Raw genomic sequence first — 57,671 nt, forward strand, 5'->3', positions numbered from 1 at the left:
AAATTCTTAAATCTGGTGACTCAATATTTGTGATATCAAATTGCTTACCCTCAACTTCAAATGCGATGTACTTCTCTAGCCTTTCAGAGTAGGCAAGATTTAAGGCATCATCGATTTTATATGTTGATAAATTCGATCTTAGAGTCGAGAAGAACTCTTTTAGTTCACTTGGAAGTGAAAAGAGTTCACCAGTATCCCAATTAAAAAGATATAAACTTTCAAAGATACTGATATCACGATGAGTTTTACCTTCCTCATCTAGTAGGGCAAAGCGAATACTAGATTTCAAGTCATCTTGAAAATCAACTCTTTGTTCTTTATTTGGAGCGATATTAAAGACTAACTTTCCTGAGAGATTTTCAGGAATTGGAAACTCAATCGTTTTCTTATTCGTTAATGAGTAATTTAGTGTTGAGTAAGTCGGCCCATGTGGCGCATTTTCTAACTCGTGCGGGCCACTGATAATTGTCCCGTACTCAAGTGGGTAAACACCGTATCCACCAATAGGAGGGAGGTGAGTGCTTGTATCAGATTGGTCGTTATTTGTTGCAATATAGTACATAAAGAGAGCAGCTGTATGGTGGCAGTGCTTTTCTTTTGTCCATTCTAGACAATCACATGATGTTGACAGTGGTGATTCATCTGTTCCTTCAAGCCTTTTCTTATAGACGACCTTAGACTCATAAGGGCGATCTTCTTTAATGATTCCTGTTGTGATGAGGTAACCATCAAGACTTCCTTTCTTAAATGAAAGTGAGACCTTCCCAAGGCTGAGAACTTTTCTGGCCTTAGAAATTGCCAGAGTTGAAAAATATTTTTTTGCTAGATCGAGTCCAGGTTCTTGTGTCATATATTACTTTTATGTCTAAAAGCCTTATTATAACGCAAAAATAAAGAATGTAATAGTCTTAGTTCTGTTAAGAGAAAGGCCCCTGAATAGGGGCCTAATTTACTTAGTTATTTTCGATATACGATTTAAGAAGTTTCGCACGTGAAGGATGTCTTAGCTTACGAAGCGCTTTGGCTTCAATCTGTCTAATACGTTCACGAGTTACGAAGAAGTCCTGTCCAACCTCTTCTAGAGTGTGGTCAGATTTTTCACCGATACCAAATCTCATTCTTAGAACCTTTTCTTCTCTTGGTGTAAGAGTTGAAAGTACTGAACGAGTTTGCTCAGATAATGTAATACTCATTACTGCATCTGCTGGTGAAATAATTTTCTTATCTTCAATGAAGTCTCCAAGAGATGAATCTTCTTCTTCACCAATTGGTGTTTCAAGAGAGATTGGCTCTTTAGAGATCTTTTGAACTTTCTTAACTTTATCTACTGGCATTTCCATTTTCTCAGCAATTTCTTCTGGAGTAGGTTCACGCCCAAGTTCTTGGATAAGTTGTCTTTGAGTTCTTACCATTTTGTTGATTGTCTCAATCATGTGAACTGGGATACGGATTGTTCTTGCTTGGTCAGCAATGGCACGAGTAATGGCCTGACGAATCCACCAAGTTGCATAAGTTGAGAATTTGTAACCACGACGGTACTCAAACTTATCAACTGCTTTCATAAGACCGATGTTACCTTCCTGAATAAGATCTAGGAATTGTAGACCACGGTTTGTGTATTTCTTAGCAATTGAAACAACAAGTCTTAAGTTAGCTTCAACTAGTTGGGCCTTCGCACGGTCAGCTCTTTCTTCACCATTCGTGATAATCTTGTAAACTGTTTCGATATCATCAAAGCTCATTCCAGCTTCTTGAGATAGTCTTCTTAGTTTTCTAAGAATATCTTCTTGGTTACGAACTAGTTGCTCTACCTTTGCATCAGTTGTGTAAAGCTCTTTTGCGAATGCACGCTTAAATGCATCATCTTCCATGATCTTCTCATGTAGGTCACGGTAAGCTTCAATTGTTTCAACTTCTAGGAACTTAAAGATACGATCTTGTTGTTCGTAAAGGTCTTTAAACTGAAGGTAGTATTTCTTAACTGGCTCAACGAAGCTATTAATGATCTTTCTATTGAAAGTAAGGTCTGCAAGTTCAGTTGCAATAGCATCCATTTTTGTTTTTTCAGTTTTAGAAAACTTATCAAGAGTTCCATCATCTTCGTTAAGTGCAGAGTCATAAATTTCTTTAAGCTCGTCACAAACCTTAATGATTGTCTTCTTAACTTTATCAACGTCTTTTTGAGTCGATTCATCATCTAAACCACGGACAAGCTCTCTTACGAACTCTGTTGGGTTTTCTAGTTCATTGATTCTATCTTTTAGCGTGATAATTTCTGCAATCGCGTGAGAAGACTTTAGTGATGAAAGAATAATTTCTCTTTCACCTTCTTCAATTTCTTTTGCGATAACAACTTCGCCTTCTCTTGTAAGAAGGGCAACAGATCCCATTCTCTTTAGATATAATTTTACAGGATCAGTTGAGGCACTTCTAAGTTCAGCTCTCTCTTCTTTCGAAAGCGTTTCTTCAATAATTTCAGTACCGTCAAGTTTGATTCCTTCATCTTCCTCTTCAACTTCGGCTTCAGTAACTTCAATTTCTGATTCACTGATAGCTAGCATAATGAGGTCAAGTTCTTCAGGAGCAATTAAGCTTGCTGGGATAGCATCGTTAATTTCTTCTGGAGTCAGGGAGTCTTGATCCTTACCGCGTGCGATAAGTTTTTCGAAACCCTTCGATTTTAAAAATTGTGCAGCACTTGACATGTTTGGTTTCTCCAGTCTTTTACTTTTTTAAAGCATGAAGCTTTTTACGGATTTCAATAATCTTTGTATTCAACTCAGTAAGCTCAGTTTGAGTGGTAACATTTCCTTTCTCTATAACTAAGCGATCACTTTCTTCTTCTAGACTAACTCTTTCAAGTTTTGCTTTGAGGTCCTTAATAATTTTAACCGCTCTCTCTTTTTCTAGTTTGATTCCTTTGTATTTATTTCTTATGCCATCATCTATAATTTCATGTAGGCCGTACTTGGAAGAACTCGAAAGCGCAAAATTTTTAAATTCCCTCTCATCTATTTCAAAGATTAAATTTTTCAGATTTAAAACATACTCTTTTACCCTATCTGAGTGCATAAAATCAAGCAGATCGGTCATTTCATCATACTCAAGACAATCCGGATGTTCAACGATAGCAAGCAGTAAAGTCTTCTCTGTACGTGAGATTGGAGCCTCTACTTCATCCATTATTGGCATCTCGTTTGCATCACTTTCAACAAAGCTTGCCATGTAATCTTCGTCATACTCTGGAGCATGCATTTCCATCGGAGGTGTCTCTTCGACAACGGCCGGCTTAAAGGTCTGAGATTTCTCGTCTTTTAAGAAATTTTCATAATTCTCAATGATGCTTTCTTTACTCGATTCGAGGTTTAGCTGCTTTGCCCACCCAACGAGTCTTTCAATGGCATTAAGATCTTTTCCAAGAGGAGAAACAAGATCAAAGGCCTGCCTTAGCAGTGCCAATTTCTCATCGAGTATCTCAATCTTGCGATCCGGTAGTATTTTTGAAAATTCATAATCAATGAACGGAACCGCATTATCGATTCTATCTTGATAAGCTATGATGCCTTCCTTTTCCAGGAAGTCGTCTGGATCTTTATGGGGATTTAGATCGACAAACTTAGGTATGATGCCAGATTCTAGAAATTGGCGATTTGCCCTCTGAGAAGCCTTAAAGCCAGCTTCATCATTATCGAGGGAAAGATAAATATTCTTTGTCATGGACTTAAGCGTACGAAGAGAGTTGTCGCCAAGGGCCGTCCCCATGATTGCGACACTATTTTCAAAACCCTTCTTGTAGTTTGCAATTTGGTCCATATTTCCTTCAACTATAATCACGCTATCGCGCTTTCTAATGAATGATTTTGCAAGATGGAGGCCATAGAGTAGGTTTCTCTTATTAAAGATGAACGACTCTATAGAATTCATGTACTTAGCGTGTTGATATTCATGAATTCGTCGGCTAGTGAAGCCAATAACTTTACCGTAGTGGTCCCAAATCGGAAACATTATGCGCTCACGGAAAGTATCATAATGGGACTTATTATCAGCGTTATACTTAACGATTCCAATTTTCAGGGCCGCTTGAAGAATCTCCCCGCGATCCTTGGCCGGAAGTGAACAGATATAGTCATAGATACTATTTTTCTTTGGCGCAAAACCGAGCTGATAGAGGTCGGCGATCTCATTGCTCAAATTACGATTCTTTAAAAAGTCTAAGTATTGCTCTGGCTTTAGGTTACGTCCCGATTGGAAGTAAATAGTTGTAGCGACCTTCAGAATTTTTTCAGCATAAATGAACTCTTTCGACTTTTCTTTTGTATTTGTGTAGGAGTCGAAATCGATGCCAAATTTATCACAGATATCCTTCATGGCCTCGATGAACTCCATACTTTGGAGATTCATAACGAAGTCAAAATGACTGTGGCCAGCACCACAAGAAAAGCATTTATAGATTTTCTTGTCGTTAACAACAGACATGGAAGGGTTTGTGTCATCGTGGAAAGGGCAAACTCCGTAAAGGTTATTACCCTTGCGAACTAAGTGCACACCATAGCGCTCGATTAAATCAGAAATCGGGATCTCATTGACGATCTTTTCGCGCAGTCTTTGTAATGACATGTGTGTGACTAACCTAGCTTTTTATTTTGCTTTCTTGGATTTTAGAACAAAAGCTTTAATATTTACACCTTGCTCGATAAATATTTTCTCAAACTTTGTTTTAAATTGGCAAAGTAGGTGATCCGGAGCATCGTTCCATAGATCTTTCGTCTCAAGCTCAAGCTCAAAGAGATCTTGTTTCTCGATAACTTCTTTCATCCACTCTGCATAACCATCATGATCCGTCTTAACAAAGAAGTATCCACCTGGCTTGATTACTTTATATGCCCTTTCTAGGAAAGGAAGTTGAAAAAGTCTCTTCTTGTGATGACGTGCCTTTGGCCATGGATCAGGGAAGAAATAGAAAACTTTATCTAACTCATTTTCAGCAAATAGGTGCTCAATTCTTTCACCCTTAGCTCTTAAGTATTTAAAATTGCGGTAAGGAAGTGACTTTAGCTTCTTTGCTAATGCGTAACTTCTCTTAAAGCGATAGTCCAGACCAACAAAATTCTGGTCTCTATAAGCGTCACAATATTGTAGCATAAAGTGGCCATAACCAGTTCCGATCTCAAGGCACAGTTCACCATCTTGCGAGAACACCTCTTTATTCCACTTACCAGAGTGAACTTCAGCTTCTTCGTCTCTTAGAACAAATTCATTAAATTCTTCTAACTTATCGTGGTAAGGGTTGCGGTGCTTGTACTGGAAGTCCTTAGCAAATGACTTGTCTTGGTCTTGGTCGTACGCAAATGGATCGTTTGTCGCTTCTTGAGCGTCTGATTTTACTGGCAACTTATACTCCTAAATGATTATTGCACCTAGTTATCAAATTGAAGGCGCTCAGGCAAGGCTTTAAAACCTTTATACAGGCTTTTGTAAGGAGTTTCATAAATAAATATTAGGGATATTTAAGTATTAATTTACTCAAAAGCTTTAGAAACTGTAGTATGAAGTTTATTTTGCACCTATTTCTTATATTTCTCTTCTCACAAGCGGCTCATGCTTTCGATGCAATGAGAAGAGGGCCAGCTTCAGTTGCCCCAGCTCCCATCTATAAAGAGCACGAAGTTAAGATTCTCCAAGGCCATTATCGCCATCAATACTTTCGCTATTTCTTAGAAGAGATACTAACTCTTTCACGTAATGATTTTGGTGACTTTAAAGTGACGGCACTTGATTGCGGTAACGAAGAGGAATGTGTGAACTCAGGTGCCTATAAGAATGGAGATATCATCTATTCTCCATCTGAGAATTGGGACCTCTCAGGTTTCAAAAAAATTGAAGCACCTATTTTGTCAGGCCTTATGGGGCTTCGCTTACCTGTTTACGAGTATAAGGATCGTTTAAAATTTGAAGCAATTAAGTCTCCTGAAGAGTATAAGAAAAAACGAGTTTCATTTAATAAGAATTGGCGTGATTATAAAATTCTAGAAAAGTATAAATTCAAATTGATTGCAGTTGATACCTTTGATGATATCTATGGGGCCTTATCTGACAGTCGCGCTGATTATACGCTTAGGGGAGTGTCAGAAGCCTTCATTGAAATTATTAATCAAAAAGAAAACCTCTTAATCGATACGAAGAACTTTATCTATTATCGCTATCCAGTTTATCTCTATGTACGAAAAACAAATAAACGACTTTATCGCGCTCTCATATCGGGAATGAAGAAGATGGAGAGTCAGTCATATAATAATTTTACTAAGAGTTTTGTAGGCCAGAATCTTGTTTTGGATGAAGCTGAGAGTTGTAAGATCTACAATGTGAATACAGAAGTCGTCCAGGTGTTAAAGCAGTGTGAGCTTAAGGGGCTTATTGAAGCTGTTGCCAACTTTAATCGCAATTAGCCCTTTAGCATTTGCTCGATAATTCGTGCTGCTTTTTTAGCTTCTTGAGGGTTCTCAAGGCGCTTTTGAATGAGCTTTTGAAGTTGTTCGACCTCTTGTTTTTGCTGTGTTTTAGCTTGAGAGGTAGTAGGTGCTGCGTTTTCACGTGAGTCAGCACCTTTATATAAGTGTGTATATTTTTTTACACCCATGAGATTTCCTAAGCAGCCGCTTCAGCTACACCTTTTTTCATTGTAGAAACTCTTTTCATATGTTCTTCAATGACTTCATATAATTCTAATTTTGTTGAATATGGATCCATGCCTTCTGGCATTGTTGAATAAATTACTTCGTTGTTGATTTCTGCAAAGATAAACCAGTTGTTACCTAGTTTTTGAAAAAGAACTTCTGTACCTTTGTGTTGAATTGTCATAAACCTTCCTCCTGAAATAGTTTTGCAGTCCTTGCTAAAACAATGACACTAACTTTATCGTCCCTTTAATTTTTTCTTTTAAAAAATTATGAGCATTATTTATGAACGGAAATCTTTGCCGATAGGCCCAAGATACTAGTAACGATAGGTAAATCCAACGTTGTAACCAAACGTTCCTTCAAGATTTGTTGAAATTTGATTGTCTGGCCATAATTGAGAATTTACAAATTGACCATCTGACTCAAGTGTTGATGGAAGACGGATGTCGATAACTGGCCCGTGATAGAGGTAGAAAGAAGGGGAGTCAAAAATCTTCTTATGGGATAGGTTGACTGAAAGTCTTATATTAAAGAAGAGGCCACTAAAAAGTTTTTCCTCTGCTAAGCTATTGGTTTGATCGTCTTGGTTCACAAAACGTCTTTGGTAATTAAGTCCAACTTGTAGCATTGATTCAATTTCAAAATATTGTCTTTTGTGAAATGTGTAAGAAACGACAGGCCCAAAAGTATAGTGAATATTACTTTCTGTTGTAAAAATATCTCCACTTAATCGGTACTCCGCTTGTCCCGTTGTGATACCGCCAAAGAAGCCGTAGTAGAGACGGTTTCCATCATCAAAAGTAGCTGGACTTAAGTACTTAACGTTAAGGCTTCCTTCAAACCCAGTACTTTCTTGTTGAATTTCTGAGTTATAAGCGTAGCGAGAAGAAACTCCCTTTTTGAAGATAAGATCAAATTGAGCACGATTAAGTGGGCGTCCTTTTAGGGGATATTCATCTGGGAGCGGCTCTGCGATAACATAATCAGTCGGATCATTTTTTACATAGATCGTATGACCTAAATCTTCTGACTCATTATTTAAAATAAGCTTAATGAAATCTTTTCGAATATAGGCCTTACGCCCATCTCTTGTCAGTGTGACGTAGTAGGCTTCTTCATTTAAATAATTTGGATGTAAATAGAGCTTTGTCCCTTTTCTTAGCTTCATAAGTATGATGCCATCTTCATTTGGCTTACTTATGACTGGGGCCTCATGAACACGAATAATTCCATCGGTGGCAAAAACCGATGTTGCTAAAAGCATTATAAATAATAGCCTTCTGATCATATTGAAACCTCAAATTCTTTCCCAATATTGATACTAATGGCAGTTGCTGAATTGTCATTGGTAAGATTTGCTGCTGGGAAATTTACATTTGAATCAAATGCATAATTTTGCTTTTTAAGATCTAGGCCAATGAAGTACTTGGCGTAGTTGTAATTAACATTGAGGCCAAAGGAATCAATTGTATAGCCAACTTTTAAATCATTTATCGTAGCTGATGTATAAAGTGATCTTTGCGCACTTAGGCCGGCCGCAAGAAATGATTTTTCATTAATGTAATAGCGATACTCTGTTCTTAGGCCAACAGAAAAAGATGTGAATTGAACTTCTTGGCCACTATTTTGAGCAAGGTATTCAGCGCTAAGAAATACTGGAATATTTTCGAAAGTCTCGACTCCTGCTTCTGCAGCAATAGTTGTACTTGATAAAGATATATTATCTAAAAAGAAGTTTGGAGTAGAGCTGCCTAGCCCTGCTCTAAGCTGTGTGTAAGTATGGATTTGTTTTTTATCGTATTCGATGGCCTTAAACTTTGTTTGGTCAAAAGGTGTGAACTTCTCATTATTAAAAGTTAAAATCGTTTCAAGGTGATCAAGGTTTGTACTTAATGTAACGTACTTCACATCATCTTCACTACCGTCACTAGGTAGGATGAAGAAGTAGCGTGAGCCAGGAGAGACTTCTTTTGTACGAATAATAGTATTCTTCTGAATACGGTAATAGCTCTTTCCATCAAGTGATTCGATTAAAGAGTTTGCTAGAATTACACTTCGAAAAGTCTTGGCCCTGAGGTTATTTTTTATATACTTAAAACGTGGCTTTGCCTTTGTTTTAACTTTTTCTTCTTTCTTGCTGATTCTTCTAAGATCCTCAAATAGCTTATCTGAAGAGGCTTGAGCAAAACAAAGCTTCTGAGATAAAAGGCCAATGATAGTAAGAGTAATTAGTCTAGACATTCAAGTGCCTTTTGAAATGCGATGAAATTACTTTCGTATTTAAAGTCTTTCTTTGTTACTTGATCAAGTGGCACCCACTTAAATCCTTGGTGCTCTTGAGGGGAGATCGTGATCTCTTTTTGATTTGTTCTTGCAAGAAAACAATACTCAGTCACATCCTTATTCCAACGGTCATGAAACTCAAATTTTTGATCAATTTCGACAATCTGAGCTTCATTAATTGAAGTTTCTTCAAGTAGTTCTCGCTTGGCCGCATCAAAAATATCTTCTCCAGGGTCAACAGATCCTGTTACATTCTGCCAGCCAAAGCCACGATCCTCCTTCATTTCTAATAGAAGGATTGCTCTTAAATCGTTGTGCACGGTGACAACTTGAACCTTTTTATGACGCGTATTCATAGGTTTATTATAGCAAAAAAATTTAATTTCAATGCCTTGGGCAAATTTGGAGGTTAATTTCTTTAATTTGTCTTACATTCCGTTCATTTTGCATCGCAAATTTTTGTCGATTCCCGTGGTTTTTGGTAGATTATTGCGATGGATTTAATGCGAATTATCAATACATTAACTTTGGCCCTACCGGGCTTTCTTTTAGCTATCTCATTTCACGAGTTTGGTCACGCTTGGATGGCCAGAAGATATGGTGATGATACGGCCGAGAGAATTGGTCGACTAACCCTTAACCCAATTCCACACGTTGATCTTGTGGGAACAGTTATCTTTCCTATGGTTGGTATCATGCTTGGTGGTGTTCCTTTTGGTTGGGCCAAGCCTGTCCCTGTTGATGTTCGTCGCTTTAAGAATATGAAGTCAGGTATCTTTTGGGTAAGCTTTGCAGGCCCAGGTGCAAACCTGATTCTTATGGTTTTATCAGCGCTATTCTTTGGAATGGTCTATGCCTATGTTCCATCGACGTTCTCATTAAAGACGCAATTTATGGATATGCTTCAGTACTCGGTATTTATTAATATCCTACTGGCGGTCTTTAACTTAATTCCATTTCCTCCACTTGATGGATCGAAGATGGTTGCAGCTTATTTAGATTACAACTCAGCACGAAAATATGAAGAGCTTCAAAGATTTAGTTTTATTTTTATTCTAATTCTTTGGTTTACACCAATCTTCGGTTACATGATCAGACCGGTTATGAGCTTAGGAATGGTATTAATGAATACTTTTGCAGGTATTCTCTCTTAATTTGTTAATTGAGGGATTTGAGGGAATTAACACATGTTAGACACAACGATTAAGGTTAAAACGGATACATTTGATGGTCCACTTTCACTGCTTTTGCTTCTTATTCAAAAAGAGCAAATGTCGATTAAGGAATTAGACCTTACGAAAATTACTAAGCAGTACTTAGACTATCTTGCGAATATGAAAGAGCTTAACTTTGATATTGCAGGTGACTATCTATTCCTTGCAGCTACATTAGTTCTTCTAAAGTCAAAAAATGCTGTTACAGAAGAAGAGCAGGCAAAGCTACAAAATCAACTTGGTGCTGAAGGCTCTTTAAATATCACTTCTCATGCAGAGCTGGTTCGCCGTCTTGAAGAGTTAGCTCTCTACCAGAAGATGGGACAAAAGCTTTTAGAACTTCCTCAAACGGGCAAAGATATCTTTGTTAAACCAAAGGTAAATCGTAAGGAAATTGTTAACTCGATTCTTACACCGATGCAGTTAGAGAAGTTAACGGATACGATGATTGACTTCATATTCCGTCAAAATCGTAAGTACACGGTTATTAAGCGTGACCGTTTATCGATTAAAGAGAAGTTAGAGTTCTTAAAGACATATCTACAAGTAGGACAGAAAACGAATTTGGAAGAACTACTTGAAAACGATAGTAATAGCCGTATGGCAACGACAACGGGTGAAGATACTGCAAAGATGTCTGCAGATGGTAAGAATACAATTGATAACGTTGTAATTACTTTTATCTCACTTCTTGAGCTAGCAAGGCTTAAGCGTGTTCAGGTTTTCCAAAATGAGAGCTTTGGGCAAGTTTATGTTGATGTCGTTAAAACACTTGATGACTTCGACGTAACTCAGGCCGATGGTTTTGAAGACGAGAATGAATCAAAAGATAAGATCGATACACAAGAATTAGAAAATATGGAACAAGTAGCGCACTAATCGCTACTTAGAGAGAGCACACAAATGGAAGAGAACACAACAGTTACTGAAGCAAATCTAGAGTTTCTATCAACAGATGAAGAGATGGTGGAAGAGTTAGAAATGGCCCTTATGCCAACTGATGAAGACCTAGAGTTTCCAGAGGAGTACTTAAAGCTCGAGTCTGACTTTGCTGATGAGAAGATGCAAGAAGATAAGCTTTGGAAAGCTAGAACTGGACTTAATGAAGAAACAATCTGTGGAGCAATTGAAACGATTGTATTCATGAGTGATAAGCCTGTACCATTAATGAAGATTAAGTCATTAATTGATGAAGATATCCCTCTACGTGTTGTTCACGAGGCAATTACTCGTCTTCAAGATGAGTACGAATTAAAGCACCACGGAATTCGTCTACAAGAAGTTGCAAATGGTTACCAGTTTAGAACAAAGGCAACATTCTCTAAATATGTTCAAGACCTATTTAAGATTAATGAATTAGTACTTTCTCCAACAGCTCTTGAAGTACTCGCAATCATTGCTTATAAGCAGCCGGTTTCAAAAATTGATGTTGAAAAAATTCGTGGGGTTGATAGTTCTCACATTGTTCGTGGTCTAATGGATAAGAGACTTGTTAAAGTTATTGGACGTTCTGAAGAAGTTGGACGCCCGGTTCTTTATGGGACAACTCCTGAGTTCTTAGAAGTATTTAATCTTGCAAATATTGACCAATTACCACCAGAGCATGAGCTAGCTGAAATTGCTACTCAAGGTGTAGGGAAGATTGAAGATATTAAGACTCTTGTAAACGCTGATCTAGCATCACGTTTTGATCAAGATGAAATTGAAGAACTTGATAATATCGCAATGTCGATTAAATCAATTGATTCAGAGACAGCATTTACTAAATCTCTTAAGGTTCAAGAAAGAAGACGTAAGTCTGCTAAAACAGCTGAAGGCGAAGAAGCAGCACCTGTTTTAACTGCTTTTGATCTCCTTGAACAACACCTAGATAACTCTCTTGTTACTGGTGCAAATAAAGAGTCTGCAGAATCGGAAGTCTTTACTGCGATCACTTGCCCTGAGGTTATTGCTGATCTAACAAAAGGTCCATTTAATATCCCTGAAGAAGAGGAAGATGATTTTGAAATGATCGATCTTGATTCAGGTGAAGTTATTAAAGATATGACAGTAGAGGAAGCACTTGAAGAAGTTGCGGACGCTATTCTTTCTTCTGAGAATACAGAAGCTCAAGAAATTGTAATCAACGAAGAAAATGATGAAGCGGACATTGAAGCTGCTGCAGAAGAAGTTGAAGAAATTGCAATTATTGATGAGTCTAAGTCTGATGAAGAGGCCGATCATCTAGCACAGGCACTTGATGATGCTTTTGCTAAATTATTTGGTGGAGACTCAGCTCTTCCTCAAGATGAGATGGATGTTGACCTTGATGACAGTATCAATGAAACAACTCAAAATTTAATTAATGGGGCCAAAGACCTAGATCTTGACCTTGATTTCTTAAATAACAAGGACTTAGGGGATTCTGAGTCTCATATTGAATAAGAAATAATTACTTAAATACTTGTAAAAGCTTACGTTTAGTTCTATTTAGACGTAAGCTTTTTCTTTATAGCTTTTAACCGCCGTGATGGCAGATAGGAGAGTCAAATGTCTAAATTAGTACGTTTACAAAAATTTATTGCAGATTGTGGGATCACTTCACGTCGTAAGGCCGAAGACCTAATCGTTCAAGGACGTGTAAAGGTTAATGGTATTGCTATTCGTGAACTAGGAACTAAGGTTGATCCATCTATTGATGCTGTTGAAGTTGACGGTAAGGCCGCCGACCTTGGTTCAGTAGAAAAAATCTACATGATTATGAATAAACCTCGTGGAGTTATGACAACAGTTAATGATCCAGAGGGAAGAGAAACTGTTATTGATCTTTGTAAAGAGATCAGTGAGAGAATCTATCCAGTTGGCCGTCTTGATTACCTTTCAGAAGGTCTTCTGCTAATGACGAATGACGGAGATTTCGCAAATCTTGTTATTCACCCAAGCTCTGAAATTACTAAGGTGTATGAGGTAAAAGTTTTTGGTGCGATCAATGAATTCCTACTTAAGAAATTAAGAGCAGGTGTTTATATTGATGGCGTAATGACAAAGCCACAAGCTGTTCGTGTTATTAAGCAGCTAGAAACAAAAACTTGGCTAGAGTTTAGAATCAATGAAGGTAAGAACCGTGAAATTCGTCGTATGTGTGAAGGTGCTGGTCTTACTGTTGATAAGCTAAAGCGTGTTGCTATTGGTGGACTAACTGTTGAGGGGATTGCTCCTGGCTCATACCGCCTTGTTAATAGAAAGAACTTATTAAATGCTATTGGAATTGATATGGCAGGAAATAAGACGAGAGATGCTGTTGAGTATATCTCAAGTAAAAAGTCTGTAAACTTAAAGAAGAAAGGTCACCAGGGTTGTACAGCAGCCGATGATAAGGCCTTTACTAAGTTTAGAAGAGAGACTTACTTCAAATCGATTAAAGAAATTGCTGAAACTAAGAAGGCAAAAGAGAAAGAGATTAGAAGACAAGCTTACGAAGAGAAGGAAGCAGCATTCAAGAAGAGACAAAATAAGAAAAAGGCTCGTCTTGCTAAAAAAGAAAATCAACAAAAACATACTCACGTCGAATTTGTTAAATAAAAAAAGCCGCTTTAAGCGGCTTTTTTATTTGGTACTCTTAATTTAATTCTTGAATATCTTCAATACGATCAACTCGATCATCAATTCTTAAATCTTCACCTGTCCCTCTAATATAGCGGTTCAAGTACTCAAGTTGATTATAGATTTCTTGGTAGTTATTTGTTCCGATTCTTAAGTCCACAAGTGTCTCAGAGTCATCAACAATATAGACATCGAGGTAGAGATATTTCTCAATATCATCTTTAGGAAGAAGTTCCACTAGAAGTTGCATAATATATTGTTCATTATTCATTCTTCTTAGTTTAGATGTGAACTTATCGACTTTCTCATTATATGGCATGTCACTATGAATGATGTCGTAGAAGTACTTTGCAAGTTTCTTTGTCTTCCTTTGATACTCGTCCTCAGGAACATCAAATGGATGAAGCCTAGAGTCCTTATCATGACTTGTTGAGCGAATAACTCTCTTTCCTCTGAGGTGCTCTGCTAGGCGATAGCGGAACTCTTCAAATGGGATCTTGTTCAGATAAGAGAATGCTTCTTTTTTCAATATCATCGTAACTCTTGAATTGAAGTTAACGTATCGTTTTTCCTTTGGAATACGAGCAATGACTTCATCGCGAATAAGAGAAGGTAGGATACCCTTTAGAATTCTCAAGTATCTTCTTTGCTCTAGTCTTCTAAATTCATTATCGATGCGATTAAAGTTCATTCCAACATTTAAAAATTTATGATCACTATGCGAAGAAGTTAGCCCGAAATAAGAGAGGATCTCTTTTTCCTTAGTATCAAAAATCTCAATGGAAATCTTAGACTCTTTAGTCTTCGTATAGTTAGGGTAGTAGAAAGCTACCGTGGAACCATCGAGTCGTTCAAAATTAAATCGATTGTTAACATAGTGGCTCTTTGCACTTAATTTTAAAATATCAAGATTAAGCTGAATTCCTGACGATTTTGATTTGTATCTATTGTGTCCTTTAAAGACTCTTTCTACCCTTGGGCTTTCTTGGCCTTCGTCAACTCTGGCAATACGGTCAACATCTTCAAGGTTAACGACATAGTACTTATCAAGTAGATCTGAGTTTAATGATTCAGCAAAGAGTTTGGCCTCTTTAAATTTAAAGACATTATTAAATAATCTATCGTAAACCTTTCTAACCTCGTCATCTTTTAGATTAAAGACATAGTCGGCAAGAATGATATTACCTTTTGTGCGGGAAGCATCGAGTTTAAACCAGTCGAGTTTATACTCATAATCAACTTCTTGTCCTAAGATTTCAAAGCTAACAAGTTCGATGGCAAACCGACTCTTAAAGCTTAGTCCTGAAGTTTTCTTCTTTTGTGCGATAATCTTAACTCTTACTTTCTGATCTTCGAGCTTATATACCTGAATGAGAAAGTCTCCGGCCATGGTGTAAAAACCAGACAGGCCAGTATTTAGTAGAGGAATTGCATTATTGTAGCTAAACCCTGTTGTTAATGCCATTGAGGCCGGTATGGAGATAAAGTCTCCTGGATTTAGTTCATCGACATATTTTGAGCGAATTGGGATTTTTGCCACATTAAAAGGCAGGGCCTTCATCGCATCAGTTTTCTTCTCAAATTGTCTTGAAATGACAACTTCGTTATTACGATCAAGCTTAAGAAAGAAAGGTGTCTGCAGTTCTGGAAAGAATGCATTCTTCGTGTCGTGATGAATTCTGAAATTGAATTGATCGCGACGAGTATAGTTTCCTTGAATATAGGACTTTTCTACTTCGTATTCGTACTTACCTCTAAGAGAGAGTCCGTCTGCGATATTGATTTTGAAAATATCTACATCAAGGTTGATTTTCAAACTATTGAAAGCATCAATCAGCTTACGATTAATATTCTCTTTTGAAAGGTGATCCCTAAGAAAATACTTAAATTTCGAATACACACCTGATGAGCTGTCTTGAACGACTTCTTCAGGAGCGGGGACGTTACTGGTCTGCGGCTGCTTCGCTGCAAAGCTCATCGACGTAATTAGGATAATTGTCAGTGTTTTTAACCTACTCATGTCTATGACTAATATCATAATAAATATTTGAAAAGTCGTTGAATGTAATACTTATAAGTATGAACAAAGTATAAACATTTTTGATGGACTACCTACTTTGTTGAGAATTTTCTTAAAGCGTTTAATTTATGTGGCACTTAATTGGCAAGTATTGAATATCATTGGCCTTTAATCCAATAGATTTTCTTTGGGGAAAATATAAGCTTTGACACAAATGAGCGTAAAAAAAAAATCACAAGCGCCGATAACTAACTAGATATATTAAGTTTAAATAGAGAATCAAAACTTTTTTTATTTGCGGGGAAAAATAAGGTCGCTATTTGGCAAAATTTCCTGGTGATATATTAGTTGAAGATTATTGAGTAGGAGAAAGAGTATATGGAAGATCTTAAAAAGTTTTCTTTTTTAATTGTGGATGACATGAGCACAATGAGAAAGATCGTTAAAAAGTTACTGCGTGATTTAGGGGCCGATAGATTTGTTGAGGCCGTTGATGGAAAAGATGCTCTTAAAAAGATTGTAGAGAATAAAGGTGGACCAAACGAGATATCATTTATTATTTCTGACTGGAGTATGCCAAATGCTACAGGACTAGATCTTTTAAAAACTATTAGAGGTAGTGAGAATTTTAAAGAAATGCCATTCGTTATGGTAACTGCCGAACAAGATGTTGCTCAAATTCAAGAGGCTATTGCTAGTGATGTTGACGGATATGTAATTAAGCCATTTGATCAAGCATCTTTTAAGAAGAGGTTGGCCCTGGCCATGAAGAAAAGGTTTCCACAAGGTTAATAGGAGGCTTTCATGGGTATGGTAGAGAGAATTACAAAATCTCACTTCTCAGTTTTGGCCTTCTCGGGCGATATCGATCAAGACTGTGTCAAGTCATTGTCGATGATCTTTGATGCGATATTAGAGGATGAGAAAGATAAGTTAATAATTTTAGATTTTAAGAGCGTTGAGTATGTTTCTCCAAAAATTTATAACGAAATTTTTAGGTTATTCAAGTCAGCTGAAGAGAAGTCAATTTTAATATATACAATTAATGCACGCTCTAAACTTATTAGAGAACTCAAGAGTGATTATGTTGATGAACGTTTCAACTTTACTGATTCGATTTCAAAAAGACTACAAGAGCTAAATCTTAAAAAGAAAAGAATTGAGTTAGACGTAAACTTTGTAAACCCTTTTATTCAAGCGGCAATTGATACTTTTGGTGTTCAGGCGAATTTAAAAGTATTGCCAGGAAAAGTTTCCAAAGCAAAAGATTTTGAAAGCTATGAAATTGGGTTGATTGGTTCCATTGATGTTCAAAATGAGCAATTTAATGGAAGGCTTCTTATTTGTTTCCCAGATATTGTTTTCATCAATATTTATAACCAAATTTTTGGTGAAGACTATACTGAGCTTAACGACGATGTGAAGGATGCTATTGCAGAGTTTACAAATATTACCTTAGGACAAGCAAAGGCCAATTTGAATCAAAATAGAGGGATTGTTATTGATCGAGCAATTCCATCGGTTTTACTTAGAGAGAACTTTTCTGAGATTGATTTAGGTAAATATGAGTCTCTTATGATTCCACTTGCGACAAAAATGGGCTCTTTTTATATCTACATTCTACTAGGGGCAAACGAATAATTAAGGACTTGTAAAAAAGCGAACATGATCAATGTCATGAAACTAAGATTATTTATAGAAATTTACAGTAAGCCTCTAAAAACATTAATTAAATAAAAATATTGTCCGAATAATGAAGAGATATTAACACAAAAGACAAGATGTGATTATGGATGAGTTTGAATTAGAATTAAAGATGGATTTCCTTGAAGAAGCAGTACAGCTTCTTGAAGACTGTGAAGAATCTTTCCTAGAATTAGAATCTGGTGTCGATAATACAGATGAGCATATTGATAAAATTTTTCGACTCGCTCACAACCTAAAGGGAACATCAAGAGCAGTTGAGTTCAGTGATGTTGCAGAGTTTACTCACGAGATGGAGGAACTCATCCTAAAGGTTAAGAAGGGTGAGGTTGATATCTGTGCTGATGTTATTGATGTTTTCCTCAAGTGTTCTGACCATTTAAATAATATGATCTCTGCTCTTAGAGATGATATTGATGCTAAGTTTAATTCAGACGATATTATCCAGTTAATTAAAGATGTCTCTAGTGCTGATGTTGAGCATGATGATCTTAGAATCTCAAATATTCCTGATGAAGCAGAGTTTGAAGCTAGTGCACATGAAGAGGAACAAGAAGAACAAGACGAAGAAGAGCAAGACGATTTCGAAGACCAGGAATTACAAGGTATCCTCGATAATGAGGAATCTGTAAGTTTTGAAGAAGAAGTCGTTGCTGAATCACGCCCAAGTGAATCAGATATCAGTGACCTCGATCGTATGTTATATGGAGAGTCTTTTGATTCAACAGAAGAAGTTAAGCCTGTTGAAGTGGCCGCTGTTGCAAGTGGACCAAATGATCTCGATGCACTTATGAATGAGTCGGCTTCTCCAAAAGAAGCTCCTGTGGCAGATAATGTTGTAAGTTTAGAAACTGCTGCAAAAAAAGAAGAAAAGAAGCCTGCTGTTGCTGCTGCACCAAAGAAGCCAGCAAAACCAGAAGAGACGATTCGTATTGGTATCAGTCGTGTTGAAAAGCTTAATAACTATGTTGGAGAGCTTGTTATTCTACAAACTGTACTTAGTGAATGTAATGATCTCGTAGCTGATGAGCATGTTAGAAAAAGTGTTAGTCACTTATCAAAGATTACCAAAGAAATTCAAGATATTTCAATGAAGATGAGAATGGTTCCGCTTAAGACGACATTTTCAAAACTTCAAAGAATTGTAAGAGATACTTCAAAAGCACTTGGTAAGAAAGTTAATCTTACTATTGTTGGAGAGGAGACAGAAGTTGATAAGAATATTCTTGAGCAACTTTCAGATCCTTTAGTACACATCGTAAGAAATGCTGTTGACCACGGGCTTGAAAAGAGTGTTGAGGATCGAAAAGCTGTTGGAAAGTCCGATGCTGGAGAGATTCAAATTAAGGCATATCACGAAGGGAATAGCCTTGTTATTGAAGTTGTAGATGATGGTAAGGGAATCGATCCTGATATTATAAAGAATAAGGCCATTGAAAAGGGCGTTATTAAGAATGCTGACAAATTAAGTGATCAAGATGCGATTAACTTAATTTTTGCACCAGGTTTTTCAACAAAAGAAGCGGTAAGTGAAATTTCTGGCCGTGGAGTTGGTATGGATGTTGTTAAAAAGAATATCCAAGATATTTCAGGGGCCGTTGAAGTTAAATCTGAAGTAGGCTCAGGTTCTGCCTTTAGAATTAAGCTTCCTCTGACAATGGCAATTATCGAAGGAATGGTGACAAGAGTTAGTGACGAAAACTACGTCGTCCCACTTAACCTAGTTCACGAAACTGTTTCTGTTACAGAAGAAAATTATAAGAAAGTAAATAATGTTGGTGGCTGTATTGTTCTAAGAGGACAAGTCCTACCTGCATTTAGGCTAAGTAAACTTTTAAAACATAATGTTAAAGAGCCTTCGGTAAATGAGATTGCTCTTGTTGTAAGAACTGAAGATATGGATTTTGCAATCGTAGTCGACGATGTTCTTAGACGTCAGCAAGTTGTTATCAAGAGTCTTGGGAATGATATTAAGAATACTCAAGGTTTTATGGGAAGTTCGATTCTTGGAAATGGACGACCAGCTCTAATCTTAGATTTAAAAGAACTTGTTGTTAATAAAGTAAGTAAAACGAAAAGCCAAAGACCAGTAAGTAACGCGGCGTAATTAAAATATATAACTTGATATGTGGGGATAATATGGAAAATGAAACAACTGATGTAACAAAAAGATACCTAGAGTTTAAACTTGGAGATGAGCACTATGCAATTCCACTTCTGCAAGTTAGAGAGCTAATCTCTGTTCCTGAAACAACTAATGTACCTTTTAGTCCAACTTATTATGTAGGGATTATGAACCTACGTGGACAGGTTATTTCAATTATTGATCTACGTACTCGTTTAGGTGTTAAGCCAGCTGAATCAAATGAAGAAGCAGTTATTATTGTGGAATTTGGACAGCTTTGCTTAGGAATTGTTGTGGATAATATTTGTAAGGTTCTTTCTGTAGATGAAGAACAAATTCAAGAAGTAGCTTCAGTAGAAACGAAGAAACGTGATCGACTGAATAGAGTATATCGCAATAACGAAGCATTAATTCAATTAGTTGATCTTGAGTCAATTTTAAACATCGATGAAATTAATGGCCTTGTAAAGAAAGCTGCTTAGTAGAGAATGGTGCCTATAGCACCGGGGGAAAGTAATGAAACAGACAAAAATGTCAATGAACAAAAAAACGATTCTAAGTTTTCTTGGTATCTTTGCAATGTTTGGTATAGGACTGGCCATTTCAATTTACTCTTACTATGGACTAGTTGAAAGTTTAAAAGATACTGTACAGAGAGACCTTCGAATGAAAGATTCGATGAGAACATTTGCAGCAAATCTTGGTGAACAAATATCGAATGAAAAGCAGTATATCATTTCACAAGACCCTGGTGCCGCAAAGCGCTTTTTAGAGCTAGGTAAGATCAATAAAGAAATCTTTGAAAGTATGCAGAGGCTAGATGTTGACTATGCTAACGAGGTTCAATGGGATGAGCTTTCTAAAAATTATAAAGAACACACTAAAAACTTTGAGAACACACGTGAGACTCTGAAAAAAGAAGGAGACTCTAAGAGTGGCCTTAGAGGTGAATTACGTAGCTATGCTCATGATATTGAAACTAAGATCAAGAAATATGACTTGAACCCAAGTTTTATGATTTCTCTTTTAACGCTTCGTCGTCATGAAAAAGATTTTCTTTTAAGAAGAACAAAGAAATATGTAGATAAAGCAAAGAGCGAAGGTCTAAAAATAAAGAAAGAGTTAGTTGCTCGTAAATATAAGCAATATGTTTACAACGATGTAACTAAATCTGTAGATAGTTATATTCGTTCATTTAGTAAATTATATGAAAACCAACTTCTTCTTGAAAAGTATAGCCAAATCGCAGTTTCTGGAACAAAGAAGATCTTTAAAAATATTCAGGATAATGTTGAGTTAATTGATAGAAAGACTGAAGAAAAAATTGAGGCAAGTACTGCTCTTGAAGAGAAGATTAGCTTCTATATTCCAATCCTTTTTGCGATTATTGCAGCATTTGCATACGGTTTCCAATACAACTTCTCTAAGTCAATTAAGAAGATCATTGGCCTTAGTGAGAGACTTCGTGACTCATCACAAGTTACTGAAAAGTCTTCAACTAATATGAGCATGGCCTCATCAAAAGTGTCATCATCTGTAACTCAACAGGCAAGCGCTATTCAAGAAACAGTAGCGACCCTTAATGAAATTACTGCAATGGTAAATAAGAGTGTTGAAAATGCTAAGGTTTCAAGCCAGAAAGCAGACGAGTCTCAACGTGTTGCCCTTCAAGGGAAGAGCGCTGTTAATGAAATGGTTGAGGCCATTGGACAAATTAACGGCAATAACGAAGATATTATGAAAGAGATGAATCGCAATAACGAAGAAATCGTAAAGATTGTCGATGTTATTAATGAAATCTCTGAAAAGACTAAAGTTATCAACGATATTGTATTCCAAACAAAGCTTCTCTCTTTTAACGCTTCAGTAGAGGCGGCCAGAGCTGGTGAGCATGGTAAGGGATTTGCAGTTGTTGCAGAGGAAGTAGGAAACCTTGCTCAAATGAGTGGGAATGCTGCTCTTGAGATTGAAGAGCTACTTGGTGGATCAATTAAAAAGGTTCAATCAATCGTTGATGAAACTCAAGTGAATGTAAAAAGACTTATTTCTGAAGCACAGACAAGTATCACTAAGGGTGTAGATGTTTCTGAAAACTGTGGAAAGATCCTAGATAGTGTTGTTGAAAATGTTGATGCTGTAACAAAAATGATGACTGAGATCTCAACTGCTTCTGAAGAGCAAGCTGAAGGAATTAATAATATTTCGGATGCAATGAATGAGCTTGATGAAGTAACACATACTAACTCGACAATTGCACAAGAAACTTCTGGCTTTGCAGAAAGTTTATCTGAGCAGACGTCAATTCTTAATGGAATTGTTGAAGAGCTAGAAAGTGAGGTCTTAGGTAAGATTCAAAACCTTTCAGTTGATAGAAATGCATTAATCGATTCGATCTCATCGACACCAGTTAAGTCTCATACTGTAGCAAAGAAAGAGGTTGTTGAAGACTTTCCTGTCTTTGAAAAGACACCGGTTGCTGAAGTTGTAAAACGCGAGCCTGCTAAGGTCGTTGCGAAGGCTGAGCCAGTAGCTGATGATATGGGATTTGATGATCCAGTACTAGAAGTGGATTCTGATGAATACCCAAGTGAGAACGATGCTAGGTTTGATAAGGCCGTTTAAAAATAATTAATTTAAATTAGGAAGAGATTGAATGAGTAATCTTGCTAGAAGTTATATTGAAATAGCTCAAATGATGTCACAGGAGACAGGGACACACTTTACAGCGCAAAATGATGCAATGGTAAAGTCCCGTATTGACAAGAGAATTGTCGAGCTTCGTTTAAAAGATGCTGATGAGTACTTAACGTTAATTAAATCTCCGGGTAGTCAGGAAAAGACTGAGCTAATATCACTTCTGACAACGCATTACACGTTCTTTATGAGAGAGAAAAATCAATTCGATTTTATCATCAAGTCCCTTCCTAAGATGGTTGAACGAGTAAAAAATAGTGGGCGTGACACATTAAAGATTTGGTGTGCGGCCTGTAGCAAGGGTGATGAAGTTTATAGTCTTGCTATGATTCTTAAAAAACATATCAAAGAGATTGACCCTAGCTTTAAATTTGAAATTATTGCTACTGACATTTGTGAGAAATCAATTAAGCACGCAAAGAAAGGTGTTTATTACTGGAAAGAACTTCAGAAGGTTCCTAAGGAATATCTCGAAGGCAACTGGTATCGAGGAAGCGGCGAGATCGCACCCTTTGTTAAAGTCAGTGATGATCTTAAAAAATTTTGTAAATTTAAGGTTCATAATTTAATAGATCAAAATAGTCCTGAGTATCGTGACAAATACGACCTGATTCTATGTCGTAATGTCTTTATCTACTTTAATGAAGAACAAATTGATAAAGTTATCAAAAAGTTCTCAAACTGTGTCACAAATAAGGGATATCTTTTAATTGGGATTTCTGAAACCCTAAGACGACATGAAGGCTTCCAAAGTCTTGGTCAGTCAATTTATTTTAAGACGAATCATGAAACAAAAAGAAGTCTTAGAGTGAAAGAAGCTCAGGTGAAGAAGATTCTCATTATCGATGACTCTGGTACTGTAAGAAAGCTAATTAAGAAGTGTCTTACTGGTGATCCAGGATATGAGGTCGTTGGTGAAGCTGTCGACGGACAAGATGGATTAGAAAAGATTAAAGCACTTAAGCCAGACGTTATTACCTTAGATATTAATATGCCAAAAATGAGCGGGCATGACGTTCTTAAAAATCTACCAAAAGATCAGTCGCTGCAGGCGATCATGATTAGTTCTGTAAGCAAGAGCGATGGTGATATCGTAATGAGATGTCTTGAAGATGGTGCGTTTGATTATTTAAAGAAGCCATCTTTTGACGATATCTTTAAATTCAAGAAGGCCTTACTTGAAAAAATTGACCTTGCTTATCATAGTATTGTTAAGTCAAAGAGACAAAAGCTCACAAGCTGGGTTGGGTCTAATAACTTCGATTTCTCTGGAAGTCAGTTAATTACAATTGGTGCCTCAACAGGAGGGACGGAAGCGATTAAGCAACTACTAATGCGCTTCCCAAAAGAGTTTCCACCAGTTCTTATCGTTCAGCATATACCTCCAGTATTTTCGACAGCATTTGCTAATCGTCTAAACGAGTTATGTCCGTTTGACGTCGTCGAAGCAACAGACGGAGAAGAGGTAAGGCATAATACTGTCTATATTGCTCCAGGTGGAATTCATATGGGAGTTGTTGGAAAGAGTAAATTAATGATCAAGTTAGACAGTGAAACTCCGATATATTCTGGACACCGTCCAAGCGTTGACTACTTATTCGAAAATCTTGCCCAACTAAAAGGGCATCGAGTAACAGCAGCACTTCTAACGGGAATGGGAGCAGATGGGGCCAAAGGGCTTCTTAAGTTGAAAGAGAATGATACTTTCACAATTACACAAGACGAGGAGAGTTCAGTTGTTTATGGAATGCCAAAGAAAGCATTTGAATTAGGTGCTTCGTGTATTTCACTACCGCTGGATAAAATTACTGAGCAAATCTTAACGAGGGTTGCGAAGAAATAGAATTTTGAGGGAGTTTGAGGGTTATTTATGAAGGGACAATGGACAATTAAGAAACAATTAATTGCTCTATCAGCTACAATGCTTACCATTCAGCTGATTATTGCATTTGTTGGTTATCAATCATTAACATCAGTGAAGTCGCACTTGTATACAGTGTTTTCAAAAAGACTTCCAAGTATCAACAGTCTAGTACAAGCTGATCGAGACTTTCAACAGATGCTAGTGGCCGAAAGAACACTACTTCTTGAAGGATTATCAGACAAGCAGAGAAAAGCTTTGGCCGATGACTACTTTACTAATAAGCAACAAGTTGTTGATCGTTTTAAAAAGTATACTGTCTTAGGTGATTCACCTAAAGAAATTGAAATTTCTAAGAAGTTTAATGAAGGATTAGAAGCTTTTGAAAAGACGGCAGCAGATAAGTTTCCTCTAGATAAAGAAGGACATCTTCGTAAGTTCACTAGAACAGAACTTATTAAAAACTCATTAGGTCCAGTGAACTCTAAGTTTGAAGGAGCTAGAGATAGCCTTGATCAACTTCAAGAGTTAATTCTTGGAATGGGTGATGAAGAATTTAAAGAAGCAGATCAGACTTACTCTGATTCAATCTTTTTAATGTCGATTATTTCAATTATTAGTTTATTTGGTTCTGTTGGGATTTGTATCTTTATGGCAAGACGAATTGATGGACGAATCAATAATATCGTTGAGTCAATTTCTAATGAAGGTCAAAACCTAGAGAATGTTTCAAATACGTTTAAGAATAAGTCTGTCGCACTAAGTTCTATTTCTGAACAACTTTCTGCGGCAGCAACAGAAACATCAAGCTCTTTACATGAGATTTCTCAAATGATTAAGAGCAATACAGATGGTTCTAATAATGTTGCTTCTCTAATTAAGAAAAGTCAGGACTTAGTAACTGATGGAGTAAAGTCTCTAGGAGATCTAGGACGTGGTGTTAAAGATGTCGATAATAGTACAACAGCACTAGCAAATACAGTTGAGAAAAGTAATAGTGAATTAAATGAAATCGTTAAAGTGTTTGAAGAGATTAATGTTAAAACTCAAGTTATTAATGATATCGTTTTTCAGACTAAGCTACTCTCATTCAACGCCTCTGTTGAAGCAGCAAGAGCTGGTGAAAATGGGAAAGGCTTCTCTGTCGTGGCCGAAGAAGTAGGTAACCTTGCTAAGATGAGTGGTGAATCTGCTGATGAGATTTCAAAGCTACTTGTCGATAGCTTAAAGAAGGTTACAGATATTGTTGATATCTCAAGTCGTGATGTTAATGAATCTTTAAATATGAGTAGAGATAAAATTAATAAAAGTGTTGAGATCAGTAATCAGTGTCAAGAAGTGTTTACTCAGGTACTTAGAAATTTTGATGAAGTTTCTGCAAACTCAAATGAAGTTGCTAATGCTTCAAAAGAACAGCTAATTGGTGTTGAAGAAGTAAGTAAAGCGATGCAAGAAATTTCAAGTTCTGCAAGCTTAACAAGTCAATCAGCACATGACTTAAATGCTGCCTCAACTGAGTTAAGCCAATCGGTTAATCATATTGGTGAGGATATCACAGATCTAAAAGGGTTAATAATTGCTCAAATAAAGTCTGCGAGACGTGCAGTTAATAATGTCGTTAATTTTCATAAGACTAAAAGAGAAACTGAGACAAAGAAAGCAGCATAAAGTTTTATATATCTTAAATAGAAGAAGGGCACATTTGTTGTGCCCTTTTTTTTACCATATTTTATCTAGGTTTTATGAACTCCCTATTTTATAATTAATCTAAAGAAGGGATGTTTGAATGTTGTTTTTTAGAAAGTATGTTTTAGCAGTTACTGGGCTATTCTTATGCCTGTTTTTACTCATTCATCTCTGTGGAAATTTAATACTCTTATTACCACAAGAATATGCACATTCTTTGTATAATCTTTATTCCCATACTTTGGCCGAAAATATATTTATAAAGGCCGTTTCATTTATTCTTTATTTTGCTATTGCTCTTCATACCTATATGGCCATTGTTATTACCTTAAAGAATTCTCGCTCACAGGGTGTTGAGTATGCTCTTAAGGATAATAGAGAAGTCTCAACTTGGACTTCTCAAAACATGGGTTTCTTAGGCTTTTTCATTTTATTATTTATCGTTATTCACATGGCAAATTTCTGGGCGAAAATTAAATTTGGTCTTGGAGGAAGTGTTTATAATGACTCAAATGGATATAAAGATGTTTATCTTTTAACGACGACATTATTTAGGAATCCATTCTATGTGATCTTCTATTGTGTTTTAATGGTTCCTTTAGGAGCGCATTTAAACCATGGGCTATCAAGTGCCTTTAAAACTCTAGGCTTTTATCGTTTAAGTCATATTCGTATAATAGACTGTAGTGCAAAAATATTCTCATACTTTATCACAATCGGTTTTGTTCTCATTCCCATTGTTATCTTCATTAGGGAGGTTATGTAATGCTAAATCCTAAAGTCCCTAAAGGAAATTTGAAGGAGAAATGGTCTAACTATCAAGCTGAGAGCAAGCTTCTTAATCCCGCAAATCGTAAGAAAGTCTCAATCATAGTTGTCGGCTCAGGTTTGGCCGGAGCAGGAGCTGCCGCTACCCTTGGTGAACTTGGTTATAATGTTGACTGCTTCTGCTATCAAGATTCTGCTCGACGTGCACACTCTGTTGCAGCACAAGGTGGAGTAAATGCAGCAAAGAATTATCAACATGATGGTGATAGTGTTTGGAGAATGTTCTACGATACTTTAAAGGGTGGTGACTTTCGTTCTCGAGAGGCCAATGTCTATCGTTTAGCTGAATTGTCGGCCCCTCTTATCGATCACTTTACTCAGCAAGGTGTTCCCTTCGCTAGAGAGTATGGTGGTGTTTTAACTAATCGTAGTTTTGGTGGAGTTCAAGTTCAACGAACATTCTATGCCAGAGGTCAAACCGGTCAACAGCTTCTTTTGGCCGCTTATTCTCAACTTTCAAAAATGGTCAAAGCAGGAAATGTTAAGATGTATCCACGTACAGAGATGCTTGATCTCGTTGTTATCGATGGGAAGGCCAAAGGGATTATCACAAGAAACTTAGAGTCAGGTGAAATTAAGAAGATTATGGCAAATGCTGTTGTTCTCGCAACCGGTGGTTACTCACGAGTTTTTAGGCTTTCTACACTTGCTATTGGTTGTAATGGGTCTGCTATATGGGCCGCTCATAAAAAAGGTGCTTTCTTTGCAGCTCCAAGCTTTACACAAATTCATCCTACCGCCTTACCGCAGTCAAGTGAGTTACAATCAAAACTTACTCTTATGTCAGAGTCTTTACGAAATGATGGACGAATTTGGGTTCCTAAGAAAGCAGGGGATAGTCGCGATGCAAATGATATCCCTGAAGAAGACAGAGATTATTATTTAGAGAGAAAGTATCCAAGTTTTGGAAACTTGGCACCGAGAGACATTTCTTCACGTTCTGCTAAGGAACAAATAGATGCTGGCCACGGAGTTGGGGCCTTAAAGAATGCTGTTTATTTAGATTTTAAGCATGCGATTGAAAGGCTCGGAGTTGAAGTTATTAAAGATCGCTACGGTAATCTCTTTCAAATGTATGAGAAGATTACAGGTATCAATGCTTATAAAGAGCCGATGAAAATTTCTCCTGCTGCTCACTTCTCAATGGGCGGACTATGGGTCGATTACGAATTAATGACTACTATTCCAGGGCTCTATGCAGTGGGGGAGTGTAACTATTCAGATCATGGAGCAAATCGCCTCGGAGCAAATTCATTATTACAAGCGAGTATTGATGGCTACTTTATTCTGCCAAACACAATCAATAATTATCTTGCAGATGAAATGAAGAGTGAGCAACCGGATATTTCTCATGATGAATTTGATCGATGTATCGAGAAGGCATCAGAAAGAATTAATAAACTACTAATGATTGATGGAGTGAAAACTGTCGATCATTATCACAGAGAACTTGGGACAATAATGTGGCAAGAATGTGCCATGAGTAGAAACCGTAGTGGTTTAGAAAAAGCAATTTCTCAAATTAGAGATTTAAAAGAAGAGTTTTGGAAGAATGTTAAAGTAACTGGTGCTAATGAAGAGTTAAATCCAGAGCTCGAAAAGGCGCTACGCTTGGCCGACTTTATTGAACTTGGCGAATTGATGTGTGTGGATGCCCTTCAAAGGGAAGAGTCATGTGGCGCACACTTCAGGGAAGAATTTCAAAGCTCTGAAGGTGAAGCCGTTCGTAATGATGAAGACTATAGTTATGTGTCGGCCTGGGAATATAATGATGGAGACTATCAACTGCATCGTGAAGAATTAGAGTTTGAATATATACAACCAACGATTAGATCATATAAGTAGGTAATAATGAGAGTAACTTTTAAGATTTGGCGTCAAGAAAACTCAAAGTCAGAAGGACAATTTGTCGAGTATGAGCTTGATAACGTTACTGAAGATATGTCCTTTTTAGAGGCCCTCGATATGTTAAATGAAAGTCTCGTTTTAAAAGGTGAGAAGGTTATTGCATATGATTATGATTGTCGTGAGGGGATCTGTGGCCAGTGTGGAGTCTTTATCAATGGTAGAGCTCATGGGCCACATGCTAATACGACAACTTGCCAATTACATATGAGAAGTTTTACTGATGATGAAGTAATTGTTGTCGAGCCATGGAGAGCGAAGTCATTTCCGGTTGTAAAGGATTTAGTTGTCGATAGAAGTGCTCTTGATCGCATTATTGAAAGTGGTGGTTATATCACTGCTAAAACAGGAACAGCTCCTGAAGCTAACTCAATTTTAATTGGAAAAGAAGTTGCTGACCTATCAATGGACTCGGCCGCTTGTATTGGGTGTGGAGCTTGTATCGCAACTTGTAAGAACTCATCCGCAGCTCTTTTTACCTCAGCGAAATTAACTCACCTAAACCTCCTTCCTCAGGGAAAGGTTGAAGAAGGTAGAAGAACACTGGCAATGACGAAGCAAATGGAGTTAGAGGAATTTGGTCACTGCTCCTTTACTGGTGCATGTGAAATTGAATGTCCTGAAGGAATTTCAATCTCAAATATTGCGAGGATGAATTTTAATCTTTTAAAAGCTAAGGTCTTAAAATAGTCCAAGTAGCTTCCACCAGGCACCGCCAATAATCATCCAGATTAAGATATTTATGATGGAAATAAGAAATCCCATCTTCCACCAGTCCGATAGCTCAACATATCCTGAGCCAAAGAAGACTGGTGCAGGTCCTGACCCGTAGTGTGTTAGTGAACCAAAGAGGTTTGAGAAAAAACCAAGAGTTATTGCCATTAAGTAGGGAGGCACTCCTACTTGTACTCCGACTCCTATAAAGACTGCTGCCATTGCTGTGACGTGGGCCGTGGCCGATGCAAAGAAATAGTGCGAGTAGAAGTAAATCCCTGCTAATATAGGAAAGGCAAGTGTCCAAGTGAGAGCAGACACTTCCATTGCCACATACTTACTAAACCACGGGACAAAGCCAAACTTATTTAAGTAGTCGGCCATCATGACAAGGACACCAAACCAAATTAGCGTATCCCAAGCTCCCTTTTCTGACTTGATGTCATCCCAATTTAATACGCCAGTAATAAGAAGAATCGATAGGCCCCCAAAGGCAGTTGTTGTTGCATTTATTTTCAATGTACTGCCTAAGATCCAAAAAGTGATAAGGAAAATAAAAGTCGCTATCATAATCCATTCTTGCTTGCTCATGCGACCCATTTCTTCAAGTTTCATTTTTGCAATTTCTTGTGCACCAGGAGTTTCTTTTATTGTTGGTGGATAAACAAAGTAGATAGCTAGAGGAACAATAATTAAGGAAACAATACCTGGTACAATGGCTGCAAGGGCCCAACCTCCCCATGTTATCTTGACTCCATTATCTGCGGCAAATTGTTGGATAAGTGGATTGGCCGCCATTGAAGTAATAAACATTGCAGACGTCACCATGCAAACTTGAAAGCAACTAAGAGTTAAGTAGTGTCCAATTTTACGATTGGTAGGATCGTTGGGTTTCGAATCATAGCTGAGGCTTAAAGATTTCATGATTGGAAAAATAATTCCTCCACCTCTTGCTGTATTAGAAGGTGTTGCAGGTGCAAGAATCAAATCACTTATTGCTAGGCCGTAAGCAAGGCCTAGTGTTCTTCTTCCAAGTAGGTAGACGAAGTAGTAGGCAATACGAGATCCAAGTCCTGTTTTGACAAAGCCTTGTGCAATAAAAAAGGCCGTAACAATTAACCATATGGTGCTATTGGAAAAGCCTGTCAGGGCCTCTCCCTTTATCTTAAGCGTCTGTGTCAGTAGGCCTACTGAAAGTCCCGCTATACACATCGATCCCATGGGCATGGCCTTAATGATAATTCCTAAAATCGTACTTAAAAATATGGTAAAGAGATGCCATGCTTTTGGCTCAAGGCCGTCCGGTATCGGTCGACTCCAAATGAATGCACCAATTGCAATAACGCAAATAAGCCTAATGATTTTTACTTCATATTTCATGATAGCTTTCCCTTTTAAATAAATTAATTTTAATGGTGATGATGAGAATGTTGCAATTTAAGAAAAAATTTAAGAAGATGCGGTCATGGAAATTACATCATATCATGCACATTTATATTACGATGAATCGACTTATGAGAAGGCCTTACAGGTTATAGAGAAAGCTAAGACTTTAGATTATGTTCAAGTCGGAAGAGCGCATCAGAAAGAGGTTGGGCCACACCCGCGTTGGAGCTGTCAGTTTCTTTTTACCGCGGATAAATTAAACGAGATGATTCCTTGGTTACTTGAAAATAGAGATGACTTAACTGTTTTTACACATGCTAATACGGGTAATGATTATCTTGATCATACTCAAAATACTCTTTGGATGGGTGAAATCCTAGATCTTAAATTAGATATCTTTAAATAGGTTAAGAAAATACTAAATACGACAAGTTGATTTATGTCATAAAATCACAAAGCTGATGTAAATCATGTTGCGCCCTGCGTAGGTTGCTATACTTATCAGAAGTTTAGTTTTTACTGCAGGGGTAAAGTAAGTGAGTAAAGTTTCAAATTTTAAAGAGCAAGTCGATAAGCTTGTTTCTTTTCATCAACAAATTCGTACAGAATTTAAAAGTCTAATTATTTTATCGCAGGCAGTAGGGGAATCTTCAAAAGATAGGCCAGGGGCCCCTCGTGGGATCTCAGAATTTCTATTAAGATTTTGGATAACCCTTGAAGCAGATATGCAAAATGAAGAAAGGTATATTTTCCCTTTAATACTTAGGGAAAATTGTAGTGATGCATATGAGTATATTAAAGAAATGACTCAAGAGCATATGGAACAAGAAGAAGAACTTAGAGGCTTGATTAAAATGGTACAAGATTATGAGCTTCAAGAAGAGACTTGTCCTGAATGGGAAGGCCTTTATAAGAAAGTAAGGAAGGCCGTTGATAATCTCTGTAGGCATATGAATTATGAAAATGAAGTTATGTATTCATTTCTTTCACATTATGAAAATAGAAATGGTGCCGCTATCTAGAAAAGTACAACACCAAACTCTTGAAGAATCAATTTCACTGTAGGTGAAATTGACTTCTTTGACGGCGTTACTGCCCAAATTGGAATAGACTGATTTGTGTACTCACTAAGCAAAGGCAGTAAAGTCTTATTTCTAATATGATCTAAAACATAGACACCCGGAAGTTTACAAATGCCTAGGCCTTGTAAAGCAGCATTCATTTGAGCACGGCCATTAGAACTTTTAAAATTCCCTTTAATTTTTATACTTTCTTTTTGGCCATCATTTGAAAATTGCCAAGTATCGTTATTTCCAATTAGACAATTGTGGGAGTTAAGATCCTTTGGTTTCTTTGGCTGTCCAAATTTATTAATATAATTTGGTGAAGCACAAACAAACTCCTTACGATCAGCGATTTGAATTGCAAAGCCTTTCTTTGGTTTTTTAGAAGTTACTCGAATGGCAAGATCAAACTCATGAGAAGTAATATCAATTAACTCAGTAGAGAAAACTAATTCGGCTTCAATGCCAGGATGTTTCATCATAATATTTGAGATCATCGGAGCAATGATATCTTCTCCATATGCACCGGCCAAAGAGATTCTTATTTTATCTTTAGTCGCCTCAAAACTTTCTTTAGATTGCTTAGTAAATCTTTCTATTTCTTGGATATGATTCGCACAAATTTCAAAGTAATTTTTACCAAAGTCAGTAAAGTCGATGAAGCGCGTATTTCTCTTAAGGAGTGGTTGTCCTAACTTGTCCTCAAGTTCTTTAACGGCCTTGCTTAAATGTGAACGTGACACATTTAGGGCATCAGCTGCCTTTGTAAATGATCGATATTGTGCAACTTTTATAAAACTATAGATATGACTTAGGTCTTTTATTGTTTCCATGTGTAAACAATTTGTCGAATAACGTCACAATTGTCAACAATCTAAAATGGGCCTAAAATAGATCAATTAATTAACAAATACCGGAGGTACTAAATATGAAAGTAAAAGCAGCTGTTGCTTGGGGACCAAATGAGCCACTTAAAATTGAAGAAGTCGATCTAGAGGGACCAAAGAAAGGTGAAGTTCTAGTTAAGATGCATGCTACTGGTGTATGTCATACTGATGCATTTACTCTTTCGGGAGCCGATCCTGAAGGTTTATTCCCAGTTATCCTCGGTCACGAAGGTGGCGGTGTTGTTGTTGAAGTAGGTGAAGGTGTAACAAGTGTGGAAGTCGGTGATCACGTTATCCCTTTATACACTGCTGAATGCGGTGAGTGTAAGATGTGTAAGTCTGGAAAGACAAATCTATGTTCATCTGTTCGTGAAACTCAAGGTAGAGGACTTATGCCAGATGGGACAAGTCGCTTCTCTAAAGATGGAAAAATGATTCATCACTATATGGGAACTTCTACTTTTGCCGAGTACACAGTTGTTGCTGAAGTCTCTCTTGCAAAAGTAAGTAAAGAAGCTCCTCTTGATAAAGTATGTCTTCTCGGTTGTGGTGTTACAACTGGTATTGGTGCTGTTTTCAACACTGCCAAAGTAGAAGAAGGTGCAACTATTGCAGTTTTTGGTATGGGAGGAATTGGTCTATCAGTTCTTCAAGGTGCAAAGATGGCCAAAGCTGGCAGAATCATTGCTATTGATATTAATGACGACAAGAAAGAAATGGCCATGAAATTTGGTGCAACAGATTTCATTAATCCAAAAAATTACGATAAGCCGATTCAAGAAGTTATTGTTGAATTAACAGACGGTGGAGTTGATTACTCATTCGAATGTGTTGGTAATGTTAATTTAATGAGATCGGCCCTTGAGTGTTGTCATAAAGGTTGGGGAGAATCAATTATTATTGGTGTTGCCGGAGCTGGACAAGAGATCAGTACTCGTCCATTCCAACTAGTAACTGGACGCGTTTGGCGTGGTAGTGCCTTTGGTGGTGTAAAAGGAAGAACAGAGCTTCCTGGTTATGTTGATCGTTATATGTCTGGTGAAATTAACCTAGATGATCTTGTAACATTTAAGTTACCATTAGAAGAGATCAATAAGGCATTTGATCTAATGCACGAAGGAAAGGCAATTAGAACGGTAATTGATTACACAATGTAGGATTAATATGAAATTTGAAAAATTGAAATCACATAAATCATTTGGTGGGGAGACGGCCTTTTGTCTTCACACTTCAAATATAACAAAGACAGAGATGAAGTTTTCATACTTCAAGCCTGCTAGTGATAAAATTGAAACTATAATTATCTGGTTATCAGGTCTAACATGTACGGAAGAAAACTTTATTACAAAAGCTGGAGCACAGGCCTATCTTGCTGATAGTAAGACAATGATTGTTTGTCCAGATACTTCTCCTCGTGGACTTGACCTACCAGGTGAACACGATAGTTACGACTTTGGCTCAGGTGCAGGCTTCTATCTGAATGCAACGACAGAAGGTTATAAAGATCATTATAAGATGTATGAATATATCGTTAGTGAATTTATACCAATGCTTAAAGATTCTTTTGGTGATGTGAAATTTTCTATTACTGGACACTCAATGGGAGGACATGGAGCACTTGTTATAGGCCTAAATAACCCAGAGTTATTTCATGCTATCTCTGCATTTTCTCCAATTGTTAATCCTACTCAAGTTCCTTGGGGAGAGAAGGCTTTTGCAGGCTATCTCGGAGATAATAAAGAAGATTGGAAACAATACGATGCTTGTGAACTAATTAGAAGTGGGAAAACTCACTCTAAAAAGATCTTAATAGAACAAGGTCTTGCTGACGAATTCTTTGAAGAACAGTTAAAAACTAAGAATTTCGAGAATGTTTGCGCTGATTTTAATCAGGAATTAGTTGTTAATTACCGTGAAGGTTATGATCATAGTTACTACTTCATCGCTTCTTTTATCGAAGATCATCTAAAACACTTAATTTCTTAAGATATTAGTTTAAGAGAGGGCCTGCGGGCCCTTTTTTGTTTACTTTAGTTATGAATTTGAGTGAATTGTCGATATAATTATCCTCATGGATAAAATGAAACTAAGATTCTATGGCGCGACATCTACTGTCACTGGTTCTAAAACCTTCCTAATAATTAATCGTAAGAATATTCTTATTGATAGTGGAATGTTTCAAGGTGGAAAAGACTCTAATAAATTAAATAGTAAACTTCCTGATTTCGATATTACGGAAGTTGATTCGATCTTCCTTACTCATGCTCACTATGATCACTCTGGTTATCTTCCTGTATTAGTAAAAAATGGATTCAGGGGAAAGATATATTGTACAGAAGTGACGAAGAAGATTGTTGAAATAATTCTAAGGGATTCAGCTAATATTCAAGAAAATGATTTCAAGGAAAAGAAAATAAGTGAAATTCTTTATGATTTAGATGATGTCGATAAAACCATGACTCACTTTAGAGTGGTTGAGCAAGGCAAATGGCTAGGTGAAGACTTTCGCTATATCTTTGAAGAAGCCGGCCATATCTTAGGGGCCACTAGTATTACTTTTGATAATGGTGATTCTAAGATTTGTTTTTCTGGTGATGTTGGACGTAAGGATGACTTGATTCATCTGCCACCACATAAGGAAACAGAAGCTGACTATCTCGTTATTGAATCGACTTATGGAGATCGTCTTCATAAGAATGAAGATACGCAATCGGTACTTAAAAAACATATTAAAAGAATAATCTCGACACAAGGTGTGCTCTTGATCCCTGCCTTTGCAGTGGCCCGAACGCAAGTAATTATCTATGAGCTATTTGAGCTTTTTGAGAAATATCCTGAAATTGAAATTCCTATCTATCTCGACACACCGATGGGGGTGCGAGTAACTAGGTTATATATGCAAGAAGCCGAGAAATTAAAAGTTGATTCAAAGCGCTTTATCGATGCCATGAAAAAGGTTCGTTTTGTTGAATATAGTAGTGATTCAAAGAAACTAGCACGTGCGAAAAAGCCATTTATCTTAATCAGTTCTTCAGGAATGATTAGCGGTGGTAAAATTTTAAAATATATGGATATGTACGCAAAACATGAAAATAACACTGTTCTCATCACTGGCTTTCAAGGAGAGGGAACTATTGGGCGTAAACTTGTGGATGATGAAAGAGAGATTTATCTCTTAGGTCACACGATGAATGTTAGAGCACATATTGAAAAACTTGAATCTGTTTCGGCCCATGCCGATCGCGATGAATTATTAGACTATATTAAAAACTCAGGAACTAGTTTAAAGAAAGTTTTTGTTAATCACGGTGAAGAGCCTGTTGTCGAAAAATTTGTAAAGACTATTCAAGAGAGCTTAGGATTTGAGGCCATCAATGTTGAAGATGGTATCGATTATATTTTGGGGGAATAATGAAAATTGTTGTTACTGGTGGTCCTGGTGGAGGAAAAACTACAGCGCTTGATCTTTTTAAAAGAGAGTTAGTAGAAAATATTGTTGTTGTTCCTGAAGCTGCAACTTCTGTTTTTCAAAGTGGTGTTGCTAGAGATAAGAGACCTGAAGTTGTAAAAGATATTCAAAAGATGATCTATGACTATCAAGTGAATCTAGAATCAATATATGAGAAACAAAATCCTGATAAGATTTTACTCTGTGACCGTGGAACCCTTGATGGAATGGCCTATTGGCCAGATGAATGTGGATCATTCTTTGATAAAATCAATTCAACTTATGATCACGAACTAAATCGTTATGACGCCGTTATTTTTTTTGAAACTGGTGCAAACTCTGGTGGCGATATTACGAGTAATAATATCTATCGTAGTGAAACGAATCGTCAGGCAATTGAATTAGATCATAAGCTAAAAGAGATTTGGTCTGTTCATCCGAACTTTTACTTTGTTGATAGCAAGAAGTCATTTATGGATAAAATCATAAGTGGTGTTGAGATTTTGAAAACAGTTGTTAAATAATGAAAAGCACGAAAAAGAGCAAGAAAGCTAAGAAATTAAAATTTATCGTTCAAAAGGTGAATCGTACTTTTGAAGAATTTGATAAGAAAAAGTTTAAGAAAAGCTTAGAGGCGGCCGGGGTTTCTGAAGAAGCTACTCAAGAAATTGTTAAGAAGATCTCAGAAGAGTTGGACCCATTTTCAACAACTAATGCCATCCACCAGAAGACTTATCGAGCTCTGAGGAAGAGGTCTAAATTAGATGCAGCTAATTACAATATCAAAAGGGCCATCTATAAATTAGGGCCTACAGGTTATCCTTTTGAAATACTTTGTGCTGAAATGTTAAAATCGAAAGGTTATAAAACAAAAGTTTCTGTTATTAAGAAAGGTAAGTTTGTTAACCATGAGGTTGATGTTGTTGCAACTAGGCCTGACGGTGATATTTACTGTGAATGTAAATTTCATAATCGAAAATATTATAAAAATGATGTGAAGATACCTCTTTATGTACATGCCCGCTACTTAGATATTAAAGAGGCCAATCCTGATTTGAATTTTAAATATGCTCTAATCTCAAATACACAATTCTCAGAAGATGCAATTAAGTATGCTAAGGGTGTAGACCTACTTCTCTTTTCAATGAATTACCCAAAGAAGAATACATTCTGTCATTTAATCCAGCGCTATCGAATTTATCCTATTACGGTCTTGTCTACTCTTAGAGCACGAGAAAAAAAGCAATTATTGGACAAGGGAATTGTTATTATTAAGCATATTAATAGGGCGTGCCTGAAGGCATTGAACTTAAATGATAGCGAAATCCGAAAGGTTCTCAAGGAAGTTAAAGTTCTAATGAGCAAAGAGTAAACCTCTTATTTAACTCAGTTAAGTACCTGAAAGTACGCAATTTCAGCTGTTTATCTTTAGTAATAATTACAGCATAACTCTTATTTTCTAATTATCGTTCATAAAACTGGCATAATCGCGCTATGCGTAATTTTGGAGGAAGATAATTATGAAAAGAGTAATGTCTACATTTCTGTCGTCACTTTTATTGGTCACATCAGTTAGTGCGACGGCCGGTGATTTTGAGAATTATGTAAAAACCTTAAAGTATAGCAAGCTCGATTCTAAGCTTGGTGGAGATATTAAGGATATTGTTACTCGCAATAAGCTTCCGCTTACTCGTCCAGAGTTTTGTCCTTTAAATAATACGCGCTCTTATGAAGAGGCCTTAAGTAGTCTAAAGGCAATTGTTACAGTTTTCAAAGACGATTGTTTTGATGGAAACGAATCTTTAATTGAGCAAGTGCTTAATAGTTCAAATGAACTTGAAGAGGAATTAAATAAGTTAAAAGAAGAACAGGGGAAAGAAACAGTTGATGTGATTCCTTCTGCTGATGAAGTTGATATCAATGGTATTCCTCTAATGCAGGTTATGAATGGAGTAAACACACTCTTTTCAAATAATAAGTGTTCAAGCCTTGATCGTACTTCTTTCCTAGAACGCTCTGCTGATGTTATCCAGACATTTTCACAATTCGGTCTCTATTCACCATCTGGTGTAACAGTTGCTTATGGCGGTTTAGCAGTCGCATCAATTCTAAGATTTGTGAATAATATTTTTAATGACCGTTTCCAGTTTGAAAACGAAGAAGATATCAATACTTTCGTTAAACTTAATTGTGCATACTATGATGTTAGAAACCAAGTGAAAGCACTTGAGGTTTTTGATATTGATACTGATAGACACTATACAGACAAAGAAATATCAAAGGCACTTGTTGCTCAAGTGAAGAAAGAGCTAGAGTCACTGAAGAAAGCTAAAGACAGTGTTGAAGTCGAGTTCGAAAAGATCAAGGAAGCTGAAGTTGCTAAAGTTGATGCTGATGTTGAGAAGCTAATTGCTGGTTTATATGAAAAAATGAAAAGTCCTCTTTCTGATAAGCCGGGAAAATCAGCTACATATCAACAAGCTGAAATCCTTGGAGAGCTTGCTTACTCTAAACCACTACTAGAAGAATACTTAGATGAATATATCGCAGAATCTCAAGGTGCGGATCGTTTCTTAAATATGCTATTTAAGCAGAAGCTAAGTAAGCTAGACAATGCAATGGAGTTAATGGAGTTAAGTGTAAAGGATTTCAATCAGCAATTCCTTGCAGATATGGCCAGCTCATTTAATCGTGTTCTAAACAATATTGAAGAAAAGAGAAGAAAGGCCCGTGATAACTTCGATGATACTTATATGATTTCACTTGGTGAAGAAAGTATTTCAGTTAAAGAGTATAAAGAACTTCTAAAGAGTGATGATCTTAAAAAGAGAGAAAAGGGAATTACTGACGCTTATAATGCAATTGCAGAAGTTGATAATCGTTTAGCTGCTATTATCGCAAAGAAAGAATATTCTTCTGTGGACTCAAAAGATGGTGACCTTAGAGAAATTATTAAGTCTCTCGATGTTGTTCGCAATCACGTCTATGGAAAGTATGGACGTGAGTTCTTAGATAAGATGAGAAGTCTTTCAGAAGAGCAAAATAAAAACTTTAATCAAAAGTATAAAGACCTAGAAAAGAATTATGAAATTACTAATTCTGGTGATTCAGCAGATCTTGGCGAAGATGCACAATTAAATGCTTGTGTTGATGTACAGACAACGAGAGAGATTTGGGTCTATGCTCAAAAACTTTCTGAGCTAGGTTATGACTTCATTGCAACAAATAACGATATCTTTGGTGATGCAGACAATGCTGATAGAAAGAGAATTAAGTCACATAATGATTCTGCCATCCTTGCTCGTCGTATTATCACAGCAAGAAACTACCTAAAGAAGATTGCAATGCAAAGAGAGCTTGGGCGTGAAGATGTTGAAGTTGAAGGAAAGAAGTACTCTCTTACAGAAGCAGAAGGCGTTGTTCGTAATATTGAATTTTATGGGAAAAGTCTTACGCTAGAAGAAGCGCAGGACTACCTTGATAATAAATTTGGGCAAAAGGGATTAAGAGGAGATCGACTTGGTCAGATTATGATGGAAATCATTAATAATCGTGACAAAACAGTTGGGCTTCAAAAATTCTATAAAGTCCATAAATGTTCAAACCTTTCAACAATTTCAAGATAATTAGGGGCCAGCATTAGCTGGCCTTTTTTATGTGTATTTTATTTATATTGTCTTGTTTAAGTATTCTCGCATGCTATAAGTCACAAATATTTTAAAAACTTAAATCAGGAGATAATTGATGAAATCAATGATCATAGCTCTAATTTCATTAGTATCAGTAAATGTTATGGCAAAGTCTGTAACAAAGAATTTAACTAATGAAGAAACTCAACTTGTCGTTAATCTTGCTAACCAATATAAAGTTGAGCTTCAAGTAAGTGGCCCATGTACTAAGGTTGAATTTAATATTATTGATAGTATTAAAGGATACAATCCAGCTGTATGGAGCTTAAATGCAGGCTATATGACTTATCTTTTAGAGGATAGTGAAGCGACTGGTCTAGTATATCTTTTTGATCGCGTGGAAGTTCCTTCGGTAATGATTAACTCATTTACACAAGTTTCAAAAGCGACAATTACTGGTTCTTCTTGTGGATTTAATCCTTACAAGTGGACTATCTCATTTGATGATTTAGAGTAGGCCTTGTCTTTATGCTGGCGAGAATTGGTCAGGTTCGGGTTATAAACAGGATGTTTTGTATGCAACCATAAGCAGAAGCGATTGGTTGCCCTGCCTTCGCTGACATACGTCGCATCCTGCTCCTAAACTCGAATCAAGTTAAAGATCTATTACCCACGCAACAATAAAAAAGACCTTAGATAATCGCTACGCTCATACCTAAGGTCTTTTTAATGGTGGCCCGGGCGAGACTTGAACTCGCACAGTATTGCTACCGGCGGATTTTGAATCCGCTGTGTCTACCATTCCACCACCGGGCCACTGAGAATAGAATAAGTCTATTCATTTCATGGAAATCAGTCAATTGTTAATAATTACCAATAAATATGACGCGTAGTTTATTCTTTTTCGTATTTAAACTTATAAACTATTTCTATTAATGAGGACATATATGGAAGTGCAGTCTTTGACCTATCTTTTTATTGTATCAGTTATTCTCTTTCTCCTTTTTACGAAGAAAGTAATGACTAATTCTACATGGACAGCAACCATGACTCCCTTGGCCTCCATTATTGGCAGTGGTTTTCTTATTTCTGCACCACTCTTAAATGAACTAAGCGGTGTCTACGCTCCTGTCTTGATGGCCATTCTCTGCCTTGCCTCATTTGGGATAGGGGAAGTCATTCGCTGGAATATTAATGATGTAGAGCCTGTTCTCTTAAAAAGTGATTATAAAAACCATACACATGATAAGGTTCGATTTAACGAAAGAATTAGTGACTGGGTTCTGGCCTTTGCTTATATCTTATCGATCACATACTACCTCTATTTATTTTCATCATTCTTTTTAAGGATGACTGGTGATCATAGTGCTATTGTTGAAAAAGGTGTTGTAACAGTTGTTATCATGGCCATCGCATTCTTTGGACACCAGCATGGGTTATCATCACTAGAAAAACTGGAGAGTGTTTCTGTTAATGTAAAGCTTTCTATTATTGTGACATTTTTGATGGGACTCGTTGCTTATCAATTCGGTAGTCATCCGATTGAGTCAAAAGATATTAGCAACTTTAACTATCATTCTCTAGCTGTAAGTCTAGGACTTCTCATTATGGTGCAAGGATTTGAAACAAGTCGATACCTTTCTGAGAAGTATAATCGAGAATTGAGAGTAAAAAGCATGAGGTACGCTCAATTGATTAGTAGTGCAATATATATGCTACTTATTGCCCTATTTATTCCTGTTTTTAAGTCACACCCTTTAAGCGGAGTGATTTCAGAAACATCTGTCATTGATATTGGTCAATTTGTATTTGTACTAGCTCCTACATTCTTATTTGCAGCTGCAATGGCAAGTCAGTTAAGTGCTGCCATTGCGGATATGGGAGGAGGTGGAGGTCTTTTTGCAGAGATTTCAAGTGGAAAGATTAAATCGAAAAATGCATACCTTTTCATAGCCTGTGTCGGAACAATTCTTGTCTGGCTATTCGATATTTTCAAAATCATTTCTTTTGCTTCAAAGGCCTTTGCTCTTTATTACCTATTCCAATGTATAAGTAGCTGTTTAATTAACTACCGATTGAATAAGAAAAAATTTACTTTCTCATTATTAATGGCCGTCCTTTGCCTTGTTATTGTTATTCTTGGTCAACCATTCGAGTAAACTTCATTTTACTTTTGTTAACTGAACTTAGGTTCTTCTTTCTTTGTTAGATGTCGAAAGACTCATTGAAGAAACTCTACAAAGGAAGAATTATGAAAGTTGGATTTCTCGTTTTTATTCTGTGTGCAATCTCATTTTTTGTGGGAAGAGGAACATCCTTTATGGGAAGTGCCCTAAGTGTAAATACCCTCATCCACGATAATCCTATGATGAAGGCCAAAGATAAGAAGTTATCAAAACTTGATAATGGTGCACTTGTTGATAGCGAGACAGTAAATTATTGGAATTTAGCACAGAAAAGTGAAAAGCGTGGCTCCTATGATAAATTAACAACCGTTAACTTAGGAAGCGGACTCTTCACTATTGGGAGTGACAGCATTGTTAACTCACATTTTATAATTGGTAAAGATGGTGTGATTGTGTACGACACTGGTGATAATGAGCACGATGCTAATGTTTTCTATAACGAAATGAGAAAGGTAACAAGACTTCCTGTTAGGGCAATCGTCTATTCTCATGAGCATTATAGCCTTGGTGCCAAGCTCTTTGTTGATCAAGAAAGACGTCGAGGAAATCGAAATATCAAGATTATTGGCCACCCAAATACGAATAGAGTTATGGCCGTTTCTGGTGGTGTTGAGGCCCTTCATCCTGAAGTTGGTGGAGTGCTGATGGCCAGGTCAGTTGAGCAATTCAATCTTTATTTACCAGATAAGGGAGACGATGCGCGATTTAAGAATACGATCATCCCCGATAATAATGGTTTTGTTCCAGTAAACACACCTGTGAGAAATGGCCAAAAGTTAACGATAGCAGGCATTGGAATGACATTTTATACGAAAGATATTGGGACAGATACCTCTAACCAAGTTTTAGTACATATACCTTCTAAGAAGGCCGTTCTCAATAATGTCATGTGGGGATGGTTTCCAAATATTTATAGTCTTCGTGGCGGAAAGTATCGAAACCCTGAAGATTGGAAAAGGTCTGTTGAGTTTATTAAAAAGCTAAAACCTGAAATCCTAATGAGTACACACTCTACGAGTATAAAAGGTAGCGATAGGGTTGCTCAACGCTTACAAAATTATCAAGACGGGCTTTCTTTTGTTTTGGATCAAACTCTAAAAGGTATTTCACTAGGTATGGGGCCAGATGAGCTAAGATACTTTGTGACAATTCCAGACTACCTAAAAACAGAACCAACATTGATTGAAAATTATGGTCCAATTTCTTCAATGCCACCACGAATTTATAATGCCATTTTTGGACAATTTAATCGTGATGCAACAACTCTCTACCGTCTTCACCCTGATGATGAAGCGAAGAGGATCGTTCTTGCTATGGGAGGGGAAACTAGAGTCAAGTCCCTTGCGGATTATGCATACAAAGATGGTGACTACCAGTGGTCTTGTCAGCTTGCGAATTACTTAGTTCGCGTAAATAAGAGCAATGACAATAATCAAATTAAAGCAAATTGTTTAAAACAAATTGGTTATCGAAGCCTTGCAACAACTGCTCGAAGTTGGGCATTAAGCCAAGCCAGAGCTGCAGAAGGAAAGGTTGCAATTATTAAGAATGCTCCAGCTACATTTAATCAAGTAAGAGGTAATGCTAGTTCATTTGTGAATAATTATCGTATTAGAATTAACCCAGGTCGAGCGCAAGGGACAGATAAATTCATTGCCATTAATCTTGGCTATGGTGAAAAATACGGCCTACATATTAGAAATGCAGTAGTCGACTTTGTAAGTGATAGAAGAAAAATTGATAAGATGAAAGATCTGGAAGTTCATATGAATAAAGATACATTTACAAAGCTGTATAATAATCTCGGTACAGTCGATGACTTTATTGCTTCCGCTGATATAGGAATTGAAAAGGGGACAAGAGAAGAAGTTGTTGAAGCCTTTTCTAATTTCGATGTTATATATGATTGGGATAACGATCCAGCTTTAAATACAGTAAAAGAAAGAACTCTTGCAAGTGAAGAGGAATAAAAAATATGCTTAGCCCTTTCGTATTAGCGAAAGGGTTTTTCTGCTGTCATATTGATAAATATCTTCAGGGATAAATTGGTTTATTTTTGAATTATCGATAACACATGAGTACATAACAAAATCGATGAAGTAGCTAGGGAATGGCCAAATCTTTCGAATCGCTTTCGATAGAACTTCCAAGGTAAAAACAGGAAATGGAAAGTCTCTAGTGCCAGTTATCTTCTTTGCCTCTTGAAGAGAGATTGTCTCACTAGGGGCAACGTTGTAGACACCTGTAGGTAGCTTGTCGAGAGATTGAAATAAAATATTTGCCATGTCATATTCATGAATGAATTGCATCATTGGATTGAAATCGATAGGTACTGGAGTCATATTAGAGGTAAGGTATCTTGATATCGTATTATCAATTTGTGGCCCAATGATATTACATGGCCTAAGAACAACGGTTTCAATATTTTCTCTGTTTTTCCACATCCAGTTCGTACAAAGAGCATCGACTTCTGTCACATCTCGAAGTTCTGGATGCTTGATACTAACTTTTAAAGGATAGTCTTCATTAATAAAGACTGGGTTGTCAGCTTGGGCACCGTAGACATGGAAGGTACTAAGCATAATGAATTTCTTTATAGAATACTTCTCAGCAAGTTCTAAGACCTTACTTGTGTTGATAAGACTAAAACTTAAGCGTTCTTCGGCACTTCCTCCTGGTGGAGTTATTCTACCGATCTGATAAATTGTTTCAAACCTATTTTCACGAAATAGTTTTTCAAAATTTCTGCGAGTATAGCGCATACGATGAAAAGTGAAATTTTCAAAATCTACTTCATTCTTCATTCTTCTTGAATCAATTCCAATAATCCTCGCATCAGGAATTCTCTTTGCTAGTAGCCCACAGAGAATATTTGAAAGACCACCTGAAGCACCGATGATCAGGATTGAACGTTTGCTATTCATCGGCCTCTTCCTTTGTCACTTTCTTTGTAAAGGCCCATGGCCTACGAGTCTTTCTTCCTTCATTGAGCATTGATTGGATAACTCGCTCTATTTCACGAATATGTGGATTAATTAAGCTGTCTTCACTGTCTGAATTGATATCCGTTGGTAATTCAATTGGTTTTCCTACGTGAATATCAATGGGAGACGGTAGTGGAAAGTAATTAGCACTTATTGGAAGAGCTGGTAATTTTAAAAACTTCGCAACAGAACTTGCCTGATAGACATAAGGAAAGATTTCTTCAGCTCCGACCACGGCAACAGGAAGAATCTTTACTCCACTTTTGAGGGCCATGCGAAAGAAGCCTGGTGTGAATTCTTGGACGTGGTAATAGTTACTTGTGCTTTTTGAAACACCTCTAACTCCTTCTGGAAAGATGAGAAGAGATTCCCCGCGCTTTAAAAGATTTAGGCAATTGTCGCGATCACCAAGAACTGCACCACATTCTGAAGACCACTTATTGATAAATGGTAGGGCGGTAAAGAAGCGTTCGACCATTGGCCTAAGAACTCGTGGTGGTTCATTTTCGAATGCAAAGGCACATCCTATCATTAGGCCATCAATGGCAATTTGACCGGAGTGGTTTGAAATGACCATATATTGTTCATCTTTGATATTCTCTTTTCCAAAAAGACGCACCTTAAAGTAGTGGCGATAAATGGTGTAGAGTATCTCAAAACTTTTACGTGCTTTAGGTATACTAAGTCCCCATGGATCTTCACTTTGTCCATATAGTTCCAATAGACTTTGATAAGTTTTTTCAAGATTATCTTTTTCTTCATTAGTTAGCATGTCCTTGTAGCTTGCAAGCTTGCTTTCAAGAACCTGTTCAAAAGAAGAAAATTTTTTCGCTAAAAAATCTAATGAAATCATACTTATCTTTTTGTAAAATAGGGGACGATCTATTATTTATTCTATCTGAAAGAGTGAATTATGCAAAAAGAGGAATGGAAAACCAAGCTTAAGAAAATAGTTGATGAGTGCTCTCAAGAACTATCAAAGGCAACTGTTATTGGAAAGAAGATGCTTACGGCATCCCATACAAATACTTTGCTTAATGAGAAGTATCAAGAGTTGGGACAACTGGCCGCTAAGCACTTAAAGTCTGGGATTCTTGAGTGGGAAAACCCAAGGGTTGATGAGCTCTTAAAAGAAATTAAGGAATATGAAGATCAACTTCACCTCATGGAAGAAGATGTCTCTAATATTAAGTCCAAATGCTCAAAAGAGTAGTTTAGTCTCGTTGAGTATTTGCTAGCTCATATTGTAATAACAGATAATTAATGATGGCATTTTCTAGTTGAGGAACACCTTGTCCTTTCAGTGCCGAAATAAAGTGAATCTGAGTTACCCACTTGTGCTCTTTAAAGATTGCTGGTTTTAACTTATTTAAAGCCGCTCTATCTTTTTGTGTCTTAAGTTTATCAAGCTTATTAAATAATAAAAATGCTTCATGACCAAATGGACTTAGGTAGTCTCTAAAAACGAGGTCGGCCTTTTGGTTAGGGTGACGAGCATCTTGAAGGTTAAGCATTAGGTTTTGTTCCCCACAATTTCTGAAGAACTCATCCATTAGATTTGCCCAATGAGCATGGATCTCTTTTGATACTTTTGCGTGTCCATATCCTGGAAGGTCAAATAGGTAAAACGGTGGAATATTATCTACAATCTTACCTTCTTTTTCTAATTGAAAAGAAAAGATATTAACTTGGCGTGTACGCCCTGGAGTCTTAGAAGTAACAGCTGTGCTCTTACCAAATAAAGAGTTAATTGTTGATGATTTCCCGGCATTTGAGCGCCCAATGAAACTTACACCAATTGGCTTCTCTGCGTTTAACCATTCGATTAATTGGTTAACGTCTGTCATTCCGTATTTGAATTGAGTTGTCCCTTTGGCAATTTTATATTCCATTTTACTTCTCTTCCGTTTATCAACGATTTTGCTTAAATTCTAAGGAGTTATATATGCTAGAAGTACCAAAGTTAGACAAGCTTGTAAAAGACACATTTTGTGTCCATGGAAATTCTATAGAAATTACACCTTTATTTGGCCCAAAACGTCGGATTTTATTGAATCGAACGGCCTATCATATTGATTTAACAGGAAAGGACCTCATTGTTGAGCCTCTAAGAATCACTCTACCAATACTATCAGAACAGGAACAGGCCGAGTTTAATCTATCAATTGTTAAGACTAATGTTGGTGACACATTCTGTCTGTCAGGAATAAATGGAGCGACATTTAGAATTAATGGCACTTTCTCATCTCATGCCTATTTGAGAAAAGGAGATGAAGTGGCCTTTGGCCGAAACCGTATTCGTTGCTTAAGTGATGATGTTGAGCAGGAGGCTGAACTTGACTACCGAGTTCACCCTAAGCTTAACGTATTAATTGAAGGGGAAACTGGTACTGGAAAAACGCACTTAGCAAAAAGCCTACATGAGCAAAGTGGAGTTAGTGGAAATTTTGTACACTTAAACTTGAGTTCATATTCTCAAAATATTTTAGAATCAGAATTATTTGGCCATAAGAAAGGGGCATTTACAGGTGCTTTAAGTGATAAAGATGGAGCATTAAAAATTGCAAGTGGAGGGACATTATTCTTAGATGAAATTGACTCTATTTCAAAAGAGACACAAGCTAAGCTTCTCTTATTTCTCGATGATGGACTTTTTTATCCTGTTGGATCAAATCAAGCTGAATTTATAAAGACAAGGGTTATCGTTGCCTCTGGCCGTCCTCTGGAAAAACTTGTCCAACAAGGGCAGATGAGGGCCGACTTTTTCTTTCGAGTGTCTTCAGAGGAAGTGATCAGACTTGATTCTTTACGTGATTGCGAGAAGCGTTTAGATCAACTGCTTAACTCATATGAATTCAAACATGGTATTACGATTCATCCGAAACTAAAGAGGTTTTACCAAAATTATTCATGGCCTGGAAATATTAGACAACTCAATGCTCACCTTAGAAAGAAGCACTTGAAAGGGAAGACTAATCTTCTGACTTATTGTGAGATCGATGAATCTCTCATGAAGCTAAATCAAATGGAAATGGTATCTCAAGATGATCATCATTTTTATTCCTATCGAGAAATGAAGTATCATTACTTTCTAAAAATATATAATCATTGTGATCAGAATATTAAAGCTTCAGCAAAGGTCTTAGGAGTTACAAATCAGACACTTCGAACTGTTTTATCCATTTAGAATTGAATCGATATAAACTCTTTCAACGTGGCCGTCGATTTTTAAGTCCTCTATCAATTTGTTGACTTCGTAGCGTACTTTCTCTTTGATGATCTTCTTACCTTCAGGCTCAAGGGGAAAGTTCGGTACAACTGCTTGAAGTGACTCATTAAGGCGGTCACGTATTAAAATCTCATTTTCTGGTTTATAGAAATATTGTGCTGTGTAGCGGTTATTAGTCTCTAGAAGTACATCGATAAGAAGAGACTTCATTCCATCTCTATTCTTAATATAAATAGGAACATCCACGTTTCTCAAAAAGATGGTTCTCTTATTTGCAAGACGGTAACGAGAACGGCCCCATTTAGCTTTTTCAAGTTCATCTGCACTTGCGATTTTTCTTTCTTGCTTAGGAGAAGTTTTATCTGAGATTTCCTGAATATTCTGATAAACAGAAATCCCTGTGAGTGAAAACACTGTTAGGGTACAAGTTATACCAACGGCCTTTGCTGGTGAGATTGCTGCAAGCTTCATCGCTACATTCTTTGACCAAAATCCCTTGGCTGCATTGTATGCCATATGAGGAATTTCTCCGGAAAGCTTAAAGTTTTTGATGGCCTCGCCAATAGTGGCCAAACTTTGCTTCTTTGCCAGCATGAATGTGACGAATGCAGCAAGCTTAAGCCTAAACCATTTCCTCGCTGGTCCAGTCAGAAACTCTGGTAGAGATAAAATCTTTTTGATAAGGCCAGTAATTGTGGCCAAGAAATTACGATAGAGATGCTTGATCTTGTCAGGTGTGATTCCCGTAAAGAAATTGGCCAGATTTGTAAGCAAACCATTTAAATATTTTTCAATTTTTAGCCATTTATTCATCATTACGAAATATCCCCAAATCTATCTCTATAGTGCTTATCGGCAAGTGGTCAAAATACCTGAGTGTATGGAGTAAATTCCTGAGTAATTTAATAGGCTAGGAAGTTTTTTCTGGATGTGGGGGAAGCTGAATGGATTCTTAAGAAATCTCAATAATTACACCGTAAAGAAGGGGGTGATGGGGAGAATTACTTTAGGAGAAGACATGCTTAGAGCATTAACATTACTTTCATTTTTTGCCATTGTTTCATGTGGGCCGATCTCGATAGATCGCCAGTTTCTTGATGTAATGGGAGAAGAAGATGAAGGATTCTCGTTATTTAGCCCTGGAGAGGCCTTTGATACGGTTGGTGGAGACCCAAGCTATGTAAAATATAGTAGGGACGAGATGCTCAAAAGAACGCCATCTAGTGAGGAAGATTATCCTGCCTGGTCGCAAGAGAAGCGCTTGAAAATGGAGCTTCAAGGAAAATTAGATAGTATGCGCCCGGAAGATCGTGAAGCTTTTCGTCGCAAAGAGAGAATGTTTGATAATGACTCTCAAAAACTCTACTACTTAACTCTGACTAGGGCCGAGCAGCAACAATATGGAAAAACTCTTGTGCAGTACGAGAGACAAAGAAAGTTTGAGGCACGTAAACCTGCTTCAATATTTCACTATTCACCAAGAGCTCAGGCCCACCGCGAAATAGCTCTGGGAATGGATAAAAAGAATGTAATTGATAGATGGGGAAACCCTCATCGCGTTGACACAGCAGGTAATCCACAGCTTGAAAATGAGCGATGGACCTTCTTTGAAAATGGAGACCGTAAATATGTCTACTTTAGCCAAGGAAAGGTAGAAGGTTGGTCTCTGGAGTAGTCTGGCCAATAGTTAAGGAAGTATAATAAATATCGAATATTATTACTTCTAGCGGTTGATATCGCTGTGTATTTGAGTTAAAAAAGTCATTCATTGGGAGAGGAAATGGCCAAAAATATTTATTCAATGACTGGCTTTGGTAAGGCCGAAGCAGGTAGTGAAAGCCTTCAAGTTACAGTTGAGATCAAGACTGTAAATCATCGTTTTAAAGATATTCGATTTAAAATGTCTTCACTATTCAATAGTGTTGAACTTGAAATGAGAAATCTTATTTCACAAAATTTCAAACGCGGAAGCTTTGATATAAATGTTAGTTATAAACGCCTAGAAACGAAATCACGTTTTGATGATATTGATACTGAAAAAGTGAACGCTTTTATCAGCTCGATGAAGCATCTGGCCGATAAGAATGATGTTCAACTTGATATTAAGCCAACTGATTTTTTACGTAATGAATTTATGAAAGAAGTCGATGAGTCTTCAATTGATGAGATGAATACATTTGCAATTGATGCCCTTAAGGGTGCCATTGAAAATTTAAAAGAGTCTCGTAAGGTTGAAGGTCAGAAAATGGTCGATGTTATTAAAAAGCATCAGCAATCTTATGAAGAGTTTTTTAATATTGTAAATGATAAGTCGGATGAATTCCAAGCGGCCGTAAAGGAAAGGCTTGAGAAGCGATTTGATGAATATAAAACGGCGATGCCAGTAGATGAACCTCGCTTTATGCAAGAGGTAATCTTCTATTTAGAAAAGATGGATATTCACGAAGAAATTAATCGTATTAATGCTCACCTTTCTAAACTTAATGATCTCCTTACAAAAGGTGGAGAAGTTGGCCGTCAAATAGATTTTCTTATTCAAGAACTTAACCGTGAAACGAATACAACGGGATCGAAGTCAACTCTTCAAGAGATCTCTGAAGCCGTTGTTCAAATGAAGGTTCAGTTAGAAAAGATTCGAGAGCAAGGTTTAAACCTCGAGTAGTATTATGAGTGAAGGTAAAATTATAGTTATTGTTGCACCATCTGGATCAGGGAAATCAACTCTGATTAAGAGAATTAAAAATGAATTCCACGATCTTTTGGAATCTGTTTCTTTTACAACACGTAAGGCACGTGAAGGTGAAGAAAATGGACAGCACTATAACTTTATTACGGAAGAAAAGTTTCTTGCTATGAAAGAGCAAGATGCATTCTTAGAGTGGGCACAAGTTCACGGAAATTATTACGGTACATCAAAAGAGTTCGTGGAGAGTGAAATTGCCAAAGGGCATAATCTACTTTTCGATCTTGATGTTCAGGGTACTGACTCATTTAAGGAATACTTTGGTGATCGAGCACGTGTGATCTTTATTGCACCACCTAGTGTTGAAGCATTAGAGCAAAGGCTTCGTGGCCGCGGTACAGAGACGGATGAAAGTTTAAATATTCGTCTTGATAATGCAAAACGCGAATTACTAAGAAAGAATGATTACGATTATCTTGTGGTTAATGATGACCTTGAGACGGCATATATTGAATTAAAAGATATTTTTGAAGGAATCTTAAGAAAGTAATGTACCAGCAACTCGATTTCGCCCATGAGCGCGAATTAAATATTGATGAACTTTGTCGACGTGTCGAAACTTATTATCCAGACGCGGATTTCACTCTTTTAAGAAAAGCTTATCTCTTTGCAGAAAAGTCCCATGAGGGCCAGATGCGAAGCTCTGGAGAGAAGTATATCATTCACCCGCTGAATGTTGCTGCAACTCTTGTAAAGCTTCATATGGATCTCGATACGATTATTGCAGGTCTTCTTCACGATGTTGTTGAAGATTGTAGTGTCACTCCTGAGGAAATTGAAAAAGAATTTACGACTGAGATTGCTCAAATTGTTGTTGGCCTAACTAAGATTTCTAAAATGAAATTTAAGTCTAAGGAACAATCACAAGCGGAGAACTTTCGTAAGATGGTTGTTGCGATGGCGCAAGACTTGCGAGTTATTATTGTTAAGCTTGCAGATCGTATGCACAATATGAAAACTCTTCAGTATGTACGCGAAGAAAAACAAAAGCGTATTGCGGAAGAAACACTTGATATCTATGTTCCTCTAGCATCGAGACTAGGTATCAACTCAGTTAAAATTGAACTCGAAGATATTTGTCTTCGCTACTTGCACCCTGATGTTTACTATCGCTTGGCCGAGAAAGTTGCGATGAAAAAGAGTGATCGTGAAATCTATATTGGAGACACGATTGGGGTGGTAACTGAAAAGCTTTTTGAATACTCTGTTAAGGCCGACATTACTGGGCGTTCAAAACACTTTTATTCAATTTATAAGAAGATGGTTTCACGTGGTGTTGATTTTGAACAAATCCACGATATCCTAGCGTTTAGAATCATCGTTAATAATATTACTGAATGTTATAAGGCCCTTGGTGTAATCCACTCGGCATTCACACCAATTCCTGGCCGCTTTAAAGACTATATTGCGATTCCAAAGGTTAACAATTACCAGTCTCTTCACACGACTGTTGTTGGACCTAAGGCAGAAAGAATTGAAATTCAGATTCGTACCCAAGAGATGCATGAAGTTGCTGAACGAGGGATTGCTGCCCACTGGAAGTATAAAGAAGGGATGTCTTCTGGTAAGACAAAACTCGATTGGGTCCAAGAGCTTCTTGAGTACAATAAAGATACTGATAATAGTTCTGAATTCATGTCTCATGTTAAGAATGATTTAGACGTTGGTGGTGTTTTTGTTTTCACTCCTAATGGAGATGTTTTTGAACTTCAAGATAACTCAACACCGCTAGACTTTGCCTATCGAGTTCATACAGATATTGGACATCGTTGTGTTGGTGCGAAGGTAAATGGCAGAATGGTACCATTAAAGTACGTTCTTCGCTCAGGTGATACAATTGAGATTCTAACTTCTAAAACTCAAACACCAAATAAAGATTGGCTTAATATTGTTAAGTCTTCTAAGGCAAAGGCCAAGATTAAGTCATGGCTTCTTAAGGCCGAAAGAGAGCGCAATATTGAAGTTGGTAAGGAAACTCTTGATAAGGCATTCAAGGTTCTTGGTACGACTTTAAAAGCAGTTTTAAAGCGTAATGAGCTTGATTATGCGAAAGAGAATCTAACTAATGTAAAAACATATAGTGAAATCTACAATAACGTTGGTGCTGGGAAACTTCATGTCGATAAGGTTATCGAATGTATTCCAGGCCTAAGAGATGAAAAAGTTGATGATGCAAAGAAGAAAGAAATTTCCTCTCTTACTTCAACGATTTCTCGCACAGCTAAGAAACGTGCCCATAAAGATAATGCTGTAATCGTTGATGGGATGGATGACTTAATGGTTCGTATGGCCCGTTGCTGTAATCCAATTCCAGGTGATCCGATTATTGGTTATATTACTCGTGGACGTGGAATTACGATTCATCGTTCAGACTGTACTCGCTACGATGTAGGCGATGTTGGAAGACAGATTGCCGTTGAATGGAATGAGAATTTTACATTCAAGCATCCAGTAAATATCAGAGTTCTTACTCATGATCGTCCAGGTATTCTTTCAATGATCTCTAAAGAGATTGGAAATCTTGGTGTTAATATTCGCTCAGCGATGGCGAAGTCAACGCAAGATAGAAAGGGTAGCTTAATTTTTGAAATTGAAGTTAAGGATTATTCGGAACTTCTTAAGACGATTTCTGGACTTGAAGCACTAGACTCCGTGATCTCTGTTACTAGAGGTTAGCATATTAAAAGAAAAGCAGGTCCTAAGACCTGCTTTTTTATTTCTTACTTAAAGTATCCAATTAAAGTTTCAACACCTTGACCAGAACCACCTTCTTGCGCAAGTGATGGTCTAAACCCACTTGTCCAACCAAAAATATCAAAGTGTGCCCACTTAGTGTCACCAATGAATTTCTCTAGGAAAAGAGCTGCACCAATTGATCCACCTTTTACCTTAGACATATTATTCATATCAGCAAAATTCGATTTGAAACCTTTGTAGTAAGGTCTGTATAAAGGCATACGCCAAGAAAGGTCACCATTCTTTTGAGAGGCCTTTAGAAGCTTGTCAGCAAGCTCGTCATCGTTTGCAAACATACTTGTAACAAAATCACCCATAGAGATTTTTGCGGCACCAGTTAGTGTTGCAAAATCAATTAAAACTTCAGGTTTCTCTTTTTGAGTGATTGCAATATCCATAGCATCCGCAAGAGCTAGTCTTCCTTCTGCATCAGTATTACCGATTTCAACCTTTAGGCCATTGCGAGAAGTATAGATATCGCCTGGACGAGAAGCTAATTCATTAATTGAGTTTTCTGCAAGAGCTAAGTAAAGATCGACCTTCTTTTTTACGCCTGATTTCTCAAGCCAAGTCGCAAAGCCCATAACAGTTGCTGAACCACCCATATCTTTTTTCATTACGCCCATACCTGCGCCACTTTTAACATTTAGTCCACCACAGTCAAATGTGATCCCTTTACCAACAATAGCAGTAGGTTTCCCTTTTGCTCCAGCAGGTCTGTATTTAAGGTGAACAATTCTTGGAGGAGTAGCAGATGCTTGTCCAACGCTTAGAATTAGCCCACAATTTTCTTTGGCAAGCTTCTTCTCATCGTAAACAGTAACCTTCATTGTTGTTGATTTTGCAAAGTACTTCTTAACAGCATTTGCATAAGTTACAGGGTTTAGCATATTTGCAGGAAGGTTAACTAAGTGCCTTGCTGTATTAATTGATTGTGCCATTGATAGAGCAGAGTCTACCGTAGACTTCGTTACTTTCTTTCCGTCATTAAAGAAAGAGATAGCGCCAAAGTTTAACTCTTCTTTAAAACGGTAAAGGGCAAGTTCTAATCCTACGATTGCACCAGTAATCATTTCTTGATCAAGTCCATAGAAATTAACTTCTACTTTCTTCGATCTTTCTTTTGTGATCTGACCAACAAGAGATCCTAGTGCCTCTCTTGCAAGTGAATAGTTACTATCTGCAATCAGGTTATAATGTTGCTCTTCAGCTTTAACTTCTTCAATAACCTTGAAGATAATAGGGCCTTCACTACCAAGGATACTAACTTCTTTCTCTTCTCCAATTCTACCAATGATCCACTCAGGGATATGCTCAGAATGAGTGATATTACTTTCTTCTAATGCGCTAGCTGTTAGTAAGTAAATTCTCGTTACTGTTGAACGAAGTGTTTTTGGGCCACTTTTCTTAGTTGCCATAATTGATGGAACGATATTCATTATTCCTCCTATTTAAATTTTAATCTTCACTGGCCAAGGCCAAGTAAGTAAGTGTTCTGAAGTATTTAAATACTTCTTTATAGATAATTTTAAGACTTCTGAAAGAGTTTAGTGGTGACTTAACTCCCCAGAAATAGAACTTGTAGTGATCGTTTTCGCGACGACGATATTCGATAATCGATTTGATTCGAAGAATATGGTAGTCGTGTGACACAATCAATACTGAGTCAATATTACTCTTTTTACGAAGAGCTTGTAGTGTTTCTAATACGTTTTCATATGTATTTTTCGCATTATAATCAATGTCGAGAAAATCATGGTTGATTTCATCAGTGATTTGATGACTTTGAATAAGAGTACTTACATTATTTTTTGTATGAACTCCTGAAATGAGAATATTCTCTTGATTGTACTCTTTTGCTAAGCGAATTGCTTCTTGAATGCGGCCTCTGTCTCCGGTGAAGACGACGATAATATCTGGTCGCTTCTTATAGAAAGTTTCTTTAGTTTTAACATTTTCATTTTGAGAGTAGAGGATGAGGGTGTAAGAAAGAAGTGAGTAGCCTAGGATGAAAATAACAAACTTGGAGAAAAGCTCGAGGGCCTTTCTCCAAGATCTTGTTTGTTTTGTTTCAAATACATACTTCTTATCAAACATAAAACAGTATTATCTATCCTTTCGCTGCGATAACTTCAATTTCTACCACAGCTCCCTTAGGAAGTGCTGGAACTTGAACACAGCTTCTTGCTGGGTATGGAGCTGTAAAGTAAGCTTCATAAGCAGCATTAACCTCACCAAAGTTAGCAAGGTCAGTAACAAAGATTGAAGTTTTGATGATATGCTCACGAGTTAGGTTTTGTGACTCGAGAAGCCCATCAATATTCTTCATGATTTGGTTTAGTTGAGGAACAAATCCTTCTTGTAATTCGCTAGTCGCAGGATCAATTCCAATTTGACCAGAAAAGAAGTAAGTTCCGTTATATTCAACACCTTGAGAGTATGTTCCTACTGCGCTTGGTGCCTTATCTGTTGCAATAATATTCTTTTTAAAGCTCATATAATAATCCTTCCTATTAGTCGTGCTTTGGCTCTTCTAGTGATCTAAGGGCCGTTAAGCGACAAGAGTCAACGATCTCTTTAATTGAAGCCGTTCTTTGAATGATATTAACTGTCTGATTCATTGGAGCAAGAATTGGCCCAATAGCAGAAGCTTCACTCAGTTGAGCAAGTAGCTTGTAAGAGATATTTGCCGAGTTAAGTTCAGGGAAGATAAGAATATCTGCAGAACCACCAAGCTCACTAAAGTCAAATAGGTGATCCATAATATTTGCGTTTACCGCAACATCTGCTTGCATTTCACCTTCGATCTTAAGCTCAGGGTATTTTTCTTTAGCTAGCTTTGTTGCCGTTTTCATCTTCTTTGCACCAGGAAGTTTTGAATCCCCAAAGTTTGAGTAACTTAGGAAAGCAATTCTTGGCTCTCGTCTCATTAGTGACTTGTAAAGATGCTGAGTTGATTTAGCAATTTCAACAAGATCTTCTGCTGAAGGATCTGGTTGTACTGTAGTATCAGCTAGGAATAGAACACGGTCTTTAAATACTAGAATGAAAACACCTGCTGCCTTTTTACCTGCTTGAGCTCCAATTACACTTAGTGCTGGCTTTAGACAGTCACTGTAGTTTAGAGTTGGTCCAGCAATAAAAGCGTCTGCTAGTCCTTTCTTAACCATCATTGAACCATAGAAGTTCTCTTGGATCATTAAGTCTTCGGCCGCATTAAGAGAAACACCTTCTCTTTGCTTCATTTCACAGTATTCAGTGTAGAATTCTTTGAAGTTTGGTGCCTTACGTGGACGAATAATTTCAATGCTATCGTCTAGAACATCTTCTAAATTTAGAGACTTGATTTTTGCTCTGATATCATCTGGGTGTCCAAGTAGGATCGGTTGAATTGTATCACCTTCTGCAAGTGTTTTAGCAACATGAAGAATTCTTGTGTTAACACCTTCTGCAAAAACCATTTTTACTTTCTTCCCATCACGCGCTTTAATTTGTGAAGCTAGACGGTCACGAACAGTTTTCATGAATGCACCAGATGCCGATAGACGACTTGCTAAGTGCTCTGAGTATTCTTGAAGATCATCGATATTCATTCTGGCAACACCTGTATCCATTGCCGCTTTAGCAACTGCTGGAGCAAGTCTCACAAGAACTCGTGTATCAAATGGTTTTGGAATAATATAATTCTTTCCGTATTTGAAGTCTTCACCTTGGTAAGCAAGTTTTACTTCGTCAGGAACTTCTTCTTTTGCAAGTTCAGCAAGAGCGTAAACTGCAGCAAGCTTCATCTCTTCATTAATCTTACGTGCGCGAACATCAAGTGCTCCTCTAAAGATTGAAGGGAAGCCTAGAACGTTATTAACTTGGTTAGGGAAGTCAGAGCGTCCTGTTGCCATGATTGCATCATCACGAACTTCTTCAACTTCACTTGGAAGAATTTCTGGATCAGGGTTTGCCATAGCAAAGATGATAGGGCTTTTTGCCATCGTCTTAACCATGTCTTTTGTTAAAACACCTTTAGCTGAACAACCGATAAATACATCAGCATCAACCATTGCATCACCAAGAGTTCTTGCTTCTGTTTCG

At 37.1% G+C, this 57,671-nt stretch carries 52 protein-coding genes, 1 tRNA gene and 1 pseudogene (2 of these 54 only partly in view); 32 read left to right on the forward strand and 22 right to left on the reverse strand.

Annotated elements, in window-relative coordinates; all coding sequences use genetic code 11:
- From ABMA79_RS05595 to trmB, 5 genes and pseudogenes are all read right to left on the reverse strand, one after another.
- Nucleotides 1-850 carry the 5' end (the start) of a DEAD/DEAH box helicase gene (locus ABMA79_RS05595; RefSeq protein WP_393057146.1) on the reverse strand. 2,285 nt of this gene lie to the left of the window's left edge, so 850 of the gene's 3,135 nt are visible here — the first part of the coding sequence; it begins with the start codon at nucleotides 848-850; its stop codon lies off the left edge, out of view.
- A 103-nt stretch (nucleotides 851-953) separates the two neighbouring features.
- On the reverse strand, nucleotides 954-2,390 hold the full coding sequence (gene rpoD, locus ABMA79_RS05600; protein WP_232215063.1) for an RNA polymerase sigma factor RpoD: 1,437 nt from the start codon (nucleotides 2,388-2,390) through the stop codon (nucleotides 954-956).
- Nucleotides 2,364-2,705 (reverse strand): annotated as a pseudogene (locus ABMA79_RS05605) (RNA polymerase sigma factor region1.1 domain-containing protein); the annotation flags it as partial. The gene rpoD and the pseudogene ABMA79_RS05605, both read right to left, overlap by 27 nt.
- A 19-nt stretch (nucleotides 2,706-2,724) precedes the next feature.
- Nucleotides 2,725-4,617 (reverse strand): DNA primase, encoded by a 1,893-nt coding sequence (gene dnaG / locus ABMA79_RS05610; protein WP_393090960.1) that lies wholly within the window; start codon nucleotides 4,615-4,617, stop codon nucleotides 2,725-2,727.
- A gap of 21 nt (nucleotides 4,618-4,638) precedes the next feature.
- Nucleotides 4,639-5,391 carry a tRNA (guanosine(46)-N7)-methyltransferase TrmB gene (gene trmB, locus ABMA79_RS05615; RefSeq protein WP_392858191.1) on the reverse strand — a complete coding sequence of 251 codons (753 nt, stop codon included), beginning with the start codon at nucleotides 5,389-5,391 and terminating at the stop codon, nucleotides 4,639-4,641.
- A 155-nt stretch (nucleotides 5,392-5,546) separates the two neighbouring features.
- On the opposite strand from trmB, the gene ABMA79_RS05620 reads away from it, so the two are divergent.
- Nucleotides 5,547-6,446, forward strand: coding sequence for a hypothetical protein (locus ABMA79_RS05620; protein ID WP_393060580.1), 900 nt, complete (start codon nucleotides 5,547-5,549; stop codon nucleotides 6,444-6,446).
- Here ABMA79_RS05620 and ABMA79_RS05625 read toward each other — a convergent pair.
- The 5 genes from ABMA79_RS05625 to ABMA79_RS05645 form a co-directional block, all read right to left on the reverse strand.
- Nucleotides 6,443-6,637, reverse strand: coding sequence for a hypothetical protein (locus ABMA79_RS05625; protein WP_392858194.1), 195 nt, complete (start codon nucleotides 6,635-6,637; stop codon nucleotides 6,443-6,445). The genes ABMA79_RS05620 and ABMA79_RS05625 overlap by 4 nt on opposite strands.
- Before the next feature lie 8 nt (nucleotides 6,638-6,645).
- Nucleotides 6,646-6,858, reverse strand: coding sequence for a hypothetical protein (locus tag ABMA79_RS05630; protein WP_392858197.1), 213 nt, complete (start codon nucleotides 6,856-6,858; stop codon nucleotides 6,646-6,648).
- 135 nt (nucleotides 6,859-6,993) lie between these two features.
- A complete protein-coding gene (locus ABMA79_RS05635; RefSeq protein ID WP_393090962.1) occupies nucleotides 6,994-7,941 on the reverse strand; it encodes a hypothetical protein in 948 nt (315 codons plus the stop codon).
- 20 nt (nucleotides 7,942-7,961) lie between these two features.
- Nucleotides 7,962-8,918, reverse strand: coding sequence for a hypothetical protein (locus tag ABMA79_RS05640; protein ID WP_393090965.1), 957 nt, complete (start codon nucleotides 8,916-8,918; stop codon nucleotides 7,962-7,964).
- Entirely contained in the window at nucleotides 8,906-9,316 is a 411-nt protein-coding gene (locus ABMA79_RS05645; RefSeq protein ID WP_393090968.1) for an NUDIX domain-containing protein, read from the reverse strand. The genes ABMA79_RS05640 and ABMA79_RS05645 overlap by 13 nt, the downstream gene beginning before the upstream one ends.
- A 138-nt stretch (nucleotides 9,317-9,454) precedes the next feature.
- On the opposite strand from ABMA79_RS05645, the gene ABMA79_RS05650 reads away from it, so the two are divergent.
- From ABMA79_RS05650 to ABMA79_RS05665, 4 genes are all read left to right on the forward strand, one after another.
- The gene (locus ABMA79_RS05650; RefSeq protein WP_392858205.1) at nucleotides 9,455-10,114 is read left to right on the forward strand and encodes a site-2 protease family protein; all 660 of its coding nucleotides are present in this window, start codon (nucleotides 9,455-9,457) and stop codon (nucleotides 10,112-10,114) included.
- 33 nt (nucleotides 10,115-10,147) lie between these two features.
- A complete protein-coding gene (locus ABMA79_RS05655) occupies nucleotides 10,148-11,053 on the forward strand; it encodes a segregation and condensation protein A (RefSeq protein ID WP_392858206.1) in 906 nt (301 codons plus the stop codon).
- A gap of 24 nt (nucleotides 11,054-11,077) precedes the next feature.
- Nucleotides 11,078-12,598 (forward strand): SMC-Scp complex subunit ScpB, encoded by a 1,521-nt coding sequence (gene scpB, locus ABMA79_RS05660; protein ID WP_393090971.1) that lies wholly within the window; start codon nucleotides 11,078-11,080, stop codon nucleotides 12,596-12,598.
- A 105-nt stretch (nucleotides 12,599-12,703) separates the two neighbouring features.
- Nucleotides 12,704-13,735 carry a pseudouridine synthase gene (locus ABMA79_RS05665; protein WP_392858210.1) on the forward strand — a complete coding sequence of 344 codons (1,032 nt, stop codon included), beginning with the start codon at nucleotides 12,704-12,706 and terminating at the stop codon, nucleotides 13,733-13,735.
- 37 nt (nucleotides 13,736-13,772) lie between these two features.
- Here the strand turns inward: ABMA79_RS05665 and ABMA79_RS05670 are convergent, their stop codons facing one another.
- Nucleotides 13,773-15,776: a hypothetical protein gene (locus tag ABMA79_RS05670; RefSeq protein ID WP_393090974.1), complete on the reverse strand. Its 2,004-nt coding sequence runs from the start codon at nucleotides 15,774-15,776 to the stop codon at nucleotides 13,773-13,775.
- Between the two features lie 378 nt (nucleotides 15,777-16,154).
- On the opposite strand from ABMA79_RS05670, the gene ABMA79_RS05675 reads away from it, so the two are divergent.
- From ABMA79_RS05675 to ABMA79_RS05720, 10 genes are all read left to right on the forward strand, one after another.
- On the forward strand, nucleotides 16,155-16,568 hold the full coding sequence (locus ABMA79_RS05675) for a response regulator (protein ID WP_103217672.1): 414 nt from the start codon (nucleotides 16,155-16,157) through the stop codon (nucleotides 16,566-16,568).
- 12 nt (nucleotides 16,569-16,580) lie between these two features.
- Nucleotides 16,581-17,417, forward strand: a complete 837-nt coding sequence (locus tag ABMA79_RS05680; protein ID WP_392858214.1) for a chemotaxis protein CheX — start codon at nucleotides 16,581-16,583, stop codon at nucleotides 17,415-17,417.
- A 148-nt stretch (nucleotides 17,418-17,565) separates the two neighbouring features.
- Nucleotides 17,566-19,587, forward strand: a complete 2,022-nt coding sequence (locus ABMA79_RS05685) for a chemotaxis protein CheA (protein WP_393090977.1) — start codon at nucleotides 17,566-17,568, stop codon at nucleotides 19,585-19,587.
- Between the two features lie 32 nt (nucleotides 19,588-19,619).
- Nucleotides 19,620-20,087 (forward strand): chemotaxis protein CheW, encoded by a 468-nt coding sequence (locus ABMA79_RS05690; RefSeq protein WP_392858218.1) that lies wholly within the window; start codon nucleotides 19,620-19,622, stop codon nucleotides 20,085-20,087.
- Between the two features lie 34 nt (nucleotides 20,088-20,121).
- Nucleotides 20,122-22,227, forward strand: coding sequence for a methyl-accepting chemotaxis protein (locus ABMA79_RS05695; RefSeq protein ID WP_393090980.1), 2,106 nt, complete (start codon nucleotides 20,122-20,124; stop codon nucleotides 22,225-22,227).
- Between the two features lie 31 nt (nucleotides 22,228-22,258).
- On the forward strand, nucleotides 22,259-24,142 hold the full coding sequence (gene cheB / locus ABMA79_RS05700; RefSeq protein WP_393090983.1) for a chemotaxis-specific protein-glutamate methyltransferase CheB: 1,884 nt from the start codon (nucleotides 22,259-22,261) through the stop codon (nucleotides 24,140-24,142).
- 27 nt (nucleotides 24,143-24,169) lie between these two features.
- Nucleotides 24,170-25,828 carry a methyl-accepting chemotaxis protein gene (locus tag ABMA79_RS05705; RefSeq protein ID WP_393090986.1) on the forward strand — a complete coding sequence of 553 codons (1,659 nt, stop codon included), beginning with the start codon at nucleotides 24,170-24,172 and terminating at the stop codon, nucleotides 25,826-25,828.
- A gap of 118 nt (nucleotides 25,829-25,946) precedes the next feature.
- Nucleotides 25,947-26,612: a succinate dehydrogenase cytochrome b subunit gene (locus ABMA79_RS05710; protein ID WP_393090989.1), complete on the forward strand. Its 666-nt coding sequence runs from the start codon at nucleotides 25,947-25,949 to the stop codon at nucleotides 26,610-26,612.
- Entirely contained in the window at nucleotides 26,612-28,519 is a 1,908-nt protein-coding gene (locus ABMA79_RS05715) for a fumarate reductase/succinate dehydrogenase flavoprotein subunit (protein WP_393090991.1), read from the forward strand. The genes ABMA79_RS05710 and ABMA79_RS05715 overlap by 1 nt, the downstream gene beginning before the upstream one ends.
- 6 nt (nucleotides 28,520-28,525) lie before the next feature.
- On the forward strand, nucleotides 28,526-29,269 hold the full coding sequence (locus ABMA79_RS05720; RefSeq protein WP_393057167.1) for a succinate dehydrogenase/fumarate reductase iron-sulfur subunit: 744 nt from the start codon (nucleotides 28,526-28,528) through the stop codon (nucleotides 29,267-29,269).
- Here the strand turns inward: ABMA79_RS05720 and ABMA79_RS05725 are convergent.
- A complete protein-coding gene (locus ABMA79_RS05725) occupies nucleotides 29,261-30,673 on the reverse strand; it encodes an anion permease (protein WP_393090994.1) in 1,413 nt (470 codons plus the stop codon). The two genes, ABMA79_RS05720 and ABMA79_RS05725, sit on opposite strands and share 9 nt — an antisense overlap.
- A gap of 85 nt (nucleotides 30,674-30,758) precedes the next feature.
- Here ABMA79_RS05725 and ABMA79_RS05730 point away from each other — a divergent pair, with 85 nt between their 5' ends.
- Both ABMA79_RS05730 and ABMA79_RS05735 read left to right on the forward strand, forming a co-directional pair.
- Nucleotides 30,759-31,085, forward strand: coding sequence for a DOPA 4,5-dioxygenase family protein (locus ABMA79_RS05730; protein WP_393090996.1), 327 nt, complete (start codon nucleotides 30,759-30,761; stop codon nucleotides 31,083-31,085).
- A gap of 130 nt (nucleotides 31,086-31,215) precedes the next feature.
- On the forward strand, nucleotides 31,216-31,701 hold the full coding sequence (locus ABMA79_RS05735; protein WP_393090999.1) for a hemerythrin domain-containing protein: 486 nt from the start codon (nucleotides 31,216-31,218) through the stop codon (nucleotides 31,699-31,701).
- On the opposite strand, the gene ABMA79_RS05740 is transcribed toward ABMA79_RS05735, so the two are convergent.
- The gene (locus ABMA79_RS05740) at nucleotides 31,698-32,576 is read right to left on the reverse strand and encodes a LysR family transcriptional regulator (protein WP_392858232.1); all 879 of its coding nucleotides are present in this window, start codon (nucleotides 32,574-32,576) and stop codon (nucleotides 31,698-31,700) included. The genes ABMA79_RS05735 and ABMA79_RS05740 overlap by 4 nt on opposite strands.
- 95 nt (nucleotides 32,577-32,671) lie before the next feature.
- Between ABMA79_RS05740 and ABMA79_RS05745 the strand changes: the two genes are divergently transcribed.
- The 7 genes from ABMA79_RS05745 to ABMA79_RS05775 all read left to right on the forward strand — a co-directional run bounded on the left by ABMA79_RS05745 (nucleotide 32,672) and on the right by ABMA79_RS05775 (nucleotide 40,224).
- Nucleotides 32,672-33,787 (forward strand): S-(hydroxymethyl)glutathione dehydrogenase/class III alcohol dehydrogenase, encoded by a 1,116-nt coding sequence (locus tag ABMA79_RS05745; protein ID WP_392858233.1) that lies wholly within the window; start codon nucleotides 32,672-32,674, stop codon nucleotides 33,785-33,787.
- A 7-nt stretch (nucleotides 33,788-33,794) separates the two neighbouring features.
- Nucleotides 33,795-34,616, forward strand: coding sequence for an S-formylglutathione hydrolase (fghA, locus tag ABMA79_RS05750; RefSeq protein WP_393091002.1), 822 nt, complete (start codon nucleotides 33,795-33,797; stop codon nucleotides 34,614-34,616).
- A gap of 85 nt (nucleotides 34,617-34,701) precedes the next feature.
- Entirely contained in the window at nucleotides 34,702-36,042 is a 1,341-nt protein-coding gene (locus tag ABMA79_RS05755) for an MBL fold metallo-hydrolase RNA specificity domain-containing protein (protein ID WP_393091005.1), read from the forward strand.
- On the forward strand, nucleotides 36,042-36,602 hold the full coding sequence (locus ABMA79_RS05760; RefSeq protein WP_392858239.1) for an AAA family ATPase: 561 nt from the start codon (nucleotides 36,042-36,044) through the stop codon (nucleotides 36,600-36,602). The genes ABMA79_RS05755 and ABMA79_RS05760 overlap by 1 nt, the downstream gene beginning before the upstream one ends.
- Entirely contained in the window at nucleotides 36,602-37,450 is an 849-nt protein-coding gene (locus ABMA79_RS05765; protein ID WP_393091007.1) for a restriction endonuclease, read from the forward strand. The genes ABMA79_RS05760 and ABMA79_RS05765 overlap by 1 nt, the downstream gene beginning before the upstream one ends.
- A 148-nt stretch (nucleotides 37,451-37,598) precedes the next feature.
- Nucleotides 37,599-39,704, forward strand: a complete 2,106-nt coding sequence (locus ABMA79_RS05770) for a hypothetical protein (protein WP_393091009.1) — start codon at nucleotides 37,599-37,601, stop codon at nucleotides 39,702-39,704.
- 118 nt (nucleotides 39,705-39,822) lie between these two features.
- The gene (locus ABMA79_RS05775) at nucleotides 39,823-40,224 is read left to right on the forward strand and encodes a hypothetical protein (protein WP_393060621.1); all 402 of its coding nucleotides are present in this window, start codon (nucleotides 39,823-39,825) and stop codon (nucleotides 40,222-40,224) included.
- A 213-nt stretch (nucleotides 40,225-40,437) separates the two neighbouring features.
- Here ABMA79_RS05775 and ABMA79_RS05780 read toward each other — a convergent pair.
- Nucleotides 40,438-40,523, reverse strand: a tRNA-Leu gene (locus ABMA79_RS05780).
- A 203-nt stretch (nucleotides 40,524-40,726) separates the two neighbouring features.
- On the opposite strand from ABMA79_RS05780, the gene ABMA79_RS05785 reads away from it, so the two are divergent.
- Entirely contained in the window at nucleotides 40,727-41,866 is a 1,140-nt protein-coding gene (locus ABMA79_RS05785; RefSeq protein ID WP_393057172.1) for a hypothetical protein, read from the forward strand.
- Nucleotides 41,867-41,958: 92 nt separating this feature from the next.
- The gene (locus ABMA79_RS05790) at nucleotides 41,959-43,863 is read left to right on the forward strand and encodes an alkyl sulfatase dimerization domain-containing protein (protein WP_393091011.1); all 1,905 of its coding nucleotides are present in this window, start codon (nucleotides 41,959-41,961) and stop codon (nucleotides 43,861-43,863) included.
- A gap of 9 nt (nucleotides 43,864-43,872) precedes the next feature.
- Here ABMA79_RS05790 and ABMA79_RS05795 read toward each other — a convergent pair whose 3' ends face one another.
- Both ABMA79_RS05795 and ABMA79_RS05800 read right to left on the reverse strand, forming a co-directional pair.
- Nucleotides 43,873-44,817: an NAD-dependent epimerase/dehydratase family protein gene (locus ABMA79_RS05795; RefSeq protein ID WP_392858261.1), complete on the reverse strand. Its 945-nt coding sequence runs from the start codon at nucleotides 44,815-44,817 to the stop codon at nucleotides 43,873-43,875.
- Nucleotides 44,810-45,730: a lysophospholipid acyltransferase family protein gene (locus ABMA79_RS05800; protein ID WP_393091013.1), complete on the reverse strand. Its 921-nt coding sequence runs from the start codon at nucleotides 45,728-45,730 to the stop codon at nucleotides 44,810-44,812. The genes ABMA79_RS05795 and ABMA79_RS05800 overlap by 8 nt, the downstream gene beginning before the upstream one ends.
- 60 nt (nucleotides 45,731-45,790) lie before the next feature.
- Between ABMA79_RS05800 and ABMA79_RS05805 the strand changes: the two genes are divergently transcribed.
- Nucleotides 45,791-46,090, forward strand: a complete 300-nt coding sequence (locus ABMA79_RS05805) for a hypothetical protein (RefSeq protein WP_392858265.1) — start codon at nucleotides 45,791-45,793, stop codon at nucleotides 46,088-46,090.
- 1 nt (nucleotide 46,091) lies between these two features.
- Here the strand turns inward: ABMA79_RS05805 and yihA are convergent, their stop codons facing one another.
- Entirely contained in the window at nucleotides 46,092-46,769 is a 678-nt protein-coding gene (gene yihA / locus ABMA79_RS05810) for a ribosome biogenesis GTP-binding protein YihA/YsxC (protein WP_392858268.1), read from the reverse strand.
- Between the two features lie 53 nt (nucleotides 46,770-46,822).
- On the opposite strand from yihA, the gene ABMA79_RS05815 reads away from it, so the two are divergent.
- Nucleotides 46,823-48,064 carry a sigma 54-interacting transcriptional regulator gene (locus ABMA79_RS05815; protein WP_393057179.1) on the forward strand — a complete coding sequence of 414 codons (1,242 nt, stop codon included), beginning with the start codon at nucleotides 46,823-46,825 and terminating at the stop codon, nucleotides 48,062-48,064.
- Here ABMA79_RS05815 and ABMA79_RS05820 read toward each other — a convergent pair.
- Nucleotides 48,053-48,922, reverse strand: a complete 870-nt coding sequence (locus tag ABMA79_RS05820) for a flagellar basal body-associated FliL family protein (RefSeq protein ID WP_392858273.1) — start codon at nucleotides 48,920-48,922, stop codon at nucleotides 48,053-48,055. The two genes, ABMA79_RS05815 and ABMA79_RS05820, sit on opposite strands and share 12 nt — an antisense overlap.
- A gap of 202 nt (nucleotides 48,923-49,124) precedes the next feature.
- On the opposite strand from ABMA79_RS05820, the gene ABMA79_RS05825 reads away from it, so the two are divergent.
- The 4 genes from ABMA79_RS05825 to ABMA79_RS05840 all read left to right on the forward strand — a co-directional run bounded on the left by ABMA79_RS05825 (nucleotide 49,125) and on the right by ABMA79_RS05840 (nucleotide 53,525).
- Nucleotides 49,125-49,781: a hypothetical protein gene (locus ABMA79_RS05825; protein ID WP_393091016.1), complete on the forward strand. Its 657-nt coding sequence runs from the start codon at nucleotides 49,125-49,127 to the stop codon at nucleotides 49,779-49,781.
- A gap of 105 nt (nucleotides 49,782-49,886) precedes the next feature.
- Nucleotides 49,887-50,768, forward strand: a complete 882-nt coding sequence (locus tag ABMA79_RS05830; protein ID WP_393060637.1) for a YicC/YloC family endoribonuclease — start codon at nucleotides 49,887-49,889, stop codon at nucleotides 50,766-50,768.
- Between the two features lie 4 nt (nucleotides 50,769-50,772).
- Nucleotides 50,773-51,339 (forward strand): guanylate kinase, encoded by a 567-nt coding sequence (gmk, locus tag ABMA79_RS05835; RefSeq protein ID WP_392858280.1) that lies wholly within the window; start codon nucleotides 50,773-50,775, stop codon nucleotides 51,337-51,339.
- Nucleotides 51,339-53,525: a RelA/SpoT family protein gene (locus ABMA79_RS05840; RefSeq protein WP_392858282.1), complete on the forward strand. Its 2,187-nt coding sequence runs from the start codon at nucleotides 51,339-51,341 to the stop codon at nucleotides 53,523-53,525. Before gmk ends, ABMA79_RS05840 begins: the two co-directional genes overlap by 1 nt.
- 44 nt (nucleotides 53,526-53,569) lie before the next feature.
- Here the strand turns inward: ABMA79_RS05840 and ABMA79_RS05845 are convergent, their stop codons facing one another.
- The 4 genes in view from ABMA79_RS05845 to ABMA79_RS05860 are tightly spaced (at most 19 nt apart) and all read right to left on the reverse strand, a layout consistent with a single transcriptional unit that may run on beyond the window.
- Nucleotides 53,570-55,024, reverse strand: a complete 1,455-nt coding sequence (locus tag ABMA79_RS05845; RefSeq protein WP_393091018.1) for a leucyl aminopeptidase family protein — start codon at nucleotides 55,022-55,024, stop codon at nucleotides 53,570-53,572.
- Nucleotides 55,025-55,043: 19 nt separating this feature from the next.
- Nucleotides 55,044-55,682, reverse strand: a complete 639-nt coding sequence (locus ABMA79_RS05850) for a YdcF family protein (RefSeq protein WP_392858287.1) — start codon at nucleotides 55,680-55,682, stop codon at nucleotides 55,044-55,046.
- Nucleotides 55,683-55,695: 13 nt separating this feature from the next.
- Entirely contained in the window at nucleotides 55,696-56,082 is a 387-nt protein-coding gene (locus ABMA79_RS05855) for a Rid family detoxifying hydrolase (protein ID WP_392858290.1), read from the reverse strand.
- Between the two features lie 16 nt (nucleotides 56,083-56,098).
- A protein-coding gene (locus ABMA79_RS05860) for an NADP-dependent malic enzyme (protein WP_393091021.1) crosses the window boundary here: on the reverse strand, nucleotides 56,099-57,671 show its 3' portion. The gene runs 761 nt beyond the window's last position; only the last 1,573 of its 2,334 coding nucleotides appear in the window; its start codon lies beyond the right edge, outside the window — the gene reads right to left on this strand; its stop codon occupies nucleotides 56,099-56,101.

Origin of the sequence: Halobacteriovorax sp. HFRX-2_2 (assembly GCF_043196705.1) — a bacterium.
Lineage (GTDB): Bacteria > Bdellovibrionota > Bacteriovoracia > Bacteriovoracales > Bacteriovoracaceae > Halobacteriovorax_A.

Bases quoted from the DNA above. Each gene is read 5' to 3' on its own strand.
- ABMA79_RS05770 (WP_393091009.1), top strand. From the start codon at position 37,599: ATGAAAAGAGTAATGTCTACATTTCTGTCGTCACTTTTATTGGTCACA.
- ABMA79_RS05685 (WP_393090977.1), top strand. From the start codon at position 17,566: ATGGATGAGTTTGAATTAGAATTAAAGATGGATTTCCTTGAAGAAGCA.
- ABMA79_RS05845 (WP_393091018.1), bottom strand. From the start codon at position 55,024: ATGAATATCGTTCCATCAATTATGGCAACTAAGAAAAGTGGCCCAAAA.
- ABMA79_RS05790 (WP_393091011.1), top strand. From the start codon at position 41,959: ATGAAAGTTGGATTTCTCGTTTTTATTCTGTGTGCAATCTCATTTTTT.
- ABMA79_RS05640 (WP_393090965.1), bottom strand. From the start codon at position 8,918: ATGTCTAGACTAATTACTCTTACTATCATTGGCCTTTTATCTCAGAAG.
- scpB (WP_393090971.1), top strand. From the start codon at position 11,078: ATGGAAGAGAACACAACAGTTACTGAAGCAAATCTAGAGTTTCTATCA.
- ABMA79_RS05825 (WP_393091016.1), top strand. From the start codon at position 49,125: ATGCTTAGAGCATTAACATTACTTTCATTTTTTGCCATTGTTTCATGT.
- ABMA79_RS05670 (WP_393090974.1), bottom strand. From the start codon at position 15,776: ATGAGTAGGTTAAAAACACTGACAATTATCCTAATTACGTCGATGAGC.
- ABMA79_RS05760 (WP_392858239.1), top strand. From the start codon at position 36,042: ATGAAAATTGTTGTTACTGGTGGTCCTGGTGGAGGAAAAACTACAGCG.
- ABMA79_RS05665 (WP_392858210.1), top strand. From the start codon at position 12,704: ATGTCTAAATTAGTACGTTTACAAAAATTTATTGCAGATTGTGGGATC.
- ABMA79_RS05815 (WP_393057179.1), top strand. From the start codon at position 46,823: ATGCTAGAAGTACCAAAGTTAGACAAGCTTGTAAAAGACACATTTTGT.
- ABMA79_RS05820 (WP_392858273.1), bottom strand. From the start codon at position 48,922: ATGATGAATAAATGGCTAAAAATTGAAAAATATTTAAATGGTTTGCTT.
- ABMA79_RS05630 (WP_392858197.1), bottom strand. From the start codon at position 6,858: ATGACAATTCAACACAAAGGTACAGAAGTTCTTTTTCAAAAACTAGGT.
- ABMA79_RS05710 (WP_393090989.1), top strand. From the start codon at position 25,947: ATGTTGTTTTTTAGAAAGTATGTTTTAGCAGTTACTGGGCTATTCTTA.
- ABMA79_RS05720 (WP_393057167.1), top strand. From the start codon at position 28,526: ATGAGAGTAACTTTTAAGATTTGGCGTCAAGAAAACTCAAAGTCAGAA.
- ABMA79_RS05620 (WP_393060580.1), top strand. From the start codon at position 5,547: ATGAAGTTTATTTTGCACCTATTTCTTATATTTCTCTTCTCACAAGCG.
- ABMA79_RS05840 (WP_392858282.1), top strand. From the start codon at position 51,339: ATGTACCAGCAACTCGATTTCGCCCATGAGCGCGAATTAAATATTGAT.
- ABMA79_RS05755 (WP_393091005.1), top strand. From the start codon at position 34,702: ATGGATAAAATGAAACTAAGATTCTATGGCGCGACATCTACTGTCACT.
- ABMA79_RS05785 (WP_393057172.1), top strand. From the start codon at position 40,727: ATGACTAATTCTACATGGACAGCAACCATGACTCCCTTGGCCTCCATT.
- cheB (WP_393090983.1), top strand. From the start codon at position 22,259: ATGAGTAATCTTGCTAGAAGTTATATTGAAATAGCTCAAATGATGTCA.
- ABMA79_RS05725 (WP_393090994.1), bottom strand. From the start codon at position 30,673: ATGAAATATGAAGTAAAAATCATTAGGCTTATTTGCGTTATTGCAATT.
- ABMA79_RS05830 (WP_393060637.1), top strand. From the start codon at position 49,887: ATGGCCAAAAATATTTATTCAATGACTGGCTTTGGTAAGGCCGAAGCA.
- ABMA79_RS05745 (WP_392858233.1), top strand. From the start codon at position 32,672: ATGAAAGTAAAAGCAGCTGTTGCTTGGGGACCAAATGAGCCACTTAAA.
- ABMA79_RS05775 (WP_393060621.1), top strand. From the start codon at position 39,823: ATGAAATCAATGATCATAGCTCTAATTTCATTAGTATCAGTAAATGTT.
- ABMA79_RS05690 (WP_392858218.1), top strand. From the start codon at position 19,620: ATGGAAAATGAAACAACTGATGTAACAAAAAGATACCTAGAGTTTAAA.
- ABMA79_RS05730 (WP_393090996.1), top strand. From the start codon at position 30,759: ATGGAAATTACATCATATCATGCACATTTATATTACGATGAATCGACT.
- ABMA79_RS05645 (WP_393090968.1), bottom strand. From the start codon at position 9,316: ATGAATACGCGTCATAAAAAGGTTCAAGTTGTCACCGTGCACAACGAT.
- gmk (WP_392858280.1), top strand. From the start codon at position 50,773: ATGAGTGAAGGTAAAATTATAGTTATTGTTGCACCATCTGGATCAGGG.
- ABMA79_RS05765 (WP_393091007.1), top strand. From the start codon at position 36,602: ATGAAAAGCACGAAAAAGAGCAAGAAAGCTAAGAAATTAAAATTTATC.
- ABMA79_RS05795 (WP_392858261.1), bottom strand. From the start codon at position 44,817: ATGAATAGCAAACGTTCAATCCTGATCATCGGTGCTTCAGGTGGTCTT.
- fghA (WP_393091002.1), top strand. From the start codon at position 33,795: ATGAAATTTGAAAAATTGAAATCACATAAATCATTTGGTGGGGAGACG.
- ABMA79_RS05800 (WP_393091013.1), bottom strand. From the start codon at position 45,730: ATGATTTCATTAGATTTTTTAGCGAAAAAATTTTCTTCTTTTGAACAG.
- ABMA79_RS05635 (WP_393090962.1), bottom strand. From the start codon at position 7,941: ATGCTTTTAGCAACATCGGTTTTTGCCACCGATGGAATTATTCGTGTT.
- dnaG (WP_393090960.1), bottom strand. From the start codon at position 4,617: ATGTCATTACAAAGACTGCGCGAAAAGATCGTCAATGAGATCCCGATT.
- rpoD (WP_232215063.1), bottom strand. From the start codon at position 2,390: ATGGGATCTGTTGCCCTTCTTACAAGAGAAGGCGAAGTTGTTATCGCA.
- ABMA79_RS05705 (WP_393090986.1), top strand. From the start codon at position 24,170: ATGAAGGGACAATGGACAATTAAGAAACAATTAATTGCTCTATCAGCT.
- ABMA79_RS05855 (WP_392858290.1), bottom strand. From the start codon at position 56,082: ATGAGCTTTAAAAAGAATATTATTGCAACAGATAAGGCACCAAGCGCA.
- yihA (WP_392858268.1), bottom strand. From the start codon at position 46,769: ATGGAATATAAAATTGCCAAAGGGACAACTCAATTCAAATACGGAATG.
- ABMA79_RS05675 (WP_103217672.1), top strand. From the start codon at position 16,155: ATGGAAGATCTTAAAAAGTTTTCTTTTTTAATTGTGGATGACATGAGC.
- ABMA79_RS05625 (WP_392858194.1), bottom strand. From the start codon at position 6,637: ATGGGTGTAAAAAAATATACACACTTATATAAAGGTGCTGACTCACGT.
- ABMA79_RS05850 (WP_392858287.1), bottom strand. From the start codon at position 55,682: ATGTTTGATAAGAAGTATGTATTTGAAACAAAACAAACAAGATCTTGG.
- ABMA79_RS05655 (WP_392858206.1), top strand. From the start codon at position 10,148: ATGTTAGACACAACGATTAAGGTTAAAACGGATACATTTGATGGTCCA.
- ABMA79_RS05680 (WP_392858214.1), top strand. From the start codon at position 16,581: ATGGGTATGGTAGAGAGAATTACAAAATCTCACTTCTCAGTTTTGGCC.
- ABMA79_RS05740 (WP_392858232.1), bottom strand. From the start codon at position 32,576: ATGGAAACAATAAAAGACCTAAGTCATATCTATAGTTTTATAAAAGTT.
- ABMA79_RS05805 (WP_392858265.1), top strand. From the start codon at position 45,791: ATGCAAAAAGAGGAATGGAAAACCAAGCTTAAGAAAATAGTTGATGAG.
- ABMA79_RS05695 (WP_393090980.1), top strand. From the start codon at position 20,122: ATGAAACAGACAAAAATGTCAATGAACAAAAAAACGATTCTAAGTTTT.
- ABMA79_RS05715 (WP_393090991.1), top strand. From the start codon at position 26,612: ATGCTAAATCCTAAAGTCCCTAAAGGAAATTTGAAGGAGAAATGGTCT.
- ABMA79_RS05650 (WP_392858205.1), top strand. From the start codon at position 9,455: ATGGATTTAATGCGAATTATCAATACATTAACTTTGGCCCTACCGGGC.